Source organism: Bacillus sp. FJAT-28004, assembly GCF_001280845.1.
Lineage (GTDB): Bacteria > Bacillota > Bacilli > Paenibacillales > Paenibacillaceae > Pristimantibacillus.
On record NZ_LGHP01000002.1, the window covers coordinates 1,158,627 to 1,216,297 of the forward strand.

Here is a 57,671-nt window from a genome sequence, read left to right on the forward strand (position 1 = left end):
CAGATTCGTCTAAATGGTCTAGTTCGCTCTTAACACCGTTTAAGCCGGTATTTTCAATAATCATGGTAGTTCCTCCCAAAGGTTTTGTGAAGCAAAACTGACTTTACTAGCATATGCTTCCATTTCAAAAGACAGAGTTGTACATTCTTTTCTCATGATAGTATGTTTCCCCAGCAAGCGCAACCCTTACTCCCACCCCTTGTTGTGAACAAAAGTGACATTTTGAAGAAAACTAATAATCCGATCGATTTAGTGACGCATATGCTTCCTAATCAAGGCTTCCATCTGGTAAACTAAATGAAATGATTTCATTCGTTCGGAAGCATGTACTTTCGAGTAGAACTTTGTATAAATGAACAGAGAGCAAGCTTACAACACAATTTAGTTTTTCGAAAATGTTAGGAGGTTTGCGATTTGCAAACAGAGGATATTGTAGATCTACAACTTGAGCAGCTTTTTCCCAAAATGATTCGTTGGCGCAGACATCTTCATCAATATCCAGAGTTGTCGTTTCATGAACGCGTAACGTCAAGCTGGATTGCCAGCCAATTAAGTGAACTGGATATCGAGGTCCAGACAGGGGTTGGCGGACACGGATTAATTGCAACCATAAAAGGAGATCAGCCAGGCCCAGTCATCGCGCTGCGCGCAGACATCGATGCTCTTCCTATTCAAGATGAGAAAATCTGTGAATATGCGTCTAAGGTACCGAACGTTATGCACGCATGTGGTCATGATGCACATACATCTACGCTTTTAGCTATTGCATCTTATTATTCGGCGAATCGATCCACTATTTACGGCGAACGCAGGCTTTTGTTCCAGCCAGCCGAAGAGGTTACTCCTGGCGGAGCAGTTCCAATGATTAAGGATGGAGCGCTGGATGGGGTAGATGTTATTTATGGCGTACATTTGTGGACGCCGCTCGCTTATGGTGTCGTTTCGTCCAAACCAGGAGCATTTATGTCAGCTGCGGATGAATTCGTTATTGATATTATTGGACGTGGCGGTCATGGGGGATTGCCGCATCAAGCAATCGATGCGATTATGATCGGATCTACGCTTGTTCAATCTGTACAATCCATTGTGAGCCGCAATGTGAACCCCTTGCATCCGGCAGTTGTGACAATCGGCTCTTTCCAAGCGGGTACTACCAATAATGTCATTGCGGAGCGATGCAGGCTGAAAGGAACGGTCAGATCGTTTGACGAGCAGACGAGAATGATGATTCATGATCGGTTGGAGTCGCTTGTCACGCATGTCTGCCAAATGCATGGCGCCGAATTCGATTATCAGATGAGGATTGGTTATCCACCCGTTGTCAACGATGTAGCGGAAGCTGAACGATTCTTCAAAGTTGGCGAAAGGCTGTTTGGCGAAAGTGCGATTGTTCGGTCGGAAGCGATTACGGTGGCGGAGGATTTCTCGTATTATTTGGAAAAGGTGCCTGGCTGCTTTATATTTGTCGGTGCTGGCAATGATAGCTGCGGCGCGACTTATGCGCATCATCACCCGAAGTTTGACATTGACGAGAGGGCGATGCAGCGTGCAGCACGGCTTCTGATTGGTATGGCTGAGGATTATGCTGGCGGGACTGTTTTATCAGCTTAAAGACGGATGATTAGGTTCGAAAACGGATATGCTAAACCTCGAACTTATATCCGAGGAGGTATTCTAGTTGAAAACCATTAAACAAATCATGTCTACAGACTGTGTCACGGCGACGCTGCTTGACAATGTATATGAGCTTGCCTTGAAAATGAAGGAAAATGATATCGGCTTTATTCCAATAGTAGAAGGCAAGAAACTGGTTGGAGTAGTTACTGACCGTGATTTGGTCGTACGGGGATATGCGGAGAAGCGTCAGGGGTCAACGGCGGTCGCTGATGTCATGAGTACGGATGTGGATACAATAACTTCAGCCACATCTGCCGATGAGGCTGCCGAATTAATGGCTTCCAAACAGATACGAAGGCTTCCAGTAGTGGATGGTGGCGAGTTAGTCGGAGTTCTTGCAATTGGTGACCTGGCTGTTCGAGAAATATTTGTTGATGAAGCTGGAGCGGCGCTTAGTGCTATCTCGGAGCAAGAGGGTTCCGCAGCGTCTCCAACTTTTCATTAATATAAATAAGGCTGTCCAAGTGCGTTGTTATACGCGCCTGGACAGCCTTATTTGTTATTTATCCTCCCATACAGCTACTAATTCATTAAGTTCGTTATAGAGCTCTGCTGGGTCTGATTCTTTATTGTTCCAAATATTTGTTGCTCCCCATTGGAGCAGGTCGTCATCCGAAGATCGCACCTCATCTGCAGAGGAGATAATGACTTCCTGATGAGCGCCCAGAACATAAAGTCCAAACGGATACGTTTGATTACCACGTACGCTGACCAGCTTCCAGCCCTTCATATGAATCGCTTCATCTGTCGTATTCATTATGGTGACAAGCTCAGCTTGTTTGTCCACCTCAATCATTATGCCGCTTCGTGCCGCTTTTTTAACAGGGAAACTAGTGTGACTAATTTCGGCGTCGTTGCTCCATAAACCTTGCTTAGCTTGTTCGGCTTGTTGTTCCAGCTGTTTGTATGCGTTTTCCATCTTGACGTTTGGTTCAACAATGAGTACCTTAGCAAGACCTTCCTCAATGAGCGCCTCGTTTAATATTCGGCCGTCCTTCAGCTCGACAATCGCCAGCGTGCGATCGTAGCGATCTTTAAGCTCTTTGTCGAAGGTAAGTCTAACTTCTTGCGACTCCGTCAAAAGCTTCTCAGTAAAAGCAGAGGCTTCTGGTCCGAATGGCTCAACAGGGCTATCTTGTTTTTTGGTCTCCGGCGTATCTACATAAAGAAGCCGAATCGTCGTCTCACTAGAACCGGTTTTGATTTTGAAAGTATCACCATCTATAAATCCAGCTACCTGATACCATTGGTTGGTTTGTATAACGTTCGAAGAAAGCTCGGAAATGGCTGTACAGCCGGCAAGCGGCATGCAAATGAGCATGAGGAGAATGATTATAATTCTTTTCATAGATGTGGTACCTCCACCCCAATTTGCAGTCTATATAAAATCTACTTATTACTATAACACATTTTGCACATTAAAATCGCGCAGTTGTCCAGATAGTTCTAGCATAAAATAGTGTTAATTTCTTCATACTGTGAGGAAGAGCATGATTTAGGTCATTTTTTGTGGCTCAGGTTAGACAAACCTTGAAGGAGGAGAATGATGCAGGATCTAAATGAAAGGCCATTAATCGTACAATCGGATTTAATGGTTCTGCTTGATGAGCGCAAACCGCATGCACAGCAAGCTAGAGATAAGCTCGTTCTCTTCATGGACGCAATAAAAAGAGCAGGAGCTATCCATACTTATCGTATGACCCCCTTGACGCTCTGGAATGCAGCAGCTGCAGGTATTACGGAGGACGATATCGTTGGTTGGTTAACGGAATACAGCAGGTATGAACTGCCTTTCCAAGCGGAGGTTATGATTCGGAAGCTGATAAGCAGGTATGGCAAGCTATGGTTATCCACGGAATCGAATAGGTTGATTTTGCACGGAGAACAGGCGATTTTGGATGAGCTTTCAGAACATTCCACCGTTATGAGTTGGGTGAGAGTTCGATCGCATGCTGATTGGGAGCTTGACGAGGGCTGTAGAGGCGCCTTGAAGCAGGAGCTTACACGTCTTGGATATCCTGTCATCGATCTAGCAGGCTATCATGCTGGCGAGGAGCTTGAGGTAGAGCTGAGGGCGCATACACTGCGTAATCGAAGTTTTAAGTTAAGAGACTATCAGCAGGCTGCTGTCGAGCTTTTTTATAAGGAAGGCACGGTGCAAGGCGGAAGCGGAGTTATCGTACTTCCTTGCGGCGCTGGAAAAACAATTGTAGGTATTGCTGCATTGTCCCGTTTGGGAAGAGCAACGCTTATTCTCACGTCTAACTCAACCTCCGTTAAACAATGGAAGGACGAGCTGCTGGATAAAACGTCGCTGACTGATTCGGATGTGGGTGAATATTGCGGCACATTGAAGCAGGTCCGCCCTGTGACGATAGCGACTTACAATATTTTGACGCATCGAAGATCGAAAGAGGCTCCTTTTACGCATATGAAGCTTTTCTCCGAGCGGGATTGGGGGCTTATTATTTACGATGAAGTACATTTACTGCCAGCTCCAGTGTTTAGGATGACTGCGGATATACAAGCGACACGTAGATTAGGATTAACTGCCACACTCGTACGTGAGGATGGCTGCGCGGAAGATGTATATTCTTTAATCGGTCCGAAGCAATTTGACATGCAATGGAAGACAGCAGAGGCTAGTGCGCATATAGCTGCAGTATCCTGCACGGAGATAAGGGTTCCACTACATAAAAATATTGCGGCAATGTACGCACAGGCAACCGCGCGTTCTAAGCTCAGATTGGCAGCGGAAAACCCCGCCAAAATCCAGGTTGTAGAGCAGTTATTGCGGGAACATGCAGGCAAACCGACTCTAATCATCGGTCAGTATTTGCATCAGCTGCATGAATTGTCTGCCGAGATCGGCGCTCCCTTACTTACCGGAGAGGTGCCGCAGAAGGAGCGGCAGATGCTATACGACAGCTTTAAAGCAGGTGACATATCGGTGTTAATCGTATCGAAAGTGGCCAATTTCGCTGTGGATTTGCCTGACGCCTCCGTCGCCATTCAGCTATCCGGCAGCTTTGGCTCACGGCAAGAGGAGGCGCAGCGAATTGGGAGATTACTAAGGCCGAAAGCCGTCAATAATTGTGCATGGTTTTATACGATCGTAACAGATCAAACGAAAGAAACAGAATTTGCGATGAAAAGACAGCTTTTCATGCTGGAGCAAGGCTATCACTATGAGAGACTTAGCTTGCCGCATGATAATGTCAAGCTTGAGGAGGCCGCTGCTCTATGAAAATGAAACAGCTGCTAGGCAAGCTCTCCACTGAGCGCTTGGATTATATGATGCAAGGACCTCTATGGCAGAAGGCTGGTCAAAGAGGGCTAACATGGACCGAAGCAGCGGTAGATGATGAAACCATTAAGGAAGTCGCTGCAATGCTGTCACGGGATGCAGTAGTAGTATTAAGGGAAATGCTGCGCCACTTTGCAGCTGCGCCAGTAGACGGTGAACGGCTCCTTAGAGGGCTTCGAAAGAACACAAGTCTCTCCGGAGCGGAATGTCAGCTGGGACTTTCTGATCTTGAAGAAGCGGGTGTTTTATTCACGGTTCAAAAAGTATGGGGGGAGAGCCTGTATTTTTTGCCCGTAGAAAGTTTCGCTGGTTGGCAGAGGGTGTTATTCCCATACAAAGCAGAGCCATTGCCTGCCTATGTTCGGGAGATACTAATGGGTGGTGTCATGCGTACTTATTGCAGACCGCTAGGCAGGCAGCTGCTTTGTGCTTTTTCCATATTAGGGAGTAGCGGCTTGGTATTAACGGCAAACGGTACTCTTCCCAAAAAAACGATTACTAAGCTGCTGCAGGCTACAGATTTAGAGGAGTGCTGGCTTAAATCATTTGATATGAAATGGTCCCATTCTGACATTTATCCTGTGCAGATAGCTTTTGTACTGGAAGCTGGCTCTGCTTTCGGACTAATAACGGCAGTGGATGGAGCATTGAAATGGAATGAGGCGAAGCTTAGAGAGTGGCTTAACCTTGATGAGGCAGAGCGAGAGCATCAGTTAATGAACTGGTGTTTAACGCTGCTGCTTCCATCCGCAGGAGGAAGTGCACATTTGGCTGCCTCTTTGACGATCCAGCAGACAGGGGAATGGTATTCTAATCAGAGTGTGGAAGCTTGGCTGCAAGAGAATCGTTTATTCACTGATGATGGCATGGATCATAACCCAAATCGAACGTTTTCCGTTCATAGCTGGTATGGCTTATGGCACAACTTAGGCTGGATGGAACTTGTCGATTGCAAGCAATCAGATGGGACTGCGTTATTTTTCAGATGGAGATCGGCTGCTCCTTTGTCTGCGGAGAGACGGGAGAGGGTACTCGAAACGCTTGCTGTTGTTGCCGTTCAGCCAAATGGAGAGTTGATCGCACAACCAGAATGTCCCTTCTGGATGAGATGGGAACTGGAGCTGATTGCGGAACGCAAATCAGATGAGCAGGTTTCCGTTTATCGGCTTGAGGCTGCGTCGATTTCACGAGCGTTGGAGCAAGGAAGATCACGGACTTCCATACAGTCCTTTCTCGAGCAAGCATCTGGAGGAGATCGTTTGCCAACTACGGTGGAAGCACTATTGGAAGTATGGACGAGTCGTGCTTGCCGTGTTGAATTCGCAGAGGTTGCTTTACTGCGCTGCGATAGTGTAGAGATGGCGGACATCGTTGAAAATGATCGTAGCATTGCTCCTTTGCTGATCCAGAAGCTTGGTCAATTGGATTACATCGTTGATAAATCAAAAATAAGTGAGATAAGAGTATTATTGCAAAAGGCGGGATATCCTGCCCGCAAAATGGTTCAAACAAGTACAGATGATGATGCGCATTGTTATCCCTATATAAGCAATGAGAGTGATCAATCAAGCTCACTAGAACAGCAGCCTGAGAAGGAATCTAAAACACAGGTTCCATCATTTATTTATGAATCTTTTTCGCTCCATCATTATGAACTGAGTGATTTCGAGGCTAGGAAAAAGCTTTTATCGTTTTCAGAAGTGGAGCTGGTGCCAACGATGTGGACAAAGCAGCTGCGCGCCTATCACCACTCGACAAGAAAAGAGCTTATCGAAAAAGCTTTGCAATGGCAAACGCCTGTTCAGCTCTGCATGGAAAAAGAACTTCGTTCCTTTGTACCAGAGAAGCTGGAGCAGCAGGGTGATGGATGGGCTGTCGTTGGGCTTCTGCGTGATGACCCGCAGCGAGAGCTGATCAGGTTGACACCTGATATGTGGGCAGAGATGCGGTTAGTTATTCCAGGTCAAGGCAGCCCAATATAATCTCTATCTATTGGCTAATTAAATATGATATGATAGTGTAGAATTTAGCGAATGGGAATGAGGTGGATAAATGCCAACTGCTGAAGGTTTAACAGCTATTCAGTTGGAGCAACCGCAAGGCGGCGTTTCTTCTCTCGACATGGCGTCGTTGCTGCTTTGCGCCTATGATCTAGGTGATTCGATTAATCAATCGGCGGAAGTTGCCGAATATTTATATTGGAAGTCGACAGTGAATGAAGACGAAGAAGTGAAGCAAATAACCAAACGGTTCGAGAAAGCGAAGGTACTGTTTGAAGAATGCCAACGATTCGGACGCTTTCATCCTGACTATAACGAAGCGAAAGACAAAATGAAGCAAATCGAACGGGAACTAAGCGAAATTGAAAGCGTTCGCCGCTTCAAGCTTGCTGAGCAGATTGTCGATGAAATGCTTTATGATGTATCCCGCACGATAGCGGAGTCCGTTTCGGACAATATTAAAGTGCCTGGCAATGAAAAAGCTGCCGGCGGTGGAAGTTGCGGAAGCGGCGGTTCATGCAGCTGTGGAAGCGGCGGTTGTGGCTAATTAGATGCCATAAAAGTGAATTAGAATGAATTATTCACTTAGATTTGTTGCACAAACCAACCTAAGTGAGTGCTTACGAAGTGAGGTTTGCTACGCAAACTTTTGAGGAGGGAAAAGATGCTACCGGATCGAACAGGTTATATCGTATGGGTAAGTGATTTGAAAGCGGCAAGGTCACTGGAGAGGTTCGGGACGGTTCATTATATGTCGCGGAAGATGCATTACGTAGTGATGTATATGAATGCGGAACGCTCTGAAGAGGCTGTGCGGCAGATGGGGAAGCTTTCGTACGTACGGAAGATTGAACGTTCGTATCGAAATGAGATCAAGACGGAGTACAGTAAAGACAGCGAAGATAAAACGAGATTTTACAGTTTATAGCTGCATTGTTGAGTGGGATCGTTAATTGATGGCGACTCTTTCAGGCAGCTTAACTCGTATGATAAACGAAGTATTGGTGAATATTTCAAAACAAGCATAAAAAGACGCTTCTCAGTGTCGAGTAACACTGGGAAACGTCTTTTTTTTATTACTATAACTAAAAATTTACATATATGGTCGGACTTTAATTTTTTGTTGAAATATCGGACAATCGTGATAGAATGGAATTAAATTCATAGTATAAAAGCCCTGGTTCTTTGGAAGGAGTAGGTTGCGAAGTGAAAGATAGAATGACTAGAAGATGGAACACATATGAGTCGTTTTATATTGATCTCGGTGACAAAAAAGTAGCGGATATCGTTATTACAAACCATGCCAAAAGTCGTTGGCTTGACCGGGTTGAAAGCGAGAAAACCGGTTATGAAGATATAGCTGAATATTTATGGGAATGCTTGAAAGAAGACCGCATCGAGCCTTACTACCGCAATGAACAGGATGTTTATTTAATTGACGATGATCTCGTGTTTGTTGCCGAATTTGCGGATTCAATGACAGAAATGGATATTACGGGAACTCCGCTACATAAAATGATCATAGTAACCTTCCTTGGTCGAATGTCAGAAACGATTGAGCTAAGGGACTTAAAGTCCTATTACTCGTGGCTTCGTCATTCACGGCGCATGACGCTTGTCAAAAGCAGTAGAAAGCGAAAATGAGACTTTATAACTATATAAAGAAGAGTGGAGCGTCCAATCCTAAAACAGATTGCACGCTTTTTTTGTTGGTGTTGTAAGATTCTGTACAAGGTTTATAGTATAATAAGCACCAGAAGAAAGGATGATTGAACTTGGCGCTTAATTTTCATCAACTGCACATTTTTTGCACGGTTGCGGAACGTGGCAGTTTTTCAGCTGCAGCGCAATCTTTACATATGACTCAGCCTGCCGTAACGATGCAAGTGCAGTCACTAGAGGATTATTTTGGCACGAAGCTGCTCCAGCGCTCAACGAAACGAATCGAGCTTACGGAAGCTGGAAGGGCTCTTATGCCGTACGCGCAGAGGAGCATCGATCTTATTCGTGATACAGATCAGGCAATGTCTGCTTTCACGAAGCAGTTGAAGGGAAGATTGCAGCTCGGGTCGAGCTTAACGATAGGTGAATACATTTTACCGCGCTTGCTGGGTCCGTTTGGACAGGAGTATCCGCATATATCGATTAGTATGAAAGTCATGAATACATCGCAAATCATGGAAGATATTTTAAACCACCAGCTTAATTTTGGTTTAATTGAGGCACCAGTTAATCATCCCGATATGCATATGGAGGCGGTAATGAACGATGAGCTTAGGTTGATCGTATCGCAATCGCATCCATTAGCTGATCGAGAATCGGTTACACTGGAAGAAGCTATGGAATATCCTTTCGTTTTGCGTGAGCAAGGCTCCGGGACAAGGCTTGTCATGGAGGAGCAGTTGAGAAAGAAAAATATAGATCCTGCATCGATGAAGATCATAATGGAGCTGGGCAGCACAGGAGCTGTAAAGTCTGCAGTTGAAGCGGGTCTTGGGATATCCTTTATCTCATCATCATCTGTAAAACATGAGGTAGCACTGGATTTAATTCGGATGATTAAAGTTTCTGATTCCAAGTTTCAACGTCAGTTTTATTCGATTTATTTAAAATCAGCTATATTGCCGATATCGGCTGTTACATTTCTAAGCTTTTTGAGAGAGAGGGATTTGCAGCAATGGCTCTAATTAACGGACTTGCTGATTTGCATACGCACACGACTGCTTCGGATGGCATGCAAAGCCCTGCCGATAATGTTCGGCTAGCCAAAGAGGTGGGTCTAGCAGCGATTGCTATCACAGATCACGATACGGTGGCTGGTGTAACAGAAGCATTGCTTGAAGGCGAGCGATTAAACATTACGGTTGTTCCTGGTGTTGAGGTGAGCACGGTAGCAGACGGAACGGATATTCATATTCTCGGTTATTACACGAATAATGATGACGAGAAGTGGTTATCACGTCTTTCAAGTTTGCGGGGACTAAGAGATCAACGGAATGAAATGATCTTAAATAAATTAAGTGAGCTTGGTATCACGCTGTCGATGGAGGAAGTTATCGCTGCTGCTCACGGTGAAAGTACGAAGGAGGAGCTGCAGGCAGCTGAAGTTAGTATCGGTCGTCCTCATATTGCTGCGGCACTTATCCGCAAAGGTGTCGTTTTGAATATGAAAGAAGCATTTGATCGTTTTTTGGCTGCCGGCGCAGCGGCTTATGTCAACATTCCGAGACTGACCCCGTTTGAGGCTATTGATTGGATACGAGAAGCTGGAGGCACAAGTGTTATCGCGCATCCTGGTTTATATAACAATGATTCTTTAGTTGAAGAATTGATACGTTATGGCGTTCAGGGCATTGAAGTGTTCCATTCGGATCACGGGCCAGAAGAAGAGCTAAGGTATGGGCAGCTTGCAGCGAACTCCCAGTTGATCGTCACAGGCGGCTCGGATTTCCATGGATCGCGTCAAGGTGTTGTATTTCATGGTGAGGTGGGCAGCCGTACCGTAAATGCTAGTGTTTTGCGACAGCTGCAGCGTTCAGAGTAGAGAGCTTAAATTTAAATTTCGTACCAATAGGCATAAAAAGAAGCAATCTTATGGGCTTAAAACCTTTAGATCGCTTCTTTTTGCGTTTGCGGACGTTTTTTTGAGGATGGTAAATGACTTCATAGATATTCGTTTTTATCGAACATACTTGGTGTTATGGAATAACCAATATGAAAGGGAAACTCCAAAATCGAATGATCGTGCAAGCTAATTCTATCTTGCGTTGCAGAAACTACAACAGAATCCTGACATGATACATGGAAAGTGAGGTTACATTGTTAAACTGCAACAAAACGGCCAAAGGTGTAACTAGCCAGTTGAAAATGGTGATTTCTGCTGGAAAAACTGCAACGCAGCTGCTTGGGCCACTTTCATATGTGGATTCTACTGCATAAATTGCAGTCTAAGTGTTGGCAGCGGCTACACTAAGAATTCAACAAAGTAAAGTTGCATACATCTCCTCCGCCATATTTACATCATTGTAATGTTGCAAGCAGCAGAGGAGACTGTAGTAGCCGCACAGATGCTGTCTATTTCAACTGGCATGCCAGCGATTTGATACGTCGCTCGTCCGGTGTAATAAACAACGTTTTCTGATTGTCATAGATGACAAAACCAGGTTTTGCGCCGCTTGGTTTGCGTACATGCCGTATGGTTGTATAGTCAACTGGAATCGAGCTGGAGTCGCGAGCCTGACTATAATGTGCAGAGAGCATGGCAGCTTCTTCGAGCGTTGCATTACCAAAGTCTCCCCCTTTTATGACGACATGCGAACCTGGGATATCCTTCGTATGAAGCCACGTATCGGAAGGTGATGCAAGACGGTTCGTTAAATATTCGTTTTGTGTATTGTTTTTGCCAACGTACATCGTTACACCCTCTGAGGAGGTGTAGCATAGCAGAGTTGGCTTAAGTGCTTTTTTCTTCTTTGGTCCGCGTCTGCCGCGTTCCTTCATATAGCCCTGTTCCACGAGTTCATCACGAATTTCGCCAATATCGCCAAGTGAGGCGTTATCCACCTGCTGCAGCAGCGTTTCAAAATATTGAATTTCGTTGCGAGCCAGCTCCATTTGTTCTGCTACGATGGATAGACTGTTTTTGTGCTTCGTGTAACGCCGGAAATAACGCTGCGCGTTGTCAGAAGGAGTAAGATGCGGGTCAAGATCAATCTTTACCACTGCTTGCTCCTCGTCATAGAAGTTGATGAGCTCAATTGTAGTGTCGCCACGCTTCATTTGATGCATATAAGCGGTAAGAAGCTCGCCGAGCACCCTATATTTCTCAGCATCCTTCGCTTCTACAAGCGTATCCTCAAGCTTTTTGATTTTTGTAATGTTTTTTGCTTTTTCATTTTGAACGAATCGGATGAGATCAGCAGCACGCTGCTTAACGGTATCTCGTTCGGCCTTGTTGCCGTAGAACCCTTCTAGGCATGCACTAATGTCTGGGAATACTGTTTCTTCTCCATCGATATGTGTAAGCTCTGTGACTGAGAAAAATGATTTGCCGGTATCTAAATTTGTTTTAATAGTTGGCTTATAGTTGTCCTGACCTACTTGTTCCATAAAGCTTGAGAAGCTGTTCCAAACAGCAGCTAGGCTTTGCTCAGATCCTTCTTCAGCATCCGGAAGTGAACCTGCTTGCGCCCGATGAACAAGCTCCTTGGCGAGCAAAGGGCTAAAGCCGCTTAGCTTGTCAACAAGCCTCTTATAAAGAGGTGCTGTTTCATCCGTGTCGCTAAGTACGTCCAAAAACTGCTGCTCGTTTACAATCGTTAGCGGATCCATCTTGCCTTGCTCTGGCGGAGAGGTGTAGCTGCTGCCGGGCAATACGATACGGTGACTGCTTATCGCTGGCGTAACATGATGAATACCATCGTGAATGATGCCAGTTGAAGGATCCATCAAAATAATGTTGCTGTGACGCCCCATAATTTCCACAACAATCGTTTTATTCGATAAATCTCCAAGCTCGTCCCGATGTTTGACCTCGATATGAATGATACGCTCACGCCCAACTTGACGAACGGACTCTATCGTTCCGCTTTCGCAATGCTTGCGAAGCAGCATGCAAAACATAGGCGCTTCCATAGGGTTGACGTACGTACCGGTAGTCCAGTGCACCCTTGGGTAGGTCGGGTTGGCAGACAAGAGCAATTTGCCCTGCATGCCAGCTCCGCGAATGCTAAAAACCAGCTCATGATTGGTAGGTTGGTGGATCTTATGTATACGCGCTCCGACACAGCGCTGTAGGTCATGCGTGATTGCATGGGTGACGATGCCGTCTAATGCCATGATCTTTGTTCCTCGCTTCCTTTGTAAGTCTTTCTCTATCATGCCATAGTTGAGCCAAAAACTTAAGTCTTTTATGGGATATTTTAAGGGCTGTCCGAATACATTTACCCTATAAAGGCTGTCCGAAGGGCCGACATCTTAGCTGCTTGGCTCGGCATATTATAGGAGGGAGTTATACCATGGAACAAATGAAATGGCATCAAATGGGGACGATTGAGCTGATTGACGCATTACTCAGCTCCCCAGATCAAGGGCTGACTACGTCGGCTGCAGCACAACGTCTAGAAGAAAATGGGAAAAATGAATTGTCTGAGGGCAAGCGTGTCTCGCCGATTTTGTTGTTCCTTAATCAATTTAAGGATTTTATGGTACTCGTTCTAATGGGCGCAACTTTAATTTCAGGTTTACTTGGTGAATATCTAGATGCAATAACGATTGTTGCGATCATTGCTCTAAACGCCGTACTAGGATTCGTTCAGGAATTTCGTTCCGAACGCTCACTGCGGGCGCTTAAGGAATTATCCGCCCCAACAGCCAAGGTTATTCGCGGAGGGGAACTATTGACCATCCCAGCGAAAGAACTTGTGGCAGGCGATCTTATTTATTTGGAAAGCGGAGACCGGATTCCGGCCGATGTGCGGCTGCTTGAAGCAAACAGCTGTTATGTGGAGGAGTCGGCTTTGACGGGCGAATCTGTACCTGTTGGTAAACATGCTGCAACGATCGCAGAGGATGACTTGCCTTTGGGTGATCAGCGCAACATGGGCTTCATGGGCACGATGCTCACAAGGGGGACTGCTCGCGCTGTTGTTATTCGTACGGGCATGGATACAGAAATGGGTAAAATTGCAGATCTGATCCAGCAGACTGAATCGATGGAAACGCCGCTGCAGCATCGTTTAGAGCAATTAGGCAAAATATTAATTGTTGTGGCGATAGGTCTGACAATTATGGTTGTTATTGCAGGGATATTGCATGGCCAACCACCGTATGGCATGTTCCTTGCAGGTGTTAGCTTGGCAGTAGCCGCCATTCCAGAGGGGTTGCCAGCGATCGTGACCATCGCCCTAGCTCTTGGAGTACAGCGGATGATTAAACGCAAAGCAATCGTTCGCAAGCTGCCATCGGTTGAAACTCTTGGCTGTGCGTCGGTAATATGCTCGGACAAAACAGGGACGCTGACGCAAAACAAAATGACTGTTACTCATGTATGGATCGGCGGTAGACAGCTTGAAGTAAGCGGCGAGGGGTACGTTCCAACCGGCGCAATTTATGAAGCTGGCAATGCACTTGATATTAAGCATGATCTGTCTATCAAACGTCTCCTCCAAGTAAGTGCCTTGTGCAATAACGCACAACTATCAAAAGTGGAAGCGGTAGAAACGGGCAAGCGCAGAAACAAGGAGTTGCAAGAAGAGTGGGTACTTAAGGGGGATCCGACTGAGGGCGCGCTTGCAGTTCTTTCGGCTAAGCTTGGTTCCTCTGCCAAATCATTGGAACATCTTTATAAACGAGAGAAGGAATTTCCGTTTGACTCGGAGCGTAAACGGATGTCAGTTGTTGTCTCGCATCAAGGCGGACGCCTTATTTGCACCAAAGGAGCTCCTGATTTGCTGATGGATCATTGCTCCTATGTACTGTGGGAAGGCAAGGTCGTTCCATTCACAGCGACGCTGAAGCGCAAATGCGCTGAGGCGGGCGAGCATATGGCGCAGTCAGCGCTTCGCGTGCTGGGTCTTGCTTACCGTGATTTGCGCGCAGCTGACGCTTGTGAAACGGAAGAAGATGTGGAAAGCCAGCTTGTATTCGTAGGTTTGACCGGAATGATCGATCCGCCTCGTCGTGAGGTGAAAGAAGCGATTACGAACTGCAGACGTGCGGGAATTAAGACGGTTATGATTACCGGAGATCATCAGCTGACAGCAGAAGCGATTGCAGGTCAACTAGGCATTATGCCGCGCGGCGGCATCGCAATGAGCGGCAGACAGCTGGAAGAGATGTCCGATGAACAGCTTGACCGTCTCGTAGACAATATATATGTATACGCGCGTGTTTCCCCTGAGCATAAATTACGTATCGTCAAGGCACTGCAGCGCCAAGGTCATGTCGTAGCGATGACAGGTGACGGCGTAAATGATGCTCCAGCGATAAAAGCAGCAGATATCGGAATTTCTATGGGTATAACTGGGACTGACGTATCGAAGGAAGCGTCTGCACTAGTCCTGAGTGATGACAACTTCTCAACGATCGTAGCTGCAATTGAAGAAGGAAGAGGAATTTACGAAAATATTCGTAAGTTCATCCGTTATTTATTAGCTTCCAACGTTGGAGAAATACTTGTTATGTTTCTTGCGATGATGGCGGGATTGCCGCTTCCGCTCGTTCCGATTCAAATTTTGTGGGTCAATCTTGTCACGGACGGTCTGCCTGCAATGGCGCTTGGTGTAGATCAGGCGGAAAAGGATTTAATGCAGCAAAAACCTCGTTCGGCAAAGGAGAGCATCTTCTCCCGCAGGCTTGGTTGGAAAATTATAAGTCGAGGCATTTTGATAGGTGTATGTACGCTTGGCGCTTTCTGGATTACGCTTCAGGACGGTCCAAGCAATGCAGCGCATCTAATGAAGGCTCAGACGGTAGCTTTCGCTACCCTCGTTATGGCACAGCTCATCCATGTTTTTGACTGCAGAAGCTCTCGCTCTATTTTTCACCGTAATCCGTTCCAAAATAAATATTTGGTGCTTGCCGTAATATCTTCGCTTGTGTTGATGATCGGTGTGCTTTATATCGATGCCTTGCAGCCAATCTTCAAAACCGTTCCACTTAACTTCCGTGAATGGTGTCTAGTATTCGTAGCAGCGGGAATTCCTACTTTCTTAATGGGAATTGGCAGCGTATTCGGTACGTCCAAGAAAAATAAAGGTAAAACGAAATGGCCGTTAGGGCCTCAAACCGCGGCAAGATAACGAAAAAATACAAATCATGATACAAATTATGAATAGCCTTTCTCCTTGCTTTGAGGTATGCTATTAAGAATTAATCATAGCTTTATCATACCTAGAGATGTAGCAAGGAGAGGGCATTCAGATGATTTTTACAAAAATGAACGGTTTGGGAAATGACTTTGTGGTGATTGCAGGCGAGCAGCAGCTTCCTGAAAATGTTGCGGATTTAGCTATACAGCTTTGCAACCGGTTTTTTGGAATCGGGGCAGATGGTCTCGTCTATATTCTACCTTCAGAGGTCGCGGATTTCCGTATGCGCATTATAAATTCCGATGGTTCTGAAGCTGAGCAATGCGGCAATGCGATTCGCTGCGTCGCTAAATATGTGTATGATAATGGCTTAACCGATAAAGAAGAGATTACAATCGAAACATTAGGAGCAGGTGCTCAAAAGGTTCAACTTACTGTTTCGAATGGCAAAGTGTCAACCGTACGAGTGGACATGGGAGAGCCAATTCTAAATGGCCAACGCGTACCAACAACTATTGATGCTGAACAAGTCGTTGAACATCCGATTGAGGTGGACGGTCGTGAATTCCGTTTTACTGCTGTATCGATGGGTAATCCTCACTGTGTCATCTATGTCGAGGATGCTGTTAATTTTGATTTAAGCACATGGGGTCCGAAACTTGAGACACATCCTTTATTTCCGCGTAAAATCAATGTAGAGTTCGTTACCGTAAATTCCCGTACGCATACCGACATGCGCGTTTGGGAACGCGGTGCAGGTCCTACGCTAGCTTGCGGTACCGGCGCTTGCGCTACTGTGGTCGCTTCCGTGCTAACTGGCGCAACGGATCGGACAGCAACTGTTTCACTCAAAGGCGGCGACCTTTTGATTGAATGGAACGAATCGGATAATCACGTATATATGACTGGTCCAGCTGCAGTATCATTCTGCGGCGAGTTTTAAGAGCAAAGTAAGATGGGTGGTATGAATATAATGAAACCGGATTTGAGGGAAGCGCTTCAGCAGCGTATCTTGACCGGGGACGGCGCAATGGGAACCTATCTATATCAGATGGGGTTCCCTGTCGGCGTTTCTTATGAGGAAATCAATACGAATCGTCCCGATGTAATTGAAAATATTCACCGTCGCTACTATGAAGCTGGCGCGCGCGTGATCGAGACGAATACGTTTTCAGCCAATTTAGAGAAGCTCTCGAAATATGGCTTAGAGGACGAAATGGATGCAATCAATCGTGCCGGCGTTCGCGCAGCCCGTGCAGCAATCGGCATTGATGCCTATGTTGTAGGCGCGGTTGGCTCCATTCGTGATGGCAAACTGAAAAATTTGCGAACAGCTAAAGTAATTGAAGCTTACCAGCGACAAATGCATGCGCTGCTTGATGAGGGTGTGGACGGGCTTCTGCTTGAAACCTTCTATGACCTGGATGAGATGCTGCTTGCACTTCGGATTGCAAGAGCAGCATCAGACGTTCCGGTTATTTGCCAGTTTGCAGTCGAAGATGTTGGCCGAACACAGGATGGGAATGGCATGAAAGGAGCATTCGATCTGCTTCAAGAAGAGGGCGCTGATATGGTTGGTTTTAACTGCCGCAGCGGTCCGAACGGAATTATGAGAGCGATCGACTCGATAACAGGACCGATCGGATTGCCATTATCGGTTTATCCGAACGCAGGTATACCTGATTATATCGATGGTAAATATACGTATCCCGCAGGACCAGAGTATTTTGCAGAGACAGCCCTGCGCTTTGCTGATCGTGGCGCCCGGCTGATCGGAGGCTGCTGCGGTACGACGCCTGAGCATATTAAAGCGATTGCTGAGGCGCTTGATGGTTATATTCCACAAATCGGACAAGCAGCTGCAAATTCGGCAGCTGTAGAGAAGATTGTCGTAAAGCCAGTTGAGAAGCCAGTTGACACAATAGACTCGAAACAAACGGTGCAGGAGCCGAATATCGTAGATTTGGTTAAGAAGCGCCACACCGTCATTGTTGAGCTTGACCCGCCTCGTGATTTGGATATTCGCAAATTCATGGCTGGCGCAGCCGCTTTGAAAGAAGTGAAGGCGGATGCGGTTACGATGGCAGACAATTCGCTTGCTGTTACACGTATGAGCAACATTGCGCTTGCAGCACTTGTACAGGAGAAAGTAGGCATTCGTCCGCTCGTGCATATTGCTTGCCGGGATCGCAACTTGATTGGCACACAGTCACATATGATGGGATTGGATGCACTCGATATTGATCATGTACTGGCCGTAACCGGAGATCCTGCCCGGTTTGGCGATTTGCCGGATTCGAGCTCCGTTTATGACCTTACTTCATTCGAGATGATTCGTATGATTAAGCAGTTGAATGACGGAACAGCCTTCTCAGGAAAACCGCTTAAGCAAAAAGCAAAATTTGTTGTTGGCGCCGCATTCAATCCTAATGTGAAGCATTTAGACAAAGCGGTTCAACGACTTGAACGAAAAATTACGTCGGGTGCAGATTATATTATGACGCAGCCTGTCTATGATCCTAGTTTGATTGAACGAATCGCAGATGCAACTAAGCATTTATCCGTTCCTGTTTTTATCGGAATTATGCCGCTAGCTAGCGGACGCAATGCTGAATATTTGCATAACGAGGTGCCTGGCATCCAGCTTTCTGATGAGGTACGCCAGCGCATGGCGGGTCTTGAAGGGGAGGCGGGCCGAGCGGAAGGCGTGCAAATTGCGAAGGAGCTGCTCGACGTTGCTTTGCCGCATTTTAATGGCATATATTTAATCACGCCATTTATGTTTTATGATATGGGTGTTCAGCTTACAAATTACGTTTGGCAGAAGATAGAGCGTATCCAACTAAATAGATAAAATAGATGCGAAAACAGCCTTTTTTTGCTTGTTTTCGCATTTTCGCTTGTTCGTTCGTGAAAAATCAATTAAAATGAAATTTGGATACAGATGCCGCACATGTTCAGCGTGGTAAGGACAGGCACCCTAAAATCGTGTATGATGGCTGCTATAGGCTGCAAAGGAAGTATGTCCGACACTTTTTTCGTCAACAATAGTGCAGTAGTTCTGTCGGTATTTGGCAAGAACGCGAACTTGTCGTATTCACATTTATAAAATATAAAAGGTATTTGAACATTTGTAGACAGATGCACAAGGGAAGACCGTAGGCGGAGGAGGAACGAGGCTTGGCTATTAAACTTATTAATATCGGATTTGGTAATATTGTATCTGCAAATCGCATTATATCAATCGTAAGCCCTGAATCGGCTCCGATTAAGAGGATCATTCAAGAAGCTCGTGACCGACATATGCTGATTGATGCTACATATGGCCGTCGCACACGGGCTGTTATTATTACGGATAGTGATCATGTGATTTTATCGGCAGTTCAGCCAGAAACAGTTGCGCACCGATTATCCACTAAGGACGACGATAACGACGAATAGTACGGGGAGTAATATGGATAAAGGATTGTTAATTGTATTGTCCGGCCCTTCAGGGGTTGGCAAAGGAACAGTTTGTTCCGTTCTTCGCAACAAGGTTCCTGAGCTGGTTTACTCTGTGTCGGCGACGACCAGAATGCCGCGTCAGGGTGAAGTGGATGGCGTGAATTATTTTTTCAAAAGCAGGGAGCAGTTCCAGGATATGATTGCGCGAGACGCACTTTTGGAGCATGCTGAATATGTTGGTAATTACTACGGTACACCGCGTGATTTTGTTGAACGCACTTTAGAGAGCGGCAAGGATGTTATTTTGGAGATCGAGGTACAGGGAGCGCTCAAGGTGAAACAAAAGTTTCCCGAAGGTATTTTCGTATTTCTATTGCCACCATCTTTGGATGAGCTGAAGCAGCGAATTACCGGACGTGGTACGGAATCATTGGATACGATCAATAATCGCATGTCTGTGGCCGTTGAGGAAATGAATTTGCTCGGTCACTACGACTATGCGGTATTGAATGATGAGATAGATGCTGCATGCGATCGTATTCGCAGCATAATGATTGCAGAGCATTGCCGCAGGGAAAGATATTTACCTTACGTTTCGGGAATGGTTGCCGCAATTGAGAAAGCATGAGTGAGGAGAATGAACGATGTTATATCCGTCCATTGATGAAATGGTGAAAAAAGTTGACAGTAAATACACGCTTGTCGTAGCAGCTTCCAGACGCGCTCGCATGCTTCGCAACGGAGACAAGTCGGAACTTAAAAACCCGCGCTCCCGCAAGTATGTAGGTGTTGCACTAGAAGAGATCTACGGTGACATTCTCCAAGTGGAAAACCTAGCAACAAAAGAGGATTAAGATTGGTTATATCATAGTAAACAGAACAGCGGAGTGTATACTGGAGACAGTATTACACTCCTTTTTCTTTTCTAAAGCATGGGAATTATACAATTGGAATGAATGATTGGGTCTGTAGCTGATGCTTACGAAGTATTGATGAAAAGCGAGTTTGATTGGATGATGTCGATTTGAGGAGAGGCTGTGAGAGCGAGAATGATGGCAAATGAACAGGAACTCCGCGAAATAAAAGAGTCATTGGACAAACTTGAGAAAAAAGTGAATCAGCTCGTTGAAAGGCCAAGACGCAAACGCTCGGGATTGGTGAACTTTGTCATCGGTTTTCTTATCGTGTTTGTAGCGATGTGCATTTCAGCAGGAATCATTGAAATCGTAAAAAATATATATATTCAATAATAGATGATAAGGACGTATATTAAAATGAACATAAGCCTACAATCTTTTCCAACATTGTCTAAAGGTATCGTCATGGGTTCGGTTGAAAACTGCTTCTCTCTTGAATATGAAGTGGCTGAAGAGTCTGTTAGTAATATTAGCATCATACCTACAGTTGGCGATCAATATGTAGTGATGAAGCTTGATGATGGAAGATGGGAGCTTGCAGGAGGTACTTTAGAGCCGAAAGAGCATCATATGGATGCCCTTGTTCGTGAGGTGAAAGAAGAGCTTGGCGCTGAGCTGGTTTCTTACACGTTGTTCGGTTGCTTTAAATGTCGTTCATTTGCTTCTGAGCCGTATAGGCCGCATATTCCGCATCCTCATTTTGTAAGACTTGTCGGCTATGGGGAGGTTAATCTCGTAGAGGCACCGCTCAACCCGCCAGATGGGGAGCAAGTCATCGCAGTTGATGTTGTGGATATTGATGAGGCAGTAAGAAGGTTTGAGGAAATAGGCAGGTTTGATATTGCAGAGTTATATATACTAGCCCATCAGCTAAGAAAAGCAGCGCTGAATCATTGTTAATAAAACATAAAAGATAGCTCGAAATGTGAACGGATTACTTAGAATTTACTGTTGCATATGGTATGATAGAAGGAGTGTTTGTAGGTGTAGGGACGAATGAACAGGAGGGAACGGAATGGACAAATTACGTTATCCAATTGGCAGGTACTCGTTCGAGGGAATGACGGTTAAGCAGCGTGAACAATGGATTGTGGAGATTGAGAGGCTTCCAGGACAGCTTAGAGCGGCTTTGGCAGATTTGGATGAAGACATGTTGGATACGTCTTATCGAAGTGGCGGCTGGAGCTTACGGCAGGTTGTTCATCATTTGGCAGATGCTTCGATGAATAGTTTCACGCGTTTCAAACTTGCCCTGACGGAGTCCAATCCGACGATTAAGCCCTTTAACGGGGAACGATGGGCAGAAACCGCTGACAGCCTACAAGCATCAACAGATATCAGCGTAGCAATTGTAGAGGGCATTTATGCAAGGTGGGTGTTGCTGCTTCGTTCCATGGATGCTTCTGATTTCGATAAAATGTTTTATCATCCAGAGAAGGGCAGTCAAATTGGCTTAGCTTATTTTCTAGGATTTGTAGCTTGGCACGGCAAACATCATGTTGCTCAAATTACAAGCTTAAGGGAACGCAAGGATTGGTAGCTCAATTAGTAATTATAAGTTACAAACAGAAGTTACAGATTTCAAATAATAAAACATGATAAGCTAGATACTTATTATGCAGCTTATCATTTTATCGCGTAACGAGCTTTCCGCCTTAGGGCGGCCACTGCCGTTTGCAATTGAAAGTGTGAAAGCAGCTATATTTCATTGTGGAACGAGCGATTGCCGCCAAAGGACGGACTCAGCCGTTTACGCTCGACAGGAGATACACCATGCTAAAAGGAAAAACGATTATACTCGGCATCACAGGCGGAATAGCTGCCTATAAAGGCGCAGCGCTTTGCAGCAAGCTGGTGCAGGCGGGCGTGAATGTGAACGTCATCATGACAGAATCGGCAACAAAATTTATAACGCCGCTTACGTTGCAAACGTTATCTCGCAACCCCGTATATATCGATACGTTCGATGAGAGAGATCCTGCGGTTGTTTCTCATATTCACTTGGCTGATCACGCGGATCTGATCGTGATTGCTCCGGCTACTGCTAATGCGATAGCTAAGCTAGCCGGAGGCCATGCTGATGACATGCTTAGCACAACGCTTCTTGCGGCTACATGCCCGATACTTATTGCCCCTGCGATGAATGTACATATGTATGAGCATCCTGCCGTTGTCAATAATTTGGAGCTGCTTGCTTCACGCGGCGTGATGTTCGTTGAGCCTGGTACTGGACAGCTCGCATGCGGTTATGTCGCTAAAGGACGTCTGGCAGAGCCGGAGGACATCGTAACTGCGATCGACTCGTGGTTCGGCAAAGGCAGTAAGCTTAAAGGGAAAAAAATGCTTGTCACCGCAGGCGGGACGATTGAGCGACTGGACCCTGTGAGATATTTGACGAATGATTCGTCCGGCAAGATGGGCTTTGCAATTGCAGAAGCGGGACTGATGATGGGAGCCGATGTCACATTGGTTGCTGGCCGCACCTCAGCATCGCCTCCTGCGGGTGTTAAGGTCATCCATGTTGAGTCCGCTCAGCAAATGCTTGAAGCTGTAACAAGCGTTTATGACGAAATGGATATTGTTGTGAAATCGGCTGCGGTAGCTGATTACCGAGCGGCGTTTGTGAGCGATCAGAAGATCAAGAAAAACGGCGAGAAACTTGTGCTTGAGCTTGAGCGGACGACTGATATTTTGGAGACGCTTGGGCAGCGCAAGAAGCAGCAGTTTCTCGTCGGTTTTGCAGCGGAGACCGAGCAGATTGAGCATTATGCGATGGACAAGCTGCGCCGCAAGCATTGCGACCTCGTGGTTGCTAATGATGTAAGCAAGGACGGGGCTGGCTTTAACGGGGATACAAATATTGTGCAAGTTTTTGGCTCAGAAGGACTTGTCGAGCAGATGCCCCTCTTATCTAAACGTGAGGTTGCGAATCGCTTGCTGGAGTTGATTGCAAGGCGGCTTGTGTCTCCTGGAGGGAACGGCTAATGATTGCTAAAGTAATTGTAGACGTGCCGAGCCGCCAGACGGATCGGCCGTTTGACTATGAGGTGCCTGCAACCTTTGAAGAGTGGATCGAGGTCGGCAGCCGCGTCGGCGTTCCTTTTGGCGGCCGCGTCTTGCAGGGATTCGTCACGGAATTGACGGAGACGACAGATGTTGCTCTAAATCGTTTGAAGCCCATTTCAGAGCTGCTGGATCATGTTCCGCCGTTATTGCCGGATCTTATCGAGCTTGCGAAGTGGATGAGCGATAAATATTGCTGTTCATGGACGACGGCGCTGCAGGCAATGATACCCGCAGCTTTGAAAGGGAAGGCAGAACGGCTAGTCGGCATTCAAGATGAGGAAGCTGCGATGGAGGATCTCCCGCCAGCTATGCTGGAATGGCTAGGCAGCAGCGGACAGCTTGTTAAACTTGAAGTACTCCTGGAGCGTTTTCCTGAGTATGCAAAAACCGTCAAAGCAGCCCTTCGCGAAGGCGTGCTGGTCGAACAGACTTCAATTCGCGACCGACTTGCTGTACGCAAAGTGCTGACGGTATACGTGCCAGAGGATGTGGAGGCTGTACGTGTGCAAATGGAAGCTTTGCCTTCCCGTGCGGCGAAGCAGCGTGAAGTTCTTGCCTTTATGCTGGAGCATGGTGGACCACTTGCGCTGCAGCAGCTGCTCACTTTGGCTGGAGGTTCTGCGGCAAGTGTTCGTTCACTAGCGGAGAAAGGATTGCTTGAGCTTCGAGAGGTGGAGCAGCAGCGCGATCCGTATGCTGGCAGAGAGTTTGAACGAACGACTCCACTGGAGCTGACCGAGGGCCAGAAGGATGTGTATGACCGTATAGTTAGAGCAGTGGATGCAGGCGAGCCTCAGACGATGCTGTTGCATGGCGTAACGGGAAGCGGGAAAACGGAAGTCTATTTGCAGTCGATCCAATTTTGCTTGGAGCAGGAGAAGCAGGCTATCGTGCTCGTTCCTGAAATTTCACTAACGCCTCAGATGGTTGAGCGTTTCAAAGGACGGTTTGGAGATGCGGTTGCGGTGCTGCACAGCAGGCTTTCAAATGGTGAGCGCTATGATGAATGGCGCAAAATTCGCAGCCGCCAAGTACAGGTAGCTATTGGAGCACGCTCGGCTATTTTTGCACCCTTTGAAAGAATCGGGCTTATTATAATAGATGAAGAACATGAATCATCCTATAAACAGGAAGAAAGCCCGAAATATCATGCGCGCGATGTAGCAGTTCGAAGAGCGAAGCAGCATGGGGCTGCAGTTGTGCTTGGTTCAGCAACGCCTTCCTTGGAATCCTTTGCTGCTGCGAGCAGGCCGCTAACAGCTCGTGATGAAGGGCGTGAACCGGCATTGCTGCCGATGCCGAGCCGTGTAGGCGACAGACCGCTTCCGCCGGTTGCCGTTATCGATATGCGTGAAGAGCTGAAGGAAGGCAATCGCTCGATGTTCAGTCGTCTGCTGCACAGCTCGCTTGCTGAGCGGCTCGAGCGCGGTGAGCAGTCCGTTCTGCTGCTTAATAGACGGGGGTACTCAACGTTTGTGATGTGCCGCTCCTGCGGCTATACTGCAGCTTGTCCCCACTGTGATATTTCGCTGACCTATCATCAGAAATCACGGGCGCTGCGCTGCCATTATTGCGGGCATGCTGAGCAAGCGCCAACAACATGTCCATCCTGCCAAAGCGAGCATATTCGTTATTTTGGAACAGGAACGCAGCGGGTTGAGGAAGAACTATCTAAGTTGTTCCCGGGCATTCGTGTTATTCGAATGGATGTGGATACGACCACAGAAAAAAATTCGCATGAGAAGCTTTTGAAGCAGTTTGGAGAGCGAAAAGCGGATGTGCTGCTCGGCACGCAGATGGTGGCGAAAGGTCTTGATTTTCCTTACGTTACTCTAGTTGGAGTCATCGCTGCCGATACATCGCTTAATTTGCCAGATTTTCGCGCAGCTGAACGAACGTTTCAATTGCTCACTCAGGTTGCCGGCCGCGCAGGGAGGCATCATTTGCCAGGCGAGGTCGTCATTCAAACCTATGCACCTGAGCATTATGCTGTAGTAACGGCTCAGCAGCATGATTACACTGCTTTTGTGAGTGAAGAGCTGCGTCATCGCAGCGCAATGGGGTATCCGCCTTATTGCAGGCTGATTCTCGTTACGATGTCTCATGAACAGCTACCATTGTTATCTTCCATTAGCGAACGGTTTGCTGCAGATCTGCGAGAATTAGCAGAGAATGAAGGCGTCCTTATTTCTCTAAGCAGTGGATTTGGTAGAGCACTGGAGGTGCTTGGACCCGTAGCATCGCCGATTTCGAGAATGAAAGATCGCTACCGTTTTCAATGTGTGATAAAATATCGTGGGAGTATCGATGCTTCAGCTCTTGTACGTAAGGCGCTCATCCCGTTTACGGACGGTCCGCCTCAGCGTCAGGTGCAATTCAGTATTGACGTAGATCCACAAGTTATATTATAAATAGCTATTACTATTTTAATGAACGTAAAGGAAGGGAATACTATGAGTATCCGTATAATTGTAAAAGAGCCAGATCCGGTATTGCGGGAAGTGGCTAAGGAAGTAACGAAGTTTAATGCAAACTTGAAAAAGTTGTTAAAGGATATGGCTGAGACGATGTACGATGCAGAGGGTGTGGGACTTGCAGCACCTCAAATCGGTATTTCCAAACGGGTTATCGTTGTGGATGTAGGCGATGAGAATGGTTTGGTCGAAATGGTTAATCCCGTCATCGTGGAGCAAGAGGGTGAGCAGCTTGGTCCTGAGGGCTGCTTGAGCATACCAAACCTTAATGGCGACGTGCTTCGTGCTGACCGCATCGTGGTTACAGGACAAGATAGCAGCGGACAGACGTTTACAGTCCAAGCATCAGGATACTTCGCGCGCGCGTTCCAGCATGAAGTCGATCATTTGAACGGAATTTTGTTTACCGATTTGGCGGAGAGTATCTACGACATTTCGGAAAGAGCTAGAAAAGGCGGCGAATAGCTTCATGCGTATCGTATTTATGGGAACGCCGGATTTTGCCGTTCCCTCTTTGAAGCTGCTCCTTGAGCAGCAGTATAACGTTGTTGCTGTTGTAACACAGCCTGATCGGCCGAAGGGCCGCAAAAAAACGCTGACGCCGCCGCCTGTAAAGGAAGCGGCGTTGTCGCTTGGTCTGCCAGTTCTGCAGCCAGAGCGAATGCGCAGTGCAGAAGCGGTTGCAATGGTTGCCGAGATGAAGCCGGATCTTATTGTAACGGCTGCTTACGGCCAAATACTGCCGAAGGCGCTGCTAGAAATTCCGCGTTTTGGCTGTATCAACGTGCATGGCTCTTTGCTGCCGAAATATCGCGGTGGTGCTCCTATTCAACGTTCTATCATAAATGGTGAGAGTTCAACTGGCGTGACAATCATGTATATGGCAGAAGGATTGGACACAGGCGATATGATTAGCGTGGTAGAGCTTCCGATAACCGATGAGGATACATCGGGGACGATGTTCGATAAGCTGAGTATCGCGGGTGCTGATCTGCTTGGCAAGACGCTACCGGCTATCGTTGCTGGAGAAGTGAAAGCCGAGCCGCAGCAGCATGAGCAAGCAACCTACGCACCGAATTTGACCCGCGAGGATGAGCGAATCGATTGGACAAGACCTGCGCGTGCCATCTTTAATCAGGTGCGAGGTTTGTCTCCAATGGCTGGAGCCTTTACCTACTTAAACGGTGAAGTGTTCAAAGTATGGAATTGCGAAGTTCCTTCAGCAGCTGCGGCTGTTAAGTCTGCTGTTGAGCCAGGGACAGTAATTACAGCAGACAGCAGCGGCATTCATGTTCAAACGGGCCAAGGCGTGTTAGTGTTGAAAGAAATCCAACCTGCCGGAAAAAGAACGATGACCGCTGTAGAGTGGCTTAAGGGTGCGCGTCTTGAAGCGGGCACACGACTAGGGGATGGTGGAGCAGCATGACGGAAAGTACACAAAAGCCAAGCCCTAATCGCAATATCAACAATCGTGCAAAGGGGAAGCCCAAAGCAAAATCGGGACATAAACGACCTTCTGCCGGCGGGCAACCTGTTCAAAATGGCCAGCAGCAGCCAGGACCTCGTAAAGTGAAATCTCCGCGTGAACTGGCGATGGATACATTAGTAAAAGTCGCACAAACCGGCGCATACAGCAATTTGCAGCTTAATCGGACATTGCAGGACGCAGGTTTGCAGCGAGCGGACGCTGGTCTTGTTACCGAACTCGTTTACGGTACGATTCAGCGGCAAGTGACGCTTGATTACTGGCTTAGCCGTTTTGTTTCCAAAGGGCTACATAAGCTTGAGCCTTGGGTACATCAGCTGCTTCGAATGAGTGCTTATCAGCTATTGTACTTAGATCGCATTCCGGCACACGCTGCTGTGAATGAAGCAGTTACAATTGCTAAGAAACGCGGCCATTCTGGTATTTCAGGCATGGTTAATGGCGTGCTTCGGAGTATTGACCGCGGCAGAGCTGAGCTGCAGCCATCTGAAATTAAACATAAAGATCCAATCGTGCAAATCTCGCTGCGTCACTCTTATCCTGAATGGCTCGTAAGCCGCTGGGTAGCGGCATACGGAACTGAGCAAGCAGAGGCTATCTGCGCAGCAGGTAATGAGCATCCGCATACAAGCGTTCGTGCAAATACGTTAAGAGGCAATCGCGATGCAGCGATCGAGCTTCTAAAAGCAGCTGGATATGAGGCCGAGCCTTCTGTCATTGCGCCTGCTGGTATTACAATTAATCGCGGGGGCAATCTGGCGGATACGGACGGATTCCGCGAGGGTATATGGTCGGTACAAGATGAAAGCTCCATGTTGGTAGCTGAAGTCGTAGCGCCAAAAGCCGGCATGCAGGTGTTGGATTGCTGCGCGGCACCTGGAGGAAAGAGCGCGCATTTGGCAGAGTTGATGGGCGGCAAGGGCAAGGTATGGGCGAACGATTTGCATGCGCATAAACGCGACTTAATCGTGACACAGACTGAGCGTTTGAAGCTGCGCAATGTTGAAGCGATTACCGAGGATGCTCTCAAACTAGGCGAGCGCTTCAAACCACATTCGATGGATGCCGTTTTGCTTGACGCTCCATGCTCTGGATTCGGCGTCATTAGACGCAAACCGGAAATCAAATGGACCAAAACCGCAGGTGATGTATCGGATATCGCTGCCATTCAACAGCGTTTATTGAATTCTGTATGTGATTTAGTCCGCCCCGGCGGTGTACTTGTATACAGCACTTGCACGATAGAGAAGGAAGAGAATGAGCAGCAAGTAGCACGGTTCTTGCAGGAGCATCCTGAATTTGAATTGGATCGCAATTGGCCAGAGGTTATTGTTGATCAGTTGATGAAAGCTGGCGCTATTGATGAGCATTTTGATGGTCAAGCTCAGCTGCTTCCACAGCATTTTGACAGTGACGGATTTTTCATAGCAAGGATGATAAAGCGTCCATAATCGCAGCTTATGGCTGAACATGGGCGTTTGTGGTAAAATAAATCGATGGCGGCGTTCAGCTTGTTTGAGCCGCCTACTATAAAGGTACAGGTGTGATGAAATGAAACCATGCATATATGACTACACGCTCGAACAGCTTCAACAATGGATGACAGATAATGGTGAGCCGGCATTTCGCGGCGGTCAGCTGTTTGATTGGCTATATGTGAAGCGGGTAAAGAGCTTTGAAGATATGTCCAACCTATCGAAGCCGCTTCGCGATAAGCTGGAGGAGAACTTCCAGATTATTACCCTTAGCGAGATTACAAAGTTCGAATCGAAGGATGGAACTGTTAAATTTCTGTTTGGTCTTCATGACGCTCATGCGATTGAGACCGTTATTATGCGCCATAACTACGGCAACAGTATTTGTGTAACGACACAGGTCGGCTGCCGAATTGGCTGTACGTTTTGTGCTTCGACGCTCGGCGGCTTGAAACGCAACTTGACTGCGGGCGAGATCGTAGCGCAGGTCGTGACAGCGCAGATGATGCTTGATGCTACTGGAGAACGTGTTTCCAGCATCGTTATAATGGGATCAGGCGAGCCGTTTGAGAACTACGATGCAACGATGGCTTTTTTGCGTATCATGATCCACGAGAAGGGTCTTAACATCGGGCAACGACACATTACAGTTTCTACCAGTGGCATCGTGCCAAGCATGTACAAGTTTGCCGAGGAGAATACACAAATCAACTTGGCGTTATCGATCCATGCGCCAAATGATACGCTTCGCTCGAAGCTAATGCCGGTAAACCGTCGTTTTCCTTTTGCTGACGTAATGGCTGCTTGTCATAACTATATTGCGAAGACTGGCCGTAGAATTACGTTTGAGTACGCTTTGATCGGTGGAGTTAATGATCAAGCTGAACATGCGCAAGAGCTGGCGGACGTGCTGCAAGGAATGTTGTGCCACGTAAACTTGATTCCTGTAAACCATGTACCTGAACGAAATTATGTTAGAACACCGCGTGAAGACATTTTTGAATTCCAACGTGTACTCGAGAAAAATAAAGTGAGCGTTACGATCCGTAGGGAACAAGGGCATGACATTGCAGCTGCATGCGGCCAATTAAGAGCGAAACATATGGAGTCTCAAGCGAGGTGATGATTGATTGTTAACGGCAAACCGCAGTGATATTGGACGGGTTCGTCATGTCAATGAAGACCAATCATGGGTAAGTCAACTGAATAATGGGGTAACGCTTGCCATCGTAGCCGATGGCATGGGCGGCCATCAGGCTGGGGATGTTGCAAGCCAGAGGGCAGTTGATGCGTTCCGAAGCATGCTTGAGAAAAGCGCCGCTAAAGCGGACTTATCTCTGCAAGAAGGAAAAATGCTCATTCGACAAGCGATATCGCAGGCGAATGACGCTGTTTTTGAGCTTGCTTCCCAGAACGAGCAGTATCGGAACATGGGTACTACGATAGTAGCCGCTTTAGTGAAACAGGACAACGCTATTATTGGCCATGTGGGAGACAGTCGCGCTTACAAGATTACCGAGGGCGTCATTACACAAATAACGACTGATCACACACTTGTTAATGAATTGGTCAAATCGGGACAGCTTAGCGCAGAGGAGGCTGCTCACCACCCAAGGCGCAACGTACTGACTCGTGCAGTAGGTACGGATTCTCAAGTTGAAATCGATGTTCAAGCGGTAGAATGGTCCGCACAGGACGTGCTGTTGCTGTGCAGCGATGGATTATCAAATATGGTGAGCGATCAGGAAATGCTGCAAACGGTCACGACTGATCAACTTGAGCTGGATGCAAAAGCTGATCATCTCATTTCGCTTGCGCTGCAAGCAGGCGGGGACGACAATATAACTGTCGTACTTCTCCAAGAAGCAGCTGGCACGAATCGAGAGGGGTGACAAGGATGATTGGACAGGATTTAGGCGGACGTTATGAGATATTGACTCGCATAGGCGGCGGCGGGATGGCGCTTGTATATAAAGCGCATGATGTGCTGCTAAATAGAAAGGTCGCAGTGAAGGTGCTGCGGCAGCAATTTGTGCATGACGAAGAATTTATTCGCCGATTCCGTCGTGAAGCACAGTCAGCAGCTGCGCTATCTCATCCGAATGTCGTCAGCATTTATGATGTAGGACAAGAAGAAGATACGCACTATATCGTTATGGAATATATTGAAGGCCACAATTTGAACGAAATCATACAAGAACGTGCGCCGTTGCAGCCAGATGAAGCGGTGCGCATTGCCATGCAAATTGCAGACGCGCTCGATCACGCGCATCAGAATCATATTATTCATCGTGATATTAAGCCACATAATATACTAATTGGCAAAAATGGACGCGTAAAGGTTACGGACTTCGGTATCGCAAGAGCGGTCACTTCATCCACTATTACGCAGACAGGCTCGGTTATCGGATCGGTTCACTATTTTTCCCCTGAGCATGCCAAAGGAATCAATACCGGAGAAAAGTCGGACTTATATTCGCTTGGGATCGTGCTGTATCAAATGCTGACAGCAAAGCTGCCGTTTCTTGGGGAGAGCCCAATTAGCGTAGCCTTAAAGCATTTGCAGGAAAATTTCGAGGAGCCGCGAATCGTTAATCCGCATATTCCGCAAAGCGTTGAGAATGTCATTCTCAAAGCGATGCGCAAAAATCCTAGCGAACGTTATAACTCAGCGCATGAAATGCTGCTTGATTTGGATACCTGCCTTCGTCCCGATCGGTTGAAGGAACCGAAAATCACGTTCGCACACGTTAATGATTTGGAAGAGACTCGCGTTATGCCTGCTATTCGTGGCGATATACGGCCAACAGAAACACAAGAGATCGCGAGGCCTGTCAACTCGGCAAATGATGAGCAGCAAAAAGAAGTTGAATTGCAGCCAAAGTCCAAGAGCTGGAAAAAACCACTTACTGTCGTAGGTGTTACACTGCTCATACTGGGGCTTATTATATTTGGCTTCATCAAACTTCTTGGGGTGCTTGACGTTGCGGAAGTAAACGTGCCTTCTGTCGTAGGCAAAACCGAAATTGAAGCGCGTCAAATGATTGAGGCCGCGGGGCTTATGATAGAAGATCCAATCCTTCGCGAGCATAACAAGGAAATACCGAAGGATCAGGTTTTAAGTCAGTCGAAGATGAATATGCGAGTAAAGGAAGGCTCCCTTATTCAGTTAACGGTGAGTGATGGGCCTGAGCTCGAGGATATTGGCAATTATGTTGGAAAATCGCTGCAGACCGCTATTGATGAGCTTGGTGCACTAGGTATAACAGAGGATCAAATTGTAGTCGATGATCCTGTTTTCAGTGAGGAAGCTCCAGATACGATCATTCAGCAATCGCCAATGCCGGGTGAACAATACAATCCTGAATCGGTAGAATTCAAATTCGTGGTCAGCAAAGGCCGCGAGACCGTTCCGATGCCGGACTTAGTTAACAAGCCGCTTGATGTAGCTAAGGATCTGATCAAAGCGTACGGGCTCACACTAACTGATGTTTTATATGAGCCGAGCTATTTACATGAGAAGGATGTTGTTATTAGCCAAGATCCACTCAAACCTAATGATAAAGTATCCAAAGGGGATAAACTTTCTCTTCTTGTCAGCTCAGGACCTCCGGCCGATGCGAAAGAGCATAAATTTAACATTACGATTTCACCGGCGGAAGCAGGTAAAACAAGTGAGGTTCGAATTGAATACTCCGATGCACGCGGTGAAAATATTGTATCGGAAAAACGTAAAATTAAAGATATGCAAACCTTCACAGTAACCGTTCTTGTCGCACCAGATACGGAAGCCAGAGTTACAGTCTTCCGAGATAATCAGTTTATTGACATCAAAACGATTACGTACAATGAAATAGTCAATGGTACGAATACATCCGATTTGACTATTCCGGGTAATGAAGTGAAGGAAACAGAAGTGCCGACACAAACGGAGGTAACCCAAAACAATGATGAGCCAATCCAAGAAGAGCAGCAGCAAGAGCAGCAACAGCCATAATAGCAAAGAGGGTCATCTCAAAGGCACGATAGTAAAAGCGCTCAGTGGTTACTACTACGTACGCGCGGAGAATGCGGCATCGGACTCAGTTACGGTCCAATGTCGCGCTAGAGGCGTCTTTAAGAATAAGGGCTTAACGCCGCTTGTAGGCGATGTCGTGATGTATAGCTTGACGGAGAACGGTGAAGGAACCGTTGAGGAGCTGCTGCCTCGTTCTTCTGAGCTGATTCGCCCGCCAGTTGCTAATATCGATCTTGCGATTCTTGTGTTTTCGGTTACGGAGCCTGCACTGAACTTGCAATTGCTGGATAAGTTCCTTGTGCATATCGAGCATGCAGGCATACCAGCGGTATTATGTTTAAGCAAACAGGATTTAGAGAATGAAGGTTTGGAAACGGAGGAGGCGCAAGCTTCTGCCGCCTCCGTTAATCGTATATATAGATCTCTTGGGTATGAAGTGTTCGGGACAAGCTCTCGCCTTGGAGAAGGTATTGCTCCATTTCAAGAAAAGTTGAAAGGCCATATGGCCGTATTCGCTGGACAATCAGGAGTAGGCAAGTCATCGCTGCTTAATGCGATTGTTCCTGGTCTTAAGCTGGAGACGAATGAAATCAGCAACCGTCTTGGACGCGGCAAGCATACAACGAGGCATGTGGAGCTTATTGAAATTGGAGGCGGCTTAGTCGCTGATACACCGGGGTTTAGCCAGCTGGACTTTCAGGAGCTCGGAATAGAAGATTTAGGCTATTGTTTTGTAGAAATGCGCGAGCTTTCTCCCGATTGTAAATTCCGTGGCTGCACACATGTAAGCGAACCCGGCTGCGCCGTGCTTGCTGCGGTTGAGCGCGGGGAAATAGAGAAAAGTAGGCATGACCACTACTTGCTGTTTTTGACGGAGATGAGAGAGAAAAAACGGAGGTACTAACAACGATGACGATTATTGCCCCATCCATATTATCGGCCAACTTTGCAAGGCTAGGAGAAGAAGTTCAAGCTGTCGAAGCAGCAGGAGCAGATTGGATTCACATTGATGTAATGGACGGGCATTTTGTCCCGAATCTAACTTTTGGACCGCCAGTTATTTCTGCTATCCGTCCCGTGACGAAGCTTCCTTTTGATGTGCATTTAATGATCGAGCGTCCGGAACTTTCAATTGAGGACTATATTGCTGCAGGAGCGGACCGCATTACTATTCATGCCGAAGCTTGCGTGCATTTGCATAGAACCGTTCATTACATAAGAGAAAAAGGGCTTCCTGTCGGCGTAGCGATTAATCCGGCAACTCCCGTCTCTTTGTTGGAGCCTATTTTGCATGATCTTGATCTCGTGCTCATCATGACGGTCAATCCTGGATTTGGAGGTCAGAAGTTCATTCCTTATTCGCTTGTGAAACTGCGTCAGCTTCGTGCGATGCTGGAGGAACAGGGACTAGATGATGTACATGTACAGGTTGATGGTGGCGTCAATCAGACTACGGCAGCGGTCATTCGTGAGGCTGGTGCTAATGTGCTTGTGGCAGGAAATGCCGTGTTCTCAGAGTTAGACCGAGCCGCGGCAATCGCGGTATTGCGTTAGGAGGTACTGCGATGAGTGAACGGTTGAAAACGACTTTCTGGCTTTTGCTGTATACTTTTCTTGCAGGACTCATGCTTGCGCTATTCTCGATGATTTCGGATATCTATCGGTATCTGTTCTCATTGTTGGCGTTGTACATAGGCATACGGTTTTTCCGGAGATTTGAAAAGCTCGGAATGCGAATTGCATTTTTCGCGCTGTCGATTGTTTTTTATTTATTAATTGCAGTCATTGGAGCGGCTATTATTTATATTAGGGATAATCCGATGCCAATAACGGGCGCATAATAGGCTTTCCCCTCAGACTCACTATGGAATAGGACAAACTGACGACGCATAGGATGTTTACATGAGCGTAGCAATGTTGTCACGGATAAATTCGATGAGCGTGTCTGAGGAGGGATGAGGCATGAAATTTTATACAATCAAACTGCCTAAATTTTTGGGCGGGTTCGTAAAGGCGATTTTGAATACCTTCCAAAAAAATTAGGTCAAGTTGCTGCAGGACACCCTTCGGCCGTGATCGTAGAAAAGCAAAAAAAAAAAAGCACCTGAGCGCTCAGGTGCTTTTGTCTATGGCCAAGGCCATCATTATACGCGTGTAACTTTACCAGCTTTCAGTGCGCGTGTGCTAACATAAACACGTTTCGGTTTACCATCAACCAAAATGCGAACCTTTTGCACGTTTACGCCCCAAGAACGACGAGTTTTGTTGTTTGCGTGGGAAACGTTGTTACCTTTACCAGGTGCTTTACCTGTAAGAAAACATTTGCGGGACATGACTACACCTCCTTTAAATCTTGCTTGAACAAAACGGATTCCATTAACTATGGCTTCGTTATGCGTGAGGAAAATTTCATTCGTAAGCGAAATAACATTTAAACACACTTGAATATCGTATCACAAACATTGGTTCTGTTCAACCTAAATATACGGACAAGGATGTTCTTTATCGCTTTTAAAGCTAGCAACCATGCAGAATAACTGGATTTATTGAACGGACTTCTATAAAGGAGCTGTTTATAGTACAATAATACTTAGTCCATAATACATACAGTAAGGGAGTGTATTTCCATGTCACTGCAGCTAAGCACAGAATTAGGTTCCATACATGTCTCAGACCATTGCATAGCCATTATTGCGGGCTCTGCGGCCATGGATTGTTATGGACTTGTCGGAATGGCTTCACGCAAACAGCTGAAGGACGGAATTGCCGAGTTGCTCGGGCGAGATAATTTGACTCGTGGCGTTGAAGTTAGACGAGTAAATGAAGAATTGCATATTGATCTCTACATCATCGTAAGCTATGGAACAAAAATTTCCGAGGTAGCGCATAATATCCAGTCTAAGGTAAAATATGTGCTGAACGACGTAATCGGTCTACAAGTGGAAGAAGTCCATATAATTGTGCAGGATGTCAGGGTACTTAAGTAACAGGGAGGGAAATTTCGTTGAGTAAGCGCTTTATAAACGGATCTGATTTTACCGCAATGGCACTGCTCGGCGCGGATTATTTACAGCGAAACGCAGAGCACGTTAATGCTTTAAATGTATTTCCAGTGCCGGATGGCGACACGGGAACAAACATGAACTTAACGATGTCCTCTGGTGTTCGCGAGCTGCGCAGCAAGCCGTCAAGCAGCATTGGGAAAACGACAGAAGCCTTATCGAAGGGGCTGCTGATGGGAGCGCGGGGTAACTCCGGCGTTATTTTGTCACAGCTGTTCAGAGGTTTCTCCAGGTCGCTTGCCGGTCTTGAAGAAGCGGGAACGGTGCAAATAGCCGCTGCTTTGCAATACGGTGTTGACCTCGCTTATAAAGCTGTCGTAAAACCTGTAGAAGGAACGATTCTTACCGTTGCCAAGGAAGCTGCGAAGCATGCCGTTCAATTTGCCCGTAGAACGAATGACGTGGCTGAGTTGATGCACGAGGTGCATCAGAAGGCATATGAAGCTTTGCAGCGTACGCCTGATTTATTGCCTGTACTAAAGCAGGTTGGTGTCGTTGATTCTGGCGGACAAGGTCTCGTGTTTATTTACGAGGGTTTTGTGCGCAGCCTAGCAGAAATTGACGGCCAACATGACACTTATTCGATGCCGTCAGAGGCGGCTCCACCCGAAGAAGTGGCTGTTCCTATCCTTGCGCCTCCTGTTCGCAGGCAAGAGCCGATCTCAGCTCAAGCACGTTTAGCGACGGAAGCAATAGAATTTTTATACGATATGGAATTTTTTATCAATCGCAAGCTGCGCGGACAAGCGGGAGCGTTTTTCGATGAATCCGCTTACAAACGTGCCCTTGGGAAAGATGGAGACTCCATATTGGTCATAACTGAAGACGATATTATTAAAGTACATGTACACTCTCGCAAACCGGGAGACGTGCTTAACCTATCGCTTCCTTACGGAGAACTAACCGATATCCATATTCTCAATATGCGAGAACAGCATCGTGATTTGCTTGCGCATGAGGAAGAAGAATCGGCCCTCGCTGACTATTCCGCAGCAGAGCTGCTCGCAGGGCAGGCCGTGCAAGGCGTTCCGCCAGGACAAGTATTTGAATGGGCACCGTTTGGGATTATTGCAGTTGCATTAGGCGAGGGTATTACAGACATTTTCTTGGAAAATGAAGTAGATACGGTGTTGTCTGGCGGCCAAACGATGAATCCGAGCACAGAGGATTTTGTGAAGGCGATTGAGGCTTTGTCTGCGGAGCATATATATATTTTACCGAATAACGGAAATATTATTTTGGCTGCTGAACAAGCTGCTGAGCTTAGCGAGCGGAACGTTACAATCATCCCAACTCGCACAGTACCACAAGGATTAGCAGCGGTACTCGCTTTTAAAGAAGACGAAACGGCTGAGCGCAATAGCGCATGGATGAAAAACGCTGCCGAACAAGTTCTCTCTGGACAGGTAACGAAAGCTGTGCGTGATACGACGATTGAAGGTGTAGATATCCGTGAGGGTGATTACATTGGCATTAAAGAAAAAACGATTGTAGTATCCAAAGCAAACTTGCTGGAAGCTTGCGAATCGCTCATTGCGAACATGCTTGACTCAGGCGGAGATTTGCTAACGATTTTATCCGGTGAGGAAGCGGAAGCGACTGAGACTGCGTCGTTATGCGAATGGATTGGGGAGCAGTATCCTGATCTGGAGCTTGAAGTGCAAAAAGGCGGACAACCGCTTTATCCTTATGTTTTTGCTTTGGAGTAAATGTAATCGTTCTAACATTGGGAGGAAATGACCATGGGAAAGGTCCGAATAGTAACGGATAGCACATCTGATATTCCGGAAGAAGTCAAAGAGCGTTTGGGAATATCGGTAGTTCCCCTTAAGGTGCTGTTTGGCGAGGAGACGTTTCTAGATGCCGTGACGATTACGTCCGAACAATTCTATGAGAAGCTTGAGCAATCTTCTGTTCTTCCCACAACTTCGCAGCCATCACCGAATGAGTTCTCTGATGTATATGAGCGTTTGATTTCGGAGGACGCTGATTCGCCTATTATTTCTATTCATTTGTCAGCGGCGCTCAGCGGTACGTATCAATCGGCTGTCATTGCTCATTCCATGCTTGAGCAAGAAGCGGATATTACGATAATGGATTCTAAATCTGCTTCATACGGGTTTGGCCTGCGTGTCGTAAGAGCTGCGGAAATGGCACAAGCAGGTGAATCGAAAGAACGGATTATTGAAGAGATAGAGCGGCTTGAGCGCGGTACGAATTTATATTTTCTTGTGGATACGTTGGAATATTTGCAGAAGGGCGGACGAATTGGCAAAGCATCTGCGCTAATCGGCTCGATACTTAATATAAAGCCTATCTTGTCATTGGATAAGGATGGGGTTGTGCTAGCTGTAGATAAAGTGCGCGGCTCTAAGAAGGCGATGGCTCGAATCATTGAACTATTGAAACAAACTTATGGCGATGAGCCGGTCGGTATGACTATGGCCTACTCTTTCAGTAAAGACACAGCTGAGGCTTTGTGTGAGCTATTGAAAGCCCAGTTCAATGTACAAGAAACCAACTGGACGACGGTAGGTGCTGTTATCGGCACGCATACGGGACCTGGCACATCGGCCGTGTTTATGTACAGGATGTGATCGTAAAATGACACTTGATCAAATTTCTGTCAGGCAAATCAAAGGCGTGAGTGCTCCCAAGGAATTGGAGCTTCACGCCTTTGGCGTGAGGACAGTTGCGGATATACTTGATTATTTTCCCTTTCGTTATGAAGATTATCGCATTCGTGAGCTAACCGATGTGAAGGAAGGCGAGAAGGTGACGGTGCTGGGGCATGTTCGCGGCATCCCCATGCTGCAGCGTTACGGTAAAAGCAAATCAAGATTGACATGTAAGGTTGAGGTTGGGCAGTGGCTGGTGACGGCAGTATGGTTCAATCGTCATTTTCTCCAGGATCAGCTTGTCATTGGCCGTGAGATTATGCTTACGGGCAAATGGGAGCAGCAGCGCCTGCAAATGACGGTGTCGGACTCGGAATTTCCTGGCAGCGGCGGACCGGCTAAATCGGGAACGCTGCAGCCGGTTTATTCAGTAGGTGGAAGCATCACGCAGCCTTGGATGCGGAAGACGGTACGTCAAGCGTTGACGCAATATGGGACGATGATTGAAGAAATATTGCCGTTTGAGCTCGTGGAGCAGCATCATTTGATGCCTAGACGCGACGCGGTACAGCGTATCCATTTGCCGGATGATACGAAGGAAGGACTGTTAGCTCGCAAACGGCTGGTGTATGAGGAGCTGTTTCTGTTTCAGTTAAAGCTTCAAGCGTATCGAGCACTTAATCGCAAGCGTAATGATGGCATCGCACATCGGATCGAGAGCGAGACGATTCGCCAATTTGCTGCGACACTTCCATTTGAGTTAACCGATGCTCAAAAGAAAGTCGTCAATGAGATATGTGTCGATATGAGAAGACCGTCATGCATGAATCGGTTGCTTCAAGGTGACGTCGGTTCTGGAAAAACAGTTGTGGCGGCTATTGCGCTGTATGTTGCTGTGAAATCAGGTCATCAAGGGGCATTGATGGTGCCGACAGAAATACTGGCTGATCAACACATGCGCTCGCTTACAAAAATGTTCTCAGAGCTCGGGATCGAGGTAGCTCTTCTGACAGGAAGTCTTACCGAGCGTAAACGCAGGGATGTGCTCGCGGGACTTCAAATGGGCATCATTGATGTCGTCGTTGGAACACATGCGCTTATTCAGGACGATGTTTTTTTTCGAAGCCTTGGGCTCGTTGTTGTTGATGAACAGCATCGTTTTGGTGTCAATCAGCGGAGTGTTCTACGTCGCAAAGGAATGAACCCTGATGTGCTCACGATGACAGCCACTCCAATTCCAAGAACGATGGCGATTACGGCATTTGGGGATATGGATGTGTCGACGATTCGTGAGCGTCCACATGGGCGCAAGCCGATTAAGACTTATTGGGTTAAGCACAGCATGATGGAGCGTGTGCTCGGTTTTATTCGAAAAGAAGTAAGCAAAGGGCGGCAAGCCTATATTATTTGTCCACTGATCGAGGAGTCGGAGAAGCTCGATGTGCAAAATGCAATTGATCTGTACGTGCAAACGCAGCAGTCGTTTCCTGATTTGCGGGTAGGCTTGCTGCACGGCCGTCTTTCTGCTTCGGAGAAGGAAAGCGTAATGGGTGCTTTTGGCGCAAATGAAACGCAAGTGCTCGTCGCGACGACGGTCGTTGAGGTTGGCGTCGACGTTCCCAATGCAACACTTATGATTATTATGGATTCGGAGCGATTCGGATTGTCCCAGCTGCATCAGCTGCGAGGTCGAGTAGGGCGGGGAGAGCATCAATCGCATTGTATCTTGGTAGCCGACCCGAAATCAGAAACGGGACGCGAGCGAATGAAGGTAATGACGGATACAGATGACGGATTCGAAGTATCAAAGCGCGATCTTGAAATTCGTGGACCGGGCGATTTTTTTGGCACGAAGCAAAGCGGTTTGCCGGAGTTTCGATTGGCTGACATGGTAGCTGATTATGAGCTGCTCGAGCTTGCAAGGGACGATGCTGCGGAATTAACGGGACGAGATGATTTTTGGACGAATGAGTCGTTTGTTAGATTGCGCAGTCTTCTGCAGCAGGATCAATTTTTTCAAGGGGAACAGCTGGACTAGGCAATATTCACCTCCTTTCGGCATATAGTTTAACGATGTGACTGGATTGCCTGATGGAGGTGTCAACGAAGTGAGTTACCAAAACTATGGTATTAAGCCTCAGCTGGTCGAGCGTGTTAAATACAAAATGAAAAACCCTGCTGTGAAGGAACGGATTAGAGAGCTGCTTGGAAATGTGACCAAATACGATTTGCAGGATCGGCCAAAGGTTAGAAGGCTTGTGAAGGCAGCGGCTGTTATATTGCAGGAGCAGCTTACAGATACACAGGAAGACCAGATTGTTGCTTTCGTTATGGGGCAAAAAATTGACCCGAACAACACGTTTCATTTGTTGAAACTGTGGGGAATGTTTCGCTGACCGCTTAGGTCAGCGATTTTTTTTTTTTTGCAGCAGCTGGAGCATCGTTCTGCTTGGATGTTTGTTACCACAGCTCCAGCTGCTCGTCTACTTTAATGGGTTCGATTAAAAAGGGCTCGTCGTTGCGGACACTTCCGACTGCAAGGGAGACGGGATATGCTTCGAGTTCAAGTGAGGAGTATGGCTTAAGGAGCGGAGTGATCGACTTAACGTCCGTCACCGCGCGGTTCAGCCACAGCTGCTCAGCCTCAGGTCGCAAAATGACTGGCATGCGATCATGAACCTCAGCAACGAGCTCATTTGGCGTTGTTGTTAGTATTGTACAGCTATTTATTTTGATTCCTTCAGGAGATATCCATGTCTCGTACAGACCGGCCATACTGAATAAGCCGCGGCTCTTAAGTACGAATCGCATCGGCTGCTTGCTTTGTCCCGTCTTCTTCCATTCATAGAAACCATCGGCGGGGATGAGACAACGCTTGCGCTGCAGCGGGGCCATGAAGGCAGGTTTGCTCGCTGCCGTCTCTGATCGTGCATTCAGCATCTGGAAACCGATCTTCGGATCGTCTGCCCAAGGCGGCACAAGTCCCCATTTCAGCTCTCCTAGCCGATTGTTTTGCCCATCATTTATGATCGTCAGCACCTGCTGGCTCGGAGCTATGTTATATTTCGGACGGTGAAACGGTACCATCGTTTCTTCGATCATATACCTAACCATCAGCTCTTCCAATGTAACGGTGAGCGTATACCTTCCGCACATGGCTGTCATCTCCTTTCCTATTGCTTTTATTATACATCGTGTGTAACGGAATCGCATATGTTGCATACACGGTATGACGAACTGCTCAGTGGATGATACTGGATACTATAGAGGGTAAAGAAGGCGGCAAGTTCTGTATAGTCAACGACGCGATATGAGGAGCACTGACAATGGACAAAAAGAATGATGAACGGACATACCGCCGTTCTTTCGGTTACTGGCTGGGGCAGCTGCTCGCGCTTCCTAGCGCTGCGTTTGACTATGCGGTAGGCAAGTGGGTGGCAATGAGCGCTTCGGATGCGATGATTTCGGAGGCGATACCGCTGCAGCTCTCATCTTCTGCCGTGGCGAGATTGAAGTATGCATGGGCGAAACACTTCGAATCTTCGGATTCAGGGGCATTGGCAAGCTGGAACGAAGAGGAGCTTGCGATTATCGAACGAATTCGCGCAGAGACCGCTGCTGCCAATCGCAATAATGTGACGCGAACGGAAGCTTATCGTATTCTGTATTTTCGTACACCAGAGCTTCATTGGGCGCTGCTTGCTCATATGGTGTCTCGTAATGGCGGATGGAATATGACTGACTTGCAAGGCGAATGGCTTCCTTGGCTGCTGAACTCGGAGCAGCGGTTAGCGGTATTTCGTTTTTTGGAGCAGGCGAATGCCTTGATTTTTCAAGATGCTTACCCACAGCTGCTATTGTATGAACGGAGCAGGCGTGAGGGGAGAAGTTTGTTCCATCTGCTTCCTGCTTTTGGCGTGTCGGCATTTATGACGCCTGTCTGGAAGCAGTATTGGCGAGATCGCGATGCGGTACCGCTGACGATAGCGTTAATCGTAAACGAGCAGCATTATATCGAGCGTCGTGTTGTACAGCATCCTTTTTTTCGCGAGAAGGTACTGCATACGTTATTTTTTGGACTGCAATCGTTGCTTCAGCTGAACGGTGTTATTTTTCCATATGGGAATGGCCGGGGAAAAGGAGAAGGAGCATTTACGCTGCGGCTCTCTGGTCTTATTTTGGAGCGTTTTGAAAATATACAGGAGAGAATTGAATTTGGTAAGCGTCTATATGCGATGTTGTTCGGCGTTCCGCGAGTTTACGAAGGAGCTAGATGTTTCGCCGGTGCGGTCAAGCATACAGGCTCGCGTGCGGACTATGCGCCGCATATGTTCACGCGCGTACGTCAGCAGCCTCCAAAGCCCGTTTATAAGGAGCGTCTACTCGGCGCGCGGCTTAAGCCTGGTGCTGAACTGCTGTACAGCCCAGAGCTTAGTACAGCATGGAACGATCAGCCCATAGAAGTGCCGGAGTCTGGGGATTGGTTTAAGTCCATTTCCGACATTGCGCCTTATTTTCAAAAGCTGCCATTGCCACATTCTTTTGAAATTACGAATGAGTATGGGCTTATGCTTAACAAGATTGAACTGGCTGTACTTGCGGTGCAGCGTGGTAATAAGTGAAGTCGGTTTCGCTCCTTTCGGCCTGGTTGCCTGCGGTACTTGCTTCTCGCATTCCATTAAATGAAGCGCTGCATTATGAACACAACCATTGACAGGCTGGTTCACGACATGCTGGCGGAGCCGGTTGAGGGCGAGGAGCAAGACCGGAAGCCTAACAAAATAACGCTCAAAGGAAAACAGGAACTGCTCGATTGGCTGCTTCAGCCAGTCGAGCGTTCCCTGTTCAAGGATGAGTTCTACTTTAAGCTGCTTTGTGCGAAACCAATTGACTTTGAGCAGTGGCAAGCGAGGGAAGTCTTCTGCATCTGGAAGCGGATATTAAATGGCTTGAGTTCGCTGAGTCTCTGCCGATTGCTAAGTTTAATTAGCCTAATTTGAACGGAGCACTCCTTACTCCCAGGTAGCAGCCCCCTCAACATCACGAATAGAGAACCACTCGCCGTCCACCATAAAGCGGCCTTTCAGTTGATCGACCCTGTCGACGACCCCGATGACGGTCAGTTCCTCATAGGGATGAAACAGACGGAGCGTGATGGACTGGCGCTGCTGCAGCGAGTCCGTGACGGAGCGGGCTACATGTTCCCATTCCTGCTCATCAAGCTCCACGCGTTCTCGCTGCCGGAGTGCCTTCTCATGCTCGTTGATCGCGACCTTGTGCTCGGGCAGCATCATGCGGCTCGACTCCCATAGTCCGTTGCCTTCAAGCTTCTTTCTCATTTGTAATGTCCTCCAATCTTCTCAGAGCGGTGCTGCGCTTGCCCGGCATCCGTAATGGACACCGCTCTCAAAATAGTGGCATCCCCATATTTCCTCTTTAAGGCGTCCGTCGCCCGTTCAAGCGCCATCGTCTTCTCGCGATGCGGGTCAAACAGTGAAAGCTGATACTCGTCATCCTGTGAAAATTGCGAGAGGCTAACGCCGACCTTCCTCACCGGATATCCGTCCCAATGCCGCTGCATCAGCTCTACCGCGGCGCGATAAACCTGATTGGTGACGTTCGTCGGATCGTCCATTTTCATCTGACGGCTAAAGCCGGTTGGCCGGTCATAATCGGCGCCCATTAATCCGACTGAAACGACATGCCCCATATACCCTTTGCCTCGGCAGCGCTGGCACACGAGTTCGGTCAGCTCGAGCAGTACAACTTTGATCTCCTCCAGCTTCCCATAGTCACGAGGCAGTGTCATCATATGCCCAACGGCCTTAGGAGCAACCTGATGCGTGCCCGGCGTAACGGGACTTTTGTCAATTCCGTTTGCAATGTTCCAATACAGCTCCGCGTTAATATCGGAATTTTTGCCGAATTTACGGCGCATCATCAGCTTCAGCTTATCAAGGGGCGTTGCCGCTAGTTGGCCGATGGTCTCCAGTCCCATCGACTGGAAGTGTCTCGTCATTCGACTGCCAACCATGAACATCTTGGAGACGGGCAAGGTCCAAAGCGTATCCTGAAGATTATCTTTAGAGAGGGTATAAATGCCCGAATTGTTTTTCTTTGCATAGTTATCGCAGGCCGTCTTCGCCAAAATTTTATTTTCCGCAATGCCGAAGCGGGTGTACACCCCAAGCTCTGCCTGAATGCGAGTTTGGATATGATGAGCCAGTTCATCCGGGGATCCGTACAGATGCAGCGAGCCTGTCACATCGAGAAACTGCTCATCGATCGAATAAGGCTCGACGAGGTCCGTATAAGACTGATAAATGTTCGTAATCATCATAGAAGTATCGATATACAGCTGCATTCGCGGTTTAATGATAATTAAATTCGGGCATTTTGCAAGCGAGTCGCCAATCCGTTCAGCAGTCGTTACCCCGAATGACTTGGCGATGGGGCAAGCGGCGAGAATAATACCCGACCTGCGTTCGGGGTCGCCAGCAACAACAACCGGCAAATCGCGATATTCGGGACGCTCTGCCTTCTCCACTGACGCATAAAACGATTGGCAATCCGCAAGCATAATTACTTTGTTATGAGACATTTCGGCTCACCAGCTCTGCTGCTAATACATTTGCCGCAAGAAAGACGCGTTGTGCGCCGGAGTCTATACAAAAGGCTCTGACGTAACCGTCTCTCACGGATAGGACCCGAATTCTTCGCTTGGTAAACTTACCCTTTTTACTCATATAAATCACATCAACGACACAACCGATTGCGTTGAACCATTTTTCCAATGTCATGATGCATCTCCTCCATAACAAGAACGTTTGTTCTTATTATATACAGAACGCACGTTCTTATACTAGAGGTTTTTTGTGGTTATTATTGACAAGGTTTGGTTTGAGACTGATTTGTGATCCTGTCAGGCCAACGTATACCTATACCCGGGGCAGCATGAAAACCAATCGAAAATAAGGCCGTACATATTTACATCCATAATGCGCCAAAATAGAAGCAACATGGAAACGAAGGGTGCCGTTATGAACAAACAAAACGCAGGTAGGCTAACACCGTTTAGTCCGTCGCTGCATGCGAACGTCAAAACCATTCGCGACTGCTTCGGTAACAGCACGGATATCGTAATCCGAATGTTTCGCAGCGATGCGGCTCCAGAACGTGAGATTGCGATTATTTATGTGGATGGGATCGTGAACTCGCAGATCATTAACGAGAGTGTCATGGAGCCGTTAATGTCGATGAGGCTGCCGCAGCATACGTATGTAAAGGGAGGCAAGCTGCTCGAGGCGCTTCGCAGCTGCGTCGTTTCAATCGGATCGGTGGAGAGCGTAAACACATTGGAGCAGGCGCTCCAATGTATGACAGATGGATTATGCATAATTATGGTGGACGGCAGCAAGGAGGTATTGACGGCGGATGTGAACGGCGGCGAGCAGCGCAGCGTCACGATTCCCCAGACTCAGACAGTGATTCGGGGTCCACAGCATGCTTTTGTGGAAAATGTTCAAACGAACATCAGCTTGATCCGGCGCATTATCCGTTCCTCTGACCTTCATGTGCAAGTGCACAAGCTTGGTCAGCAAACGCATACTAACGTGGCTGTCATGTATTTGCACGGAGTAGCAGATGAAGGGATCATTAAGGAGGTTTACCGCAGACTGGCGGAAATCGAAATAGATGGTGTGCTTGAGAGCGGATACGTGGAAGAATTTATTCAAGATGAGACGTTCACACTGTTTCCAACACTTTCAAATACAGAAAGGCCAGATGCGGTTGCAGCAGCGCTGCTTGAGGGAAGAGTAGCGGTTATGGTCGACGGCTCACCTATTGCTTTAATGGCTCCGACTACTTTTTTTACATTTTTTCAATCGCCTGAAGATTATTATCAACGATATGATATTGCATCATTTGTGCGTATGATTCGTTACGGTGCCTACGTCGTATCGATTCTTCTGCCTGCCTTGTATATCGCAGTTACGACCTTTCACCAGGAGATGCTTCCGACAATGCTGCTTATTAGTCTAGCGGCGCAGCGAGAAGGCATTCCGTTTCCAGGTCTGGTTGAAGCATTGTTAATGGAGATTACATTCGAGGTGCTGCGAGAAGCAGGATTGCGAATGCCGCGGGCGATTGGACCTGCCATATCCATCGTCGGCGCTCTCGTACTCGGCCAGTCGGCTGTTCAGGCGGGCATCGTATCGGCGGGTATGGTTATTATCGTATCCTTCACTGCTATTTCAAATTTTGTTATGCCGGAATTCAATATGGCAGCTACCTCTCGCATTATCCGGTTTCTCTTTATGATTATGGCGGGTATTTTTGGGTTTTTCGGCATTTTTATTTCCGTGATGTTTATGCTGATCCATCTGGTATCGCTGCGCTCCTTCGGAGTGCCATATATGTCTCCGCTGGCACCAGGTCCCACAAAACAAGGGCCTTGGCGAGATGTGTTTATAAGGCTGCCGTGGTGGGCGATTGTGCTTCGGCCTCTAGATTTGAATCTGCGCAATCCAAAGCGGCGGCCGAACGGAAAAAAACCGCCGGCACAGCGTCATTCCGATAAGGCGTAACGAAAAGGGGGATCTGCCATGAAAAGATGGAGGCTGCTGCTGGCCATGCTCGTTTGTATACTGGCAACCGGCTGTTGGAACCGCGTAGAGCTGAACGATATTGCGATTATTACTGCTACCGGCCTTGACTGGAAGGATGGGAAATGGGTGTTGTCCTATCAAGTCGTCCTTCCGCAAGCCATTTCCACTCAGAGCGCGAGCACAAGCACAGCAGCGGTCCACGTTTTTTCAACGAGAGGTGAAAGCATTCGAAGCGCGGTCAGCAAGGCGAGCCAAGAGACGTCGCGCCGTCTCTACTTCTCACATACTCAAATTGTCATTATCGGTCAGGATGCTGCTCGCAAAGGGCTTGGACCGCTCCTTGACACCTATTTGCGCAATCATGATTCCCGCGAGACGGTGAATGTTTTCTTGTCGAAGGGGAGCGCGCGCCGAATGCTGGAGCAATTGATCCCGCTTGAGAAAATTCCAGGAGCAGCCATTCAACGCATGATCAATAATGAAGAAATGAACAGCTCTACCTTTCATCAAATGACCATTCATAAAATACTGCTGGATTTGCTTGGTACGACGCAGGCCACTGGCATACCAGGCTTAGTTGTGTCTGGTACGAATGAGAGTGTGGACAATGCTGGACAACTCGCTTACACTAACACACCCTCCAAGGTCAGATTATTTGATTTGGGTCTCATTTCAGGTGACAAGCTGGTAGGCTGGATCAACAATGAAGAAAGCCAAGGCGTGATGTGGCTCGCAAATCAAGTGAAAAAAACGACAATTCCATTTGCATGCTCAGCGGATAAGAACGAGCAGAAACGTTCATCTATTCGCATTACTCATGCGAGAACCAATCTGACTCCCAGACCTTCAAACGGCAAATGGCTGATGGATGTGAACGTAACTGCTACTGGGACGCTGATGGAGTACAATTGCGAGGGAGATCTCACGAATCCCAAACAAATAGTGAAGCTACAAAAACGGGTTGAGGACGAGATCGTTGCTATTATGCAAAAAGGGTGGGGCGCTGTTAGCAAGTACAAAACTGATGTAATCGGTTTTGGAAGTACCATTCGCAATAAATATCCAAAGCAGTGGGCAGAAACGGCTGCTAGCTGGTCAGAGGAATTTCCAAACATCGAATTAAAGCTAAAAGTAAAGGTGAATTTGAATTCAACAGGCATGAGCGGAAGCGGGTTTAAGAAAGCGCAGGAGAAGGACGACTTATAAGCAGAAAGGAGACCCTATGCAGCAGATTGGTAAAAACCAGCTTTCTATTTTGATCATCGTTTTTTTAATCGGCAGCACCCCTTTGTTCGAGCTCGGCATAAAGGCGAAGCAGGATGCTTGGCTGGCGATGACGCTTGCTGCGATTGCTGGTCTGCTGCTTATTGTCATGTATGTACGAGTACAGAAGCGTTCTCCAAATTCGGATCTTGCTGAGCTTTATGTTATGCACTTCGGAAAGTGGATCGGCGGCTTTGTCGGGCTTCTTCATGCGCTATGGTTTGCTTATGAATCGATGCGAAACGTACGAGATGTCGGCGAGCTTACGATGACGGCGCTGCTCACCTTTACGCCGAAATGGATTGTTATGCTGCTTATTATTAGCACCGCGGCTTATACCGTTAGTAAGGGCGTTGAAGTATTTGTCCGTGTCGTGCAGCTGCTGTTTCCGATCGCAGTGCTTAGCTATACTTTTATTATTTTGCTCTTGTTAATTGCCAGATTGCCGAAAATCACACATTTGCTGCCGATTTTGGAACATGGGATCGGGCCTGTCGTGAAGGCGGCCTTTCCGGATTTGTTATCATTTCCGTTTGGGCAAATGGTTATTTTTTTCGTTTTTTGGAAGCACGTCAGCGAGAAAAAAATGATCGGACGTGTCACTTACAAGGCTTATGTTGGCGTATCCCTATTTCTAATTCTAATGAATGCAATTACGCTATGCGTATTGGGGCCAGAGCTATCTGGGCTTTCAGCACTGCCACTGCTTGAGGTTGTGCAGTTAATTAGTCTGGCTAATATATTGGAACGGCTTGATGTACTCGTAACACTGCTGCTTTTTATCGGTCTATATGTAAAAATGACTGCGCTATATATGGCATCGGTATTCATGTTTAATATGATCACTGGCATAGCATACCGTTATTGTGTGCTTCCAATTGGTCTCATTATTTATGGGGCGTCGTTTATCGAACCGAATAATACCACCCATATTTGGATCGGGCTCGATATTACGCTGAAGATTGCCCCTTTATTTCAAATCGTGCTGCCGCTGCTTATGCTTACAGTCGGAATACGCAAAAAATATAAAAAGGCAGCATGATCGAAAGTTGCCGCGCAGTGCTCACCTAAGCAGATGTTTTTACATATTTTATGGGTAAAACCGTGTGAGCCTTTTATGCTTGCTCGAGGGGGATACGCGTGAGTGATGCCAATAGGTGCATGACAAGCATTATTCTCGTTACCTACAATAAGCTTGAGTATACGAAACAATGTGTGGAGAGCATTCGGCGGCATACACAGCGAGGCAGCTATGAGCTGATTATTGTAGATAATGGTTCGACGGATGATACAGTGAAATGGGCAAAAAACGAAAGCGACATCATCGTGATCGACAATGGCTGCAACGCCGGTTTCCCTAAGGGCTGTAATCAGGGATTGGCTGTGGCCACGGGTGATCTGCTAATGCTGCTTAATAACGATACGATCGTAACGCCAAGCTGGCTTGACGGACTCACCCGCTGCTTATTCAGCGATGAACGAATCGGGGCGGTCAGCCCTGTTACGAATTCGGCGTCCTATTGGACGACGATCCCGGTCACATATACGACGCTAGAGGAAATGGAGCTATTCGCTTCGGCACTGCATGCCATTCCTGACAGAACGAAATGGGAGGATCGCGTGAAGCTGGTCGGTTATTGCCTTCTGCTGCGGAGAGAGGCATGGGAGAAAGTTGGACCGCTAGACGAGATCTTCGGTATAGGCAACTTAGAAGATGATGATTATAGCCTGCGGCTGCGGCTGGCGGGATATAAGCTGATGTTATGCGGCGATACGTTTATTCATCATCATGGCAGCGTCTCCTTTAGCTCGGAGCCGGAGCTTTATTTGCAAACCTTCAGAAACAATACGATTGTTTTTAGGTCCAAATGGGGCTTTGACCCTGGTGATGCAACGTATATACGAATGGATTTCAGCAAAGTGATCGAGCGAGAATCACATGAGTACAAACGCGAGAATTGCTCGATTATGGAAATAGACTGTGGCTGCGGAGCTACGATTTTGCATATGAAACAGCAATTCCCATCCGCAAAATGGTATGGCGTCGAGCAAAGCGAGCTGGCGGCAAGAGTGGCAGAAGCGTCGGGAATTACGGTGTTTCGCTCGAACGATCCGGAGGAATGGAGACTGCCTGCAGAAGGTCTGGACGGCATCATGATCGGAAATGCCCATGCTTACGGAACGCCGCAAACGATGAAGCGGCTTATTAGCTTGCTAAAGCCTGGCGGCTGGCTAGTCGGATGTTTTGCTAATCGCTATTATTTTGAGAATATTCGGCAATACTTAGATCCTTCTAATTTGAAAGCGCAGCATCAAGCAGCAATTCAGTACACAGCTCAGCAGGCGGGGCAGTTATATGTGCAAGCTGGATTTTCCTATGTCAAGGTTACGCGTGCAGAGAATAAACCGCAGGAGCAGCTCGAATATATTCATCTGCTAGAGCAGTTGACGTCTAAGGAAATTTCAAAGGAGCTGACAGCCGCTTATTTGCTCGTATATGGACGTATTGCATCTGTAACTCAGATACAGGATGCTGAGGATGAGGCAGACTTAGGTGGCTCGGCAGTGGATAACGATACAGCAACGGTTGAAAGGCTGGATGAGCCACGCTGCATGAGCTGAAGAGTGCCAGGCCGATGTATGTGGCAGCTGTGTGCCAAGAAACAAGGAGCGTAATGGCTTGATGATAATCATTTTCAAAAAAAACTAGCATTAAATGCGGGTTTTGCTATACAATGAATGGTATTGACGAAACCGAATACGTTCCGGGGAGCTGGTTAGGCCGGCTGAGAGGGGATTTTCTATACAATTCCGACCCGTTAAACCTGATCTGGATAATGCCAGCGTAGGGACAGAAGCTCTGTTTAGTAAGCAGGCGAGATCGACAAGATCAAGCATCTGCTGGTATAAACAGCTGCACAGCCAATGATATGGCGTCCTCCGGATTAGGGGGACGCTTTTTTTGTTGCAATTGGAATGATGCAGCCATGGAACCGGATACTACGAGGAGTCGTCACCTTATATGAATCGAAGCATGGAGAGGGGAACAAAAGCATCATGAATCAGAAAAAAGCAGGACAATTGTCGTGGAGAATCGTAGCCGCGATGCTCGTGTTCGTATTGGCGCTGGCAGGCTGTGGCGGCGGTAACAATGGCGAACAGCCGAAAGAGCAAGAGGGATCAGCGGACAAGCCGCTTGAGAAGGTGCAGGTTGTGCTCGACTGGACGCCAAATACGAATCATACCGGAATTTATGTGGCTAGAGATAAAGGTTTTTTCAAGGAGCAGGGTCTGGATGTAGAAATTATTCAACCAGGACAAAGTGGCGCAGATCAAATGGTCGCATCGGGCAATGTGCAGTTTGGTGTGAGCTATCAGGAGTCAGTAACGATGGCTAGAATTGCTGGCGTACCGCTCGTGTCGATCGCAGCAGTCATTCAGCACAACACTTCAGGCTTCGCTTCTCCGCTAGCAAAGGGAATCGATTCACCTGAGAAATTCGAAGGTAAAACCTATGGCGGCTGGGGCGCTCCTGTCGAGGAGGCGGTCATTCAATCGCTTATGCAGGAGAAGGGTGCAGATGTGAGCAAAGTAAACATCATGAGCATCGGTGACAGCGACTTCTTTACGGCGGTGAAACGCGATATTGACTTTGCGTGGATTTACTATGCGTGGACAGGCGTGGAAGCAGAGCTGCGCGGCGAAAAGATCAATATGGTTTATTTGACCGATTACAGCGACAAACTGGATTACTATACGCCAGTGATTGCGACGAATGAAACGATGATTAAGGATAAACCGGAAGTGGTCAAAGCGTTTACTGCTGCAGTGTCAAAAGGTTACCAATACGCGATAAGCAATCCAGATGACGCAGCAGAGATATTAATTAAAGCGGAGCCGGATTTGAATGCGGAGCTTGTGCGCGCCAGTCAAAAATGGTTAAGCTCGAAATATCAGGATGACGCACCGCGCTGGGGCGAACAGAAGCTAAGCGTATGGGAAAACTACGCAACCTGGATGTATGAGCACAAGCTGCTTGAGAAGGAGCTTGAAGCGGAGAAGGCATTTACGAATGAGTTTTTACCAGAATAAGCAATTTGAACATACGGGAGGGCGGCAAAGTCCGCTCTCACTTACAACGATGAGAAAGAAGGAAATCAAATGGCAAACGCATTAGTAAGCATTCAAATACTACCCACAACGCCAGGCGGTGAAAGTGTTATTCCTTACGTAGATCGTGCAATTGAAATCATTAAAGCGGCGGGTGTTCCTTACCGTGTAGCACCGCTCGAAACGACGATGGAAGGTGAGCTGAGCCATCTGCTTAGCGTCGTGCAGTCGATGAGCGAGGCAATGGCGGAGATGGGCTGCCCATCCGTTATTTCACAAATTAAAATTTATTACAATCCGGCAAACGGCGCTTCAATGGGCAGGCTGCTGGAGAAATATCCAGATGGGCAATAAGAAATCGATTTGGTCGAAAATATGGCAGCCAGCATCCTTGCTTATCGTGCTGCTCGCCTGCTGGCAGGCAGCTGCATGGCTCGGATTATTTCAACAATGGATGTTTCCATCACCAATTTCAATTGTGCAGGAGGCCATCCATATTTGGCCGAGGTTAATGATGCATACGGGAGCGACGGTAAAAATCATGCTGCTCGGCTTTGTGGGAGGATCGGCGGTGGGCTTCGTGCTCGCCGCTTTGCTGCATTTAATTCCCGGGGTTCGATCGGCAGTATACCCCTTGCTCGTGCTGTCGCAAAACGTTCCCATCATTGCGATCGCTCCTATTTTGACGATGCTGCTAGGTTATGGAATGCTGCCAAAGGTGCTGCTTGTGATCATGGTGTGTTTCTTCCCGATCACGGTTGCCATGCTGAGCGGCCTCATGAACACCGATGCGCAGCTTCGTAATTATTTGCAAATGATCGGCATTCGCAAATGGCAGCTGTTTTGGAGATTGGAGCTTCCTCATGCGATTGTTCATTTGTTTTCCGGCTTAAAAATTGCGGCCTCTTACAGCGTGCTCAGTGCAGTTGTCGCCGAATGGATAGGCACGAACAAAGGACTTGGCGCATTTATGATCATCTCGTTCAAAGGCTTTATGCCTGATCGTGTGTTTGCAGCAGTTATCATTATTGTTGCGATCAGCTTGACGTTGTTTGGGCTAATAACCTTAGCGGAGCGTCTCGTCATTCGCTGGCGCCCTGAGAAAGAGGTGAGCTGACAGTGAGTAATCGTGCTGAACGTGATTCAGTGACACTTCGAGCGCAAAATATTCGAAAGCAGTTTGGCAAAGGACAAATGAGCAAAGAGGTGCTAGGCGGGTTATCCTTTACGATAGCAGATGGAGAGTTCGTATCGATTGTGGGACCATCCGGCAGCGGAAAAACAACCCTGTTTCAAATTATCGGCGGCTTGGAGCGTCCTACGGAAGGCGAGATTTGGATCGATGACAAGCAAACGACGGGCGAACGCGGACATATTTCTTATATGCCGCAGCAATCGTCGCTGCTCCCATGGCAAACCGTCGCAGGCAATATAGAGTTGTCGCTTACGATCTCCGGCGTTGATAGAAAACTCGCGAAGGCGAGGACAAAGGAATGGCTGGAGCGAATCGAACTGCAGGAATATGCGGATTCTTATCCACATGTGTTGTCTGGGGGTATGCAGCAGCGGGTTTCTTTCCTCCGGGCACTGCTTGCACCGCAGCGCTTGATGCTGCTGGATGAACCGTTTGGCGCACTGGATGCTTTGACACGGCAGCAAATGCAGCAGTGGCTTATGTCGATCTGGGAGCTAAACCGGAGATCGGTGCTGCTCGTTACGCATAGCATTGAAGAAGCTTTGTTTCTATCAGATCGGATTATCGTGCTGTCTGCATCACCGGCTGTGGTGCTGGAGGAATTCCAAGTGCCTTTCGAGCGTCCGCGTCATGAGTCGCTATGGTCGGACCCGCAGTTTTATGCTATGAAGCAGCGCATTTATGAGCTGCTTAAGACTGGTGCGAAGGAAGGAAGCATATAGATGGCGATAGAAACAGGCAATGGACTGTGCGAGGGGCAATTGTCCTCAGTGTCTTCTCAGCAAGTGGGCACATGCATAGACGCACATATTCACATTGATTTGTATGAGGCAGAACTGCGCGAAGAGCTTCTGGAGCGTGCGTTCACTGAAGGCGTTGCAGCTGTGGTTGCAGTCTCCATGCATTTGGAATCGGCCATTGTGAATCGTGAAATAGCCCTTCGTTACGCAGGACGGGTGCATCCGGCTTATGGTTTCCATCCGGAACAGCCTATACCTGCTGCGAAGGAGCTTGATGAACTATTCGAATGGATTCGTTTGCGTCATGAAGCGGGGGAATCGTTTGCAATTGGAGAAGTAGGGCTGCCGTATTATACGCGGACAGAAGTGGAGCAAGCTGAGGTTGACATGTTTTTTGACGAAAAGCCGTATTTGCAGCTGCTGGATCGCTTCGCCGCGCTAGCAGCGGAGCTGGATCGTCCGCTGGTGCTGCATGCGGTATATGAGGATGCCAGCAAAGCTTGCGATATTATGGGGCGGCATGGCGTTCGCAGAGCGCACTTTCATTGGTTCAAGGGCGATACTGAGGTTATACGCCGAATGGCGGCAAGCGGCTATATGGTTTCGGTTACGCCAGACATAGCTTACGAGGCAGAAATACAGCAGCTTGTGAGGCAGTATCCGATTGAGCTGCTGATGGTGGAAACGGATGGACCATGGCCTTTCGAGGGAATATATGCGGGTCAGCAGACCCGGCCTGCAATGGCTGTCGAAGCAGCAAAGCACATTGCGAATGTCAAGCAGTTGCCAGCGGAGCAAGTTGCGGAAATATTGCTTGCAAATACGCGCCGCTTTTATGGAATCATATAGTGTTCAATTCATACGGATAATAAGGCCGCTCCATCAGAATGAATGATCTGAGGGGCGGCCCTTTTATATTAGACTGCGCTTGATTGATTGAGCGACCTTTCATACCACTTTGTCCATTGCCTCTTACTCTTTCACTGCATACAAAGATAAGGACAGGGTATGAGATTACAAGGCAATGTGGACGGCAGAAGGGAGGCAGACGATGGCAAAGCTGACGAAACAACAATTTATTGAGAAATTAGCGCCGACGGTTATAAGAATAAAGCGAGAAGGATCAACGATGTTTCCATCTGTGCGCTTAGCGCAAAATCTACTCGAAACTGGCGGGGTTATTCACTCCTGGTACAACTTGGGCGGTATCAAGGTTGGCAGTGGACAGACGAATGCTTATTGGCACGGAGAAGCAGTCGTAAAGGGAACATGGGAGGTCATCGATGGGCGTAACGAGAGTATTCGCGCTGCTTTCCGAGCCTATAAGAGCGTCTATCATTTTTATATGGATTTGGATTTGCTGCTGGCAACCCCACGCTATGAGCGTGTTCGAAGGGCGCTCACGCCTGAACAGCAAGCAGACATGCTGCTTGCTTGCGGCTATGCGACAGATCCGGCTTATCCAGCCAAATTAAAGGCCATTATCGTGCAGTATGGGTTGAAAAAATATGATGCCTTCGGCAGCACACCGCTGCCGAAGCCGGAGAAGCTGAAGGAAGCAGAGCTCGTCGTTGTTTTGTACAAGGGAGAGGTTATTTCAGATGGCTACTTGCTCAAAGGTACAACTTGGGTTCCGGCTAGGCTGCTTGGTGAAGCGCTTGGAGCGAAAATTGATTGGACGGGTAAGAAGGTTACTGTAAACGGTAAAGAGCTTGAATCGATTTTGTCCGAAGCGACAGGTTATGTTCAAATAAGAGAACTGTCAGCAGAGCTTGGGTTAACCGCCAGTTGGGAACCTGCTGCGAGAGTCATACTGCTGTCGTAGGAGAAAGTAGCTAATCCAGCGATTTAAGCTTCAATTGTCATTCACAAATAAGCGAAAAGCCAGCGGATAACCCGTTGGCTTTTCTTTTTGTGGCGCAGTTTAAAAGCAATGCTATGGAATGAGCAGATTATTTGCCTTTCTTGGATGCGGCCCAAAATGCGAGTACGACAAGGGGGATAAAAATGTACCACGGAATGGTAATTGTGCCGCCAACAATAAAAGCGAGCACCATCACGAGCAAGACACCGAGAATAATGTAAAGACAGCCTCTGCCGAACGTTTCCATCATTAATCGCCTCCTAAAGCTTAGGTTTTGCGGGAACAAAACCTTCTTCGTAAGCAGTCACTTCTTGAGAGTATATTCGGTATAAACGTTTTTATGGGTTGTATGGTTCCAAATAATTGAGTGGACAAAGAGGCTTCAGCGTAAAAACAAGCTACCTGAGCCAAACAAAAAAATGGCCCGCAGCGATGCGGGCCGGTGTCCTAGATCTATATATCAACAGTGGGGTTGATGTCTCTTAGTATAGAAAATGAACCTTAATGCAGTATTAAAAATGTTTGTCGGTTTGTTTACAAAAATGTATGTTTCGAATTGTAGGAATCGTCCAATAGGTTGCGATTCTCCATATCCATTCCATCGGTCCCATTCTGAAAAATGAGAGCCAGATCATACTGAATAACATTTGGATAAAATAAATACCGATGCAGAGCAGCGTCGTTTGAATAGGGCCAAGCATGCCATTTAGATTGAAAAATTTACCTGCCAAGAGCACGATGACCGTTTGCCCCAAATAATTGGTTAAGGCCATTTGGCCATATGCGCTTAGAGGTTTTAGCAGAGTACGCATAAAGGAATGTTGAACAGCTCGAACAAGTGTAGTGACATAAAATAAAGCGATAAGAAGACCAACAAATTCAGCTGTTCCTTGGTAAATTTGCATGGCTATAATTTCGGATGAAGAACTGCCTTCTTCAATCACCATAAAGATTTGCTCGGGTATTAGGCGTAACTGGATATAAAAACCAATAGCGGCCACTACAAAAGCTATCAAATGAAGCTTACGGATTGCAGACTTTGATTCTGTAAGACGTTGAAACACCTTATATTGTCCAGCTGCAAGTCCCAGTAGAAACAAAGGCAGAATAAGCAATAGCTTGCCTCCTAGAAAGGCGGCTGGAATAATAGTCGCTAAAGCTATAATAAGGTTGATTTTTGCGTTCAGCTTGTAAAAAGGGAGCAGGATGAAGCCAGCAATCGCGTAAAGAAACAATGCTTCTCCGGGATGGAATTTCTGATGAACAAATCCTATCACTAACAAGAAAATAAGCCGACGAATAAACAAAATGTAGCCGTTATTGCCTTTCTCAATAGCTCTAGATAGAAATAAATAAAAGCCTACGCCGAATAAAAAGGTGAAAATGACATAGAATCGTGACTCTACCATTAAGTCGAGCAAACGTGACATGTACCAGTTAGCAGTTCCCGCTTCAGCTGGCGCTACGTTAAGAAGGGGTAAAATATTAACAAGCAGGATGCCGATTAAAGCAAAACCACGCAAATAATCAAGCGTT

57 protein-coding genes and 1 riboswitch (2 of these 58 cut by a window edge) are annotated in these 57,671 nt (G+C 47.3%); of the genes, 47 read left to right on the forward strand and 10 right to left on the reverse strand.

Going from position 1 to position 57,671, the window contains the following annotated elements; translation table 11 throughout:
- A protein-coding gene (locus tag AC787_RS27140) for a YugN family protein (RefSeq protein WP_054028052.1) crosses the window boundary here: on the reverse strand, window positions 1–64 show its 5' portion. The gene continues 281 nt to the left of window position 1, outside the view; the window shows 64 of its 345 coding nt (coding positions 1–64); its start codon is at window positions 62–64; its stop codon lies beyond the left edge, outside the window.
- Window positions 65–414: 350 nt separating this feature from the next.
- On the opposite strand from AC787_RS27140, the gene AC787_RS27145 reads away from it, so the two are divergent.
- Complete coding sequence (locus AC787_RS27145; RefSeq protein WP_414730999.1) at window positions 415–1,611, forward strand: amidohydrolase; 1,197 nt, start codon at window positions 415–417, stop codon at window positions 1,609–1,611.
- A gap of 67 nt (window positions 1,612–1,678) precedes the next feature.
- On the forward strand, window positions 1,679–2,122 hold the full coding sequence (locus AC787_RS27150; RefSeq protein ID WP_054028053.1) for a CBS domain-containing protein: 444 nt from the start codon (window positions 1,679–1,681) through the stop codon (window positions 2,120–2,122).
- A gap of 54 nt (window positions 2,123–2,176) precedes the next feature.
- On the opposite strand, the gene AC787_RS27155 is transcribed toward AC787_RS27150, so the two are convergent.
- Entirely contained in the window at window positions 2,177–3,025 is an 849-nt protein-coding gene (locus AC787_RS27155; protein ID WP_054028054.1) for a thermonuclease family protein, read from the reverse strand.
- Between the two features lie 198 nt (window positions 3,026–3,223).
- Here AC787_RS27155 and AC787_RS27160 point away from each other — a divergent pair, with 198 nt between their 5' ends.
- The 7 genes from AC787_RS27160 (at window position 3,224) to AC787_RS27190 (ending at window position 10,528) form a co-directional block, all read left to right on the forward strand.
- Window positions 3,224–4,924 carry a DNA repair helicase XPB gene (locus AC787_RS27160; RefSeq protein ID WP_054028055.1) on the forward strand — a complete coding sequence of 567 codons (1,701 nt, stop codon included), beginning with the start codon at window positions 3,224–3,226 and terminating at the stop codon, window positions 4,922–4,924.
- Window positions 4,921–6,966, forward strand: coding sequence for a helicase-associated domain-containing protein (locus AC787_RS27165; protein WP_054028056.1), 2,046 nt, complete (start codon window positions 4,921–4,923; stop codon window positions 6,964–6,966). The genes AC787_RS27160 and AC787_RS27165 overlap by 4 nt, the downstream gene beginning before the upstream one ends.
- 70 nt (window positions 6,967–7,036) lie before the next feature.
- Complete coding sequence (locus tag AC787_RS27170; protein ID WP_054028057.1) at window positions 7,037–7,531, forward strand: YlbF family regulator; 495 nt, start codon at window positions 7,037–7,039, stop codon at window positions 7,529–7,531.
- 117 nt (window positions 7,532–7,648) lie between these two features.
- The gene (locus tag AC787_RS27175) at window positions 7,649–7,912 is read left to right on the forward strand and encodes a YlbG family protein (protein ID WP_053375618.1); all 264 of its coding nucleotides are present in this window, start codon (window positions 7,649–7,651) and stop codon (window positions 7,910–7,912) included.
- A gap of 290 nt (window positions 7,913–8,202) precedes the next feature.
- Window positions 8,203–8,628 carry a hypothetical protein gene (locus tag AC787_RS27180; RefSeq protein ID WP_414731008.1) on the forward strand — a complete coding sequence of 142 codons (426 nt, stop codon included), beginning with the start codon at window positions 8,203–8,205 and terminating at the stop codon, window positions 8,626–8,628.
- A 131-nt stretch (window positions 8,629–8,759) separates the two neighbouring features.
- Window positions 8,760–9,671 carry a selenium metabolism-associated LysR family transcriptional regulator gene (locus tag AC787_RS27185; RefSeq protein WP_054028059.1) on the forward strand — a complete coding sequence of 304 codons (912 nt, stop codon included), beginning with the start codon at window positions 8,760–8,762 and terminating at the stop codon, window positions 9,669–9,671.
- The gene (locus tag AC787_RS27190) at window positions 9,662–10,528 is read left to right on the forward strand and encodes a PHP domain-containing protein (protein ID WP_054028060.1); all 867 of its coding nucleotides are present in this window, start codon (window positions 9,662–9,664) and stop codon (window positions 10,526–10,528) included. The genes AC787_RS27185 and AC787_RS27190 overlap by 10 nt, the downstream gene beginning before the upstream one ends.
- A gap of 530 nt (window positions 10,529–11,058) precedes the next feature.
- On the opposite strand, the gene AC787_RS27195 is transcribed toward AC787_RS27190, so the two are convergent.
- Window positions 11,059–12,822 (reverse strand): NFACT family protein, encoded by a 1,764-nt coding sequence (locus tag AC787_RS27195; RefSeq protein ID WP_054028061.1) that lies wholly within the window; start codon window positions 12,820–12,822, stop codon window positions 11,059–11,061.
- Window positions 12,823–13,001: 179 nt separating this feature from the next.
- Here AC787_RS27195 and AC787_RS27200 point away from each other — a divergent pair, with 179 nt between their 5' ends.
- From AC787_RS27200 to spoVM, 21 genes are all read left to right on the forward strand, one after another.
- Window positions 13,002–15,785 carry a calcium-translocating P-type ATPase, SERCA-type gene (locus AC787_RS27200; RefSeq protein ID WP_054028062.1) on the forward strand — a complete coding sequence of 928 codons (2,784 nt, stop codon included), beginning with the start codon at window positions 13,002–13,004 and terminating at the stop codon, window positions 15,783–15,785.
- A gap of 121 nt (window positions 15,786–15,906) precedes the next feature.
- Window positions 15,907–16,737: a diaminopimelate epimerase gene (gene dapF / locus AC787_RS27205; protein WP_054028063.1), complete on the forward strand. Its 831-nt coding sequence runs from the start codon at window positions 15,907–15,909 to the stop codon at window positions 16,735–16,737.
- A gap of 30 nt (window positions 16,738–16,767) precedes the next feature.
- Entirely contained in the window at window positions 16,768–18,648 is a 1,881-nt protein-coding gene (locus tag AC787_RS27210; RefSeq protein WP_054028221.1) for a bifunctional homocysteine S-methyltransferase/methylenetetrahydrofolate reductase, read from the forward strand.
- Between the two features lie 326 nt (window positions 18,649–18,974).
- The gene (remA, locus tag AC787_RS27215) at window positions 18,975–19,235 is read left to right on the forward strand and encodes an extracellular matrix/biofilm regulator RemA (protein ID WP_005548256.1); all 261 of its coding nucleotides are present in this window, start codon (window positions 18,975–18,977) and stop codon (window positions 19,233–19,235) included.
- A 13-nt stretch (window positions 19,236–19,248) separates the two neighbouring features.
- Window positions 19,249–19,866, forward strand: a complete 618-nt coding sequence (gmk, locus tag AC787_RS27220) for a guanylate kinase (RefSeq protein ID WP_054028064.1) — start codon at window positions 19,249–19,251, stop codon at window positions 19,864–19,866.
- 16 nt (window positions 19,867–19,882) lie between these two features.
- Window positions 19,883–20,092: a DNA-directed RNA polymerase subunit omega gene (gene rpoZ, locus AC787_RS27225; RefSeq protein WP_053375625.1), complete on the forward strand. Its 210-nt coding sequence runs from the start codon at window positions 19,883–19,885 to the stop codon at window positions 20,090–20,092.
- Window positions 20,093–20,275: 183 nt separating this feature from the next.
- Complete coding sequence (locus tag AC787_RS27230; protein ID WP_152970758.1) at window positions 20,276–20,488, forward strand: hypothetical protein; 213 nt, start codon at window positions 20,276–20,278, stop codon at window positions 20,486–20,488.
- Between the two features lie 24 nt (window positions 20,489–20,512).
- Window positions 20,513–21,055 carry an NUDIX domain-containing protein gene (locus tag AC787_RS27235; RefSeq protein ID WP_152970759.1) on the forward strand — a complete coding sequence of 181 codons (543 nt, stop codon included), beginning with the start codon at window positions 20,513–20,515 and terminating at the stop codon, window positions 21,053–21,055.
- Window positions 21,056–21,170: 115 nt separating this feature from the next.
- Window positions 21,171–21,695, forward strand: coding sequence for a YfiT family bacillithiol transferase (locus AC787_RS27240; RefSeq protein WP_054028066.1), 525 nt, complete (start codon window positions 21,171–21,173; stop codon window positions 21,693–21,695).
- A 233-nt stretch (window positions 21,696–21,928) separates the two neighbouring features.
- The gene (gene coaBC, locus AC787_RS27245; protein WP_054028067.1) at window positions 21,929–23,140 is read left to right on the forward strand and encodes a bifunctional phosphopantothenoylcysteine decarboxylase/phosphopantothenate--cysteine ligase CoaBC; all 1,212 of its coding nucleotides are present in this window, start codon (window positions 21,929–21,931) and stop codon (window positions 23,138–23,140) included.
- On the forward strand, window positions 23,140–25,632 hold the full coding sequence (priA, locus tag AC787_RS27250; RefSeq protein ID WP_054028068.1) for a primosomal protein N': 2,493 nt from the start codon (window positions 23,140–23,142) through the stop codon (window positions 25,630–25,632). The genes coaBC and priA overlap by 1 nt, the downstream gene beginning before the upstream one ends.
- Window positions 25,633–25,674: 42 nt before the next feature.
- Window positions 25,675–26,160, forward strand: coding sequence for a peptide deformylase (gene def / locus AC787_RS27255; RefSeq protein WP_054028069.1), 486 nt, complete (start codon window positions 25,675–25,677; stop codon window positions 26,158–26,160).
- A 4-nt stretch (window positions 26,161–26,164) separates the two neighbouring features.
- Window positions 26,165–27,121 carry a methionyl-tRNA formyltransferase gene (gene fmt, locus AC787_RS27260; protein WP_054028070.1) on the forward strand — a complete coding sequence of 319 codons (957 nt, stop codon included), beginning with the start codon at window positions 26,165–26,167 and terminating at the stop codon, window positions 27,119–27,121.
- Window positions 27,118–28,632: a 16S rRNA (cytosine(967)-C(5))-methyltransferase RsmB gene (gene rsmB, locus AC787_RS27265; protein WP_063847680.1), complete on the forward strand. Its 1,515-nt coding sequence runs from the start codon at window positions 27,118–27,120 to the stop codon at window positions 28,630–28,632. Before fmt ends, rsmB begins: the two co-directional genes overlap by 4 nt.
- 100 nt (window positions 28,633–28,732) lie before the next feature.
- Complete coding sequence (rlmN, locus tag AC787_RS27270) at window positions 28,733–29,779, forward strand: 23S rRNA (adenine(2503)-C(2))-methyltransferase RlmN (RefSeq protein ID WP_054028071.1); 1,047 nt, start codon at window positions 28,733–28,735, stop codon at window positions 29,777–29,779.
- 7 nt (window positions 29,780–29,786) lie between these two features.
- Window positions 29,787–30,548, forward strand: coding sequence for a Stp1/IreP family PP2C-type Ser/Thr phosphatase (locus AC787_RS27275; RefSeq protein WP_054028072.1), 762 nt, complete (start codon window positions 29,787–29,789; stop codon window positions 30,546–30,548).
- Between the two features lie 5 nt (window positions 30,549–30,553).
- Window positions 30,554–32,653 (forward strand): Stk1 family PASTA domain-containing Ser/Thr kinase, encoded by a 2,100-nt coding sequence (pknB, locus tag AC787_RS27280; protein ID WP_054028073.1) that lies wholly within the window; start codon window positions 30,554–30,556, stop codon window positions 32,651–32,653.
- Window positions 32,604–33,578 (forward strand): ribosome small subunit-dependent GTPase A, encoded by a 975-nt coding sequence (rsgA, locus tag AC787_RS27285; protein WP_235561133.1) that lies wholly within the window; start codon window positions 32,604–32,606, stop codon window positions 33,576–33,578. The genes pknB and rsgA overlap by 50 nt, the downstream gene beginning before the upstream one ends.
- Before the next feature lie 5 nt (window positions 33,579–33,583).
- Window positions 33,584–34,228, forward strand: a complete 645-nt coding sequence (gene rpe, locus AC787_RS27290) for a ribulose-phosphate 3-epimerase (protein WP_054028074.1) — start codon at window positions 33,584–33,586, stop codon at window positions 34,226–34,228.
- An 11-nt stretch (window positions 34,229–34,239) separates the two neighbouring features.
- Window positions 34,240–34,515 (forward strand): hypothetical protein, encoded by a 276-nt coding sequence (locus tag AC787_RS27295; protein WP_054028075.1) that lies wholly within the window; start codon window positions 34,240–34,242, stop codon window positions 34,513–34,515.
- A 121-nt stretch (window positions 34,516–34,636) separates the two neighbouring features.
- Window positions 34,637–34,717 (forward strand): stage V sporulation protein SpoVM, encoded by an 81-nt coding sequence (gene spoVM, locus AC787_RS27300; protein ID WP_010345573.1) that lies wholly within the window; start codon window positions 34,637–34,639, stop codon window positions 34,715–34,717.
- 101 nt (window positions 34,718–34,818) lie between these two features.
- Here spoVM and rpmB read toward each other — a convergent pair whose 3' ends face one another.
- Window positions 34,819–35,007, reverse strand: a complete 189-nt coding sequence (rpmB, locus tag AC787_RS27305) for a 50S ribosomal protein L28 (protein WP_053375639.1) — start codon at window positions 35,005–35,007, stop codon at window positions 34,819–34,821.
- Between the two features lie 294 nt (window positions 35,008–35,301).
- On the opposite strand from rpmB, the gene AC787_RS27310 reads away from it, so the two are divergent.
- The 5 genes from AC787_RS27310 to AC787_RS27330 all read left to right on the forward strand — a co-directional run bounded on the left by AC787_RS27310 (window position 35,302) and on the right by AC787_RS27330 (window position 40,750).
- Entirely contained in the window at window positions 35,302–35,661 is a 360-nt protein-coding gene (locus AC787_RS27310; RefSeq protein ID WP_054028076.1) for an Asp23/Gls24 family envelope stress response protein, read from the forward strand.
- Between the two features lie 56 nt (window positions 35,662–35,717).
- Window positions 35,718–37,445: a DAK2 domain-containing protein gene (locus AC787_RS27315; protein WP_063847712.1), complete on the forward strand. Its 1,728-nt coding sequence runs from the start codon at window positions 35,718–35,720 to the stop codon at window positions 37,443–37,445.
- A 33-nt stretch (window positions 37,446–37,478) separates the two neighbouring features.
- A complete protein-coding gene (locus AC787_RS27320) occupies window positions 37,479–38,333 on the forward strand; it encodes a DegV family protein (protein ID WP_054028078.1) in 855 nt (284 codons plus the stop codon).
- A gap of 7 nt (window positions 38,334–38,340) precedes the next feature.
- Entirely contained in the window at window positions 38,341–40,392 is a 2,052-nt protein-coding gene (gene recG / locus AC787_RS27325) for an ATP-dependent DNA helicase RecG (protein WP_054028079.1), read from the forward strand.
- Window positions 40,393–40,462: 70 nt separating this feature from the next.
- The gene (locus AC787_RS27330) at window positions 40,463–40,750 is read left to right on the forward strand and encodes a stage VI sporulation protein F (protein ID WP_054028080.1); all 288 of its coding nucleotides are present in this window, start codon (window positions 40,463–40,465) and stop codon (window positions 40,748–40,750) included.
- Between the two features lie 64 nt (window positions 40,751–40,814).
- Here AC787_RS27330 and AC787_RS27335 read toward each other — a convergent pair whose 3' ends face one another.
- Window positions 40,815–41,510, reverse strand: coding sequence for an SOS response-associated peptidase (locus AC787_RS27335; protein ID WP_054028081.1), 696 nt, complete (start codon window positions 41,508–41,510; stop codon window positions 40,815–40,817).
- Between the two features lie 170 nt (window positions 41,511–41,680).
- Between AC787_RS27335 and AC787_RS27340 the strand changes: the two genes are divergently transcribed.
- Window positions 41,681–42,976, forward strand: coding sequence for a DUF2515 domain-containing protein (locus AC787_RS27340; protein WP_054028082.1), 1,296 nt, complete (start codon window positions 41,681–41,683; stop codon window positions 42,974–42,976).
- A gap of 75 nt (window positions 42,977–43,051) precedes the next feature.
- Window positions 43,052–43,354: a hypothetical protein gene (locus AC787_RS27345; protein WP_054028083.1), complete on the forward strand. Its 303-nt coding sequence runs from the start codon at window positions 43,052–43,054 to the stop codon at window positions 43,352–43,354.
- Window positions 43,355–43,366: 12 nt separating this feature from the next.
- On the opposite strand, the gene AC787_RS27350 is transcribed toward AC787_RS27345, so the two are convergent.
- From AC787_RS27350 to AC787_RS27360, 3 genes are read right to left on the reverse strand one after another with little or no spacing between them, the layout of a single operon-like run.
- Complete coding sequence (locus tag AC787_RS27350) at window positions 43,367–43,693, reverse strand: YolD-like family protein (protein WP_054028084.1); 327 nt, start codon at window positions 43,691–43,693, stop codon at window positions 43,367–43,369.
- The gene (locus AC787_RS27355) at window positions 43,690–44,955 is read right to left on the reverse strand and encodes a DNA polymerase IV (protein ID WP_054028085.1); all 1,266 of its coding nucleotides are present in this window, start codon (window positions 44,953–44,955) and stop codon (window positions 43,690–43,692) included. The genes AC787_RS27350 and AC787_RS27355 overlap by 4 nt, the downstream gene beginning before the upstream one ends.
- The gene (locus AC787_RS27360; protein ID WP_054028086.1) at window positions 44,945–45,154 is read right to left on the reverse strand and encodes a hypothetical protein; all 210 of its coding nucleotides are present in this window, start codon (window positions 45,152–45,154) and stop codon (window positions 44,945–44,947) included. The genes AC787_RS27355 and AC787_RS27360 overlap by 11 nt, the downstream gene beginning before the upstream one ends.
- A gap of 240 nt (window positions 45,155–45,394) precedes the next feature.
- Between AC787_RS27360 and AC787_RS27365 the strand changes: the two genes are divergently transcribed.
- The 10 genes from AC787_RS27365 (at window position 45,395) to AC787_RS34210 (ending at window position 56,096) form a co-directional block, all read left to right on the forward strand.
- Window positions 45,395–46,942: a spore germination protein gene (locus AC787_RS27365; RefSeq protein WP_235561134.1), complete on the forward strand. Its 1,548-nt coding sequence runs from the start codon at window positions 45,395–45,397 to the stop codon at window positions 46,940–46,942.
- 18 nt (window positions 46,943–46,960) lie between these two features.
- A complete protein-coding gene (locus AC787_RS27370) occupies window positions 46,961–48,169 on the forward strand; it encodes a Ger(x)C family spore germination protein (protein WP_054028088.1) in 1,209 nt (402 codons plus the stop codon).
- Window positions 48,170–48,185: 16 nt separating this feature from the next.
- On the forward strand, window positions 48,186–49,268 hold the full coding sequence (locus tag AC787_RS27375) for a GerAB/ArcD/ProY family transporter (RefSeq protein ID WP_054028089.1): 1,083 nt from the start codon (window positions 48,186–48,188) through the stop codon (window positions 49,266–49,268).
- Between the two features lie 98 nt (window positions 49,269–49,366).
- Complete coding sequence (locus tag AC787_RS27380) at window positions 49,367–50,848, forward strand: glycosyltransferase (protein WP_152970760.1); 1,482 nt, start codon at window positions 49,367–49,369, stop codon at window positions 50,846–50,848.
- Between the two features lie 134 nt (window positions 50,849–50,982).
- A riboswitch (TPP riboswitch) is annotated at window positions 50,983–51,096 on the forward strand.
- Between the two features lie 187 nt (window positions 51,097–51,283).
- The gene (locus tag AC787_RS27385; RefSeq protein WP_054028225.1) at window positions 51,284–52,318 is read left to right on the forward strand and encodes an ABC transporter substrate-binding protein; all 1,035 of its coding nucleotides are present in this window, start codon (window positions 51,284–51,286) and stop codon (window positions 52,316–52,318) included.
- A 69-nt stretch (window positions 52,319–52,387) separates the two neighbouring features.
- A complete protein-coding gene (locus tag AC787_RS27390; RefSeq protein WP_054028091.1) occupies window positions 52,388–52,690 on the forward strand; it encodes an MTH1187 family thiamine-binding protein in 303 nt (100 codons plus the stop codon).
- Window positions 52,680–53,453, forward strand: coding sequence for an ABC transporter permease (locus AC787_RS27395; protein ID WP_054028092.1), 774 nt, complete (start codon window positions 52,680–52,682; stop codon window positions 53,451–53,453). The genes AC787_RS27390 and AC787_RS27395 overlap by 11 nt, the downstream gene beginning before the upstream one ends.
- Before the next feature lie 77 nt (window positions 53,454–53,530).
- Complete coding sequence (locus AC787_RS27400) at window positions 53,531–54,253, forward strand: ABC transporter ATP-binding protein (RefSeq protein WP_054028226.1); 723 nt, start codon at window positions 53,531–53,533, stop codon at window positions 54,251–54,253.
- Window positions 54,254–55,120, forward strand: coding sequence for a TatD family hydrolase (locus AC787_RS27405; protein WP_082361176.1), 867 nt, complete (start codon window positions 54,254–54,256; stop codon window positions 55,118–55,120).
- Between the two features lie 202 nt (window positions 55,121–55,322).
- A complete protein-coding gene (locus AC787_RS34210; protein ID WP_054028093.1) occupies window positions 55,323–56,096 on the forward strand; it encodes a glucosaminidase domain-containing protein in 774 nt (257 codons plus the stop codon).
- A 127-nt stretch (window positions 56,097–56,223) separates the two neighbouring features.
- On the opposite strand, the gene AC787_RS34390 is transcribed toward AC787_RS34210, so the two are convergent.
- The gene (locus AC787_RS34390) at window positions 56,224–56,385 is read right to left on the reverse strand and encodes a hypothetical protein (protein ID WP_162531875.1); all 162 of its coding nucleotides are present in this window, start codon (window positions 56,383–56,385) and stop codon (window positions 56,224–56,226) included.
- Between the two features lie 262 nt (window positions 56,386–56,647).
- Window positions 56,648–57,671 carry the 3' portion of a DUF418 domain-containing protein gene (locus tag AC787_RS27415; protein ID WP_235561135.1) on the reverse strand. It continues 32 nt past the right edge of the window, so the window shows 1,024 of its 1,056 coding nt (coding positions 33–1,056); its start codon lies beyond the right edge, outside the window; the stop codon is at window positions 56,648–56,650.

Bases quoted from the DNA above. Each gene is read 5' to 3' on its own strand.
- AC787_RS27155 (WP_054028054.1), bottom strand. From the start codon at position 3,025: ATGAAAAGAATTATAATCATTCTCCTCATGCTCATTTGCATGCCGCTT.
- AC787_RS27160 (WP_054028055.1), top strand. From the start codon at position 3,224: ATGCAGGATCTAAATGAAAGGCCATTAATCGTACAATCGGATTTAATG.
- AC787_RS27165 (WP_054028056.1), top strand. From the start codon at position 4,921: ATGAAAATGAAACAGCTGCTAGGCAAGCTCTCCACTGAGCGCTTGGAT.
- AC787_RS27170 (WP_054028057.1), top strand. From the start codon at position 7,037: ATGCCAACTGCTGAAGGTTTAACAGCTATTCAGTTGGAGCAACCGCAA.
- AC787_RS27175 (WP_053375618.1), top strand. From the start codon at position 7,649: ATGCTACCGGATCGAACAGGTTATATCGTATGGGTAAGTGATTTGAAA.
- AC787_RS27180 (WP_414731008.1), top strand. From the start codon at position 8,203: ATGACTAGAAGATGGAACACATATGAGTCGTTTTATATTGATCTCGGT.
- AC787_RS27190 (WP_054028060.1), top strand. From the start codon at position 9,662: ATGGCTCTAATTAACGGACTTGCTGATTTGCATACGCACACGACTGCT.
- AC787_RS27195 (WP_054028061.1), bottom strand. From the start codon at position 12,822: ATGGCATTAGACGGCATCGTCACCCATGCAATCACGCATGACCTACAG.
- AC787_RS27200 (WP_054028062.1), top strand. From the start codon at position 13,002: ATGGAACAAATGAAATGGCATCAAATGGGGACGATTGAGCTGATTGAC.
- dapF (WP_054028063.1), top strand. From the start codon at position 15,907: ATGATTTTTACAAAAATGAACGGTTTGGGAAATGACTTTGTGGTGATT.
- AC787_RS27210 (WP_054028221.1), top strand. From the start codon at position 16,768: ATGAAACCGGATTTGAGGGAAGCGCTTCAGCAGCGTATCTTGACCGGG.
- gmk (WP_054028064.1), top strand. From the start codon at position 19,249: ATGGATAAAGGATTGTTAATTGTATTGTCCGGCCCTTCAGGGGTTGGC.
- rpoZ (WP_053375625.1), top strand. From the start codon at position 19,883: ATGTTATATCCGTCCATTGATGAAATGGTGAAAAAAGTTGACAGTAAA.
- AC787_RS27235 (WP_152970759.1), top strand. From the start codon at position 20,513: ATGAACATAAGCCTACAATCTTTTCCAACATTGTCTAAAGGTATCGTC.
- AC787_RS27240 (WP_054028066.1), top strand. From the start codon at position 21,171: ATGGACAAATTACGTTATCCAATTGGCAGGTACTCGTTCGAGGGAATG.
- coaBC (WP_054028067.1), top strand. From the start codon at position 21,929: ATGCTAAAAGGAAAAACGATTATACTCGGCATCACAGGCGGAATAGCT.
- priA (WP_054028068.1), top strand. From the start codon at position 23,140: ATGATTGCTAAAGTAATTGTAGACGTGCCGAGCCGCCAGACGGATCGG.
- def (WP_054028069.1), top strand. From the start codon at position 25,675: ATGAGTATCCGTATAATTGTAAAAGAGCCAGATCCGGTATTGCGGGAA.
- fmt (WP_054028070.1), top strand. From the start codon at position 26,165: ATGCGTATCGTATTTATGGGAACGCCGGATTTTGCCGTTCCCTCTTTG.
- rsmB (WP_063847680.1), top strand. From the start codon at position 27,118: ATGACGGAAAGTACACAAAAGCCAAGCCCTAATCGCAATATCAACAAT.
- rlmN (WP_054028071.1), top strand. From the start codon at position 28,733: ATGAAACCATGCATATATGACTACACGCTCGAACAGCTTCAACAATGG.
- pknB (WP_054028073.1), top strand. From the start codon at position 30,554: ATGATTGGACAGGATTTAGGCGGACGTTATGAGATATTGACTCGCATA.
- rsgA (WP_235561133.1), top strand. From the start codon at position 32,604: ATGATGAGCCAATCCAAGAAGAGCAGCAGCAAGAGCAGCAACAGCCAT.
- rpe (WP_054028074.1), top strand. From the start codon at position 33,584: ATGACGATTATTGCCCCATCCATATTATCGGCCAACTTTGCAAGGCTA.
- AC787_RS27295 (WP_054028075.1), top strand. From the start codon at position 34,240: ATGAGTGAACGGTTGAAAACGACTTTCTGGCTTTTGCTGTATACTTTT.
- spoVM (WP_010345573.1), top strand. From the start codon at position 34,637: ATGAAATTTTATACAATCAAACTGCCTAAATTTTTGGGCGGGTTCGTA.
- rpmB (WP_053375639.1), bottom strand. From the start codon at position 35,007: ATGTCCCGCAAATGTTTTCTTACAGGTAAAGCACCTGGTAAAGGTAAC.
- AC787_RS27310 (WP_054028076.1), top strand. From the start codon at position 35,302: ATGTCACTGCAGCTAAGCACAGAATTAGGTTCCATACATGTCTCAGAC.
- AC787_RS27315 (WP_063847712.1), top strand. From the start codon at position 35,718: ATGGCACTGCTCGGCGCGGATTATTTACAGCGAAACGCAGAGCACGTT.
- AC787_RS27320 (WP_054028078.1), top strand. From the start codon at position 37,479: ATGGGAAAGGTCCGAATAGTAACGGATAGCACATCTGATATTCCGGAA.
- recG (WP_054028079.1), top strand. From the start codon at position 38,341: ATGACACTTGATCAAATTTCTGTCAGGCAAATCAAAGGCGTGAGTGCT.
- AC787_RS27335 (WP_054028081.1), bottom strand. From the start codon at position 41,510: ATGTGCGGAAGGTATACGCTCACCGTTACATTGGAAGAGCTGATGGTT.
- AC787_RS27340 (WP_054028082.1), top strand. From the start codon at position 41,681: ATGGACAAAAAGAATGATGAACGGACATACCGCCGTTCTTTCGGTTAC.
- AC787_RS27345 (WP_054028083.1), top strand. From the start codon at position 43,052: ATGAACACAACCATTGACAGGCTGGTTCACGACATGCTGGCGGAGCCG.
- AC787_RS27350 (WP_054028084.1), bottom strand. From the start codon at position 43,693: ATGAGAAAGAAGCTTGAAGGCAACGGACTATGGGAGTCGAGCCGCATG.
- AC787_RS27355 (WP_054028085.1), bottom strand. From the start codon at position 44,955: ATGTCTCATAACAAAGTAATTATGCTTGCGGATTGCCAATCGTTTTAT.
- AC787_RS27360 (WP_054028086.1), bottom strand. From the start codon at position 45,154: ATGACATTGGAAAAATGGTTCAACGCAATCGGTTGTGTCGTTGATGTG.
- AC787_RS27365 (WP_235561134.1), top strand. From the start codon at position 45,395: ATGAACAAACAAAACGCAGGTAGGCTAACACCGTTTAGTCCGTCGCTG.
- AC787_RS27370 (WP_054028088.1), top strand. From the start codon at position 46,961: ATGAAAAGATGGAGGCTGCTGCTGGCCATGCTCGTTTGTATACTGGCA.
- AC787_RS27375 (WP_054028089.1), top strand. From the start codon at position 48,186: ATGCAGCAGATTGGTAAAAACCAGCTTTCTATTTTGATCATCGTTTTT.
- AC787_RS27385 (WP_054028225.1), top strand. From the start codon at position 51,284: ATGAATCAGAAAAAAGCAGGACAATTGTCGTGGAGAATCGTAGCCGCG.
- AC787_RS27390 (WP_054028091.1), top strand. From the start codon at position 52,388: ATGGCAAACGCATTAGTAAGCATTCAAATACTACCCACAACGCCAGGC.
- AC787_RS27395 (WP_054028092.1), top strand. From the start codon at position 52,680: ATGGGCAATAAGAAATCGATTTGGTCGAAAATATGGCAGCCAGCATCC.
- AC787_RS27400 (WP_054028226.1), top strand. From the start codon at position 53,531: ATGAGCAAAGAGGTGCTAGGCGGGTTATCCTTTACGATAGCAGATGGA.
- AC787_RS27405 (WP_082361176.1), top strand. From the start codon at position 54,254: ATGGCGATAGAAACAGGCAATGGACTGTGCGAGGGGCAATTGTCCTCA.
- AC787_RS34210 (WP_054028093.1), top strand. From the start codon at position 55,323: ATGGCAAAGCTGACGAAACAACAATTTATTGAGAAATTAGCGCCGACG.
- AC787_RS34390 (WP_162531875.1), bottom strand. From the start codon at position 56,385: ATGATGGAAACGTTCGGCAGAGGCTGTCTTTACATTATTCTCGGTGTC.